This is a genomic window from Bradyrhizobium sp. AC87j1 (assembly GCF_002936975.1).
Classification (GTDB): domain Bacteria; phylum Pseudomonadota; class Alphaproteobacteria; order Rhizobiales; family Xanthobacteraceae; genus Bradyrhizobium; species Bradyrhizobium shewense.
Window position 1 is genome coordinate 56,634 of the sequence record NZ_PTFE01000011.1, and the last position, 54,284, is coordinate 110,917.

Consider the following 54,284-nt stretch of genomic DNA (forward strand, 5'->3'; position numbering starts at 1 on the left):
ATCCAGGAGGGATTGCCGACCTCGCGGTTGGTCGGGCCGAACATGGTGCGCACGGCCTGCTGCAGCACCAGCGACAGGCCCCAGGTCGCGAGCAGCGTCTCCAGCGGACGCCCGTAGAGGAAGCGGATGATGCTGCGCTCGATCAGCACGCCGATCGCGCCGGCGACGACAAAGGCCAGCGGCACGGCGATCAGCAGCGAATAGTCGAACAGGCCGGGATAGCGGGTGCGGATCACCTCCTGCACCACGAAGGTGGTGTAGGCCCCGATCATCACCATCTCGCCATGCGCCATGTTGATCACGCCCATCACGCCAAAGGTGATGGCGAGCCCGATCGCGGCGAGCAGCAGCACCGAGCCGAGCGAGAGGCCGTACCAGGCGTTCTGCACCATGGACCAGACCGCGAGCGAGTTCTGGATCGAGCCGATCGCGCTCGCGGCGGCCTTGGTAACTGACGCAGGCTGGTCGCCCATGCCCGTGAGCAGGGCCAGCGCCTCCTGATCGCCGCGCCCCTTGAGGGTGGCCACCGCCTCCAGCTTCTCGACTTCGGTGGCGTCCGACTTGAACAGCAGGATGGCCGCGCGGGCGTCGCCGAGCGCAGCCTTGACGGATCTGTTGGTTTCCTTGGCGAGCGCACCGTCGACCGCCTCGAGCGCGGTCTCCTCATGCGACTTGAAGACGGATTGCGCCGCCTGGAGCCGCGTCCCGACGTCCGGCGACTGAAGCGTCAGGCTGCCCAGCGCGGCGTCGACGCTGCGGCGCAGGCGGTTGTTGAGGCGGACCGCACTCGCGCTGTCGGGAACGCTGGCCACCGCCTGGCCGGTCGCGGCATCGATCGACTTGCCGTCGGTGCCGGTGACGTAAACCTTCTTGCTGTCGAGGTCGGCCATCAGGCGGCCGTCCTGAAGCGCACTGATGATGGGGAAAGCCAGCGGATTGCCGCTGCTTGCGACCACACCGATCGCCTCGTCCGTATCGGAATAATCATCGTTGGCGAATTTGGCGACCGCATCCTCGAACGGACCGGCGAGGGCCGGCAGCGCGAACGCGATCAGGAACAACGAGAGCGCAAGCGAGCAGAGGCGCGCGGACAAATGGGCTGGCACTGTGAATGACCCCGGCAGAAATGAGTGGAGAAGGCGGCGGGATCGCCGCCTTCTCCGGGCGTGCTGTGGCGTGTCAGATCCGGATCAGGAGCCCGAACCGAGGCACTTGTTGGTCTTGGTGTTGAAGTTGCCGCACTTCTTGCCGACCCAGTCGCCGACCAGGTCCTTGGAGCCGTCGAGCTCCTTCGACCAGGCATCGCCCGCGACGAGACCCGGGGTCTTCCAGACCACGTCGAACTGGCCGTTGCCCTTGATCTCGCCGATGAACACCGGCTTGGTGATGTGGTGGTTCGGCAGCATCTTCGACACGCCGCCGGTCAGGTTCTTGGCTTCGATGCCCGGGAGAGCGTCGATCACCTTGTCCGGATCAGTCGACTTCACCTTCTCGACCGCCTTGACCCACATGTCGAAGCCGATCACGTGCGCTTCCATCGGATCGTTGGTCACGCGCTTCGGGTTCTTGGTGTAGGCCTGCCATGCCTTGATGAACTTCTCGTTCTCCGGCGACTTGATCGACTGGAAGTAGTTCCAGGCGGCAAGATGGCCGACCAGCGGCTTGGTGTCGATGCCGGCGAGCTCTTCTTCACCCACCGAGAACGCGACGACCGGGATGTCCTTCGCCTTGATGCCCTGGTTGCCGAGCTCCTTGTAGAAGGGAACGTTGGCGTCGCCGTTGATGGTCGAGACCACCGCGGTCTTCTTGCCGGCCGAGCCGAACTTCTTGATGTCGGCCACGATCGTCTGCCAGTCGGAGTGACCGAACGGCGTGTAGTTGATCATGATGTCTTCCTGGGCAACACCCTTCGACTTCAGATAGGCTTCCAGGATCTTGTTGGTGGTGCGCGGATAGACGTAGTCGGTGCCTGCAAGCACCCAGCGCTTCACCTTCTCGTCCTTCATCAGGTAGTCAACGGCGGGGATTGCCTGCTGGTTCGGTGCCGCACCCGTGTAGAACACGTTGCGCTCGCTCTCCTCACCCTCGTACTGCACGGGGTAGAACAGGATGTTGTTCAGCTCCTTGAAGACGGGCAGCACCGACTTGCGCGACACCGAGGTCCAGCAACCGAACACGACCGAGACCTTGTCCTTGGTGATCAGCTCGCGCGCCTTTTCGGCGAACAGCGGCCAGTTCGACGCGGGGTCGACGACAACGGCCTCGAGCTTCTTGCCGAGAACGCCGCCCTTCTTGTTCTGTTCGTCGATCAGGAAAAGGATGGTGTCCTTCAGCGTGGTTTCGCTGATGGCCATGGTGCCGGACAGGGAGTGCAGCACGCCGACCTTGATGGTGTCATCCGCGGCCTTGGCGCCAGTCAATGAAGCCAGACCGAGCACCAGTCCGGCGGTCGCGGCGAGCACGCCGCGGCGGCTAAATGACGCCGCTATATCGTGAGTGGATTTGTTAAACATGAGTGTCTCATCTCCCTGACGCAGACGTGAAAAACGCTGCGAAACGGCCCCACGGCCGCCTGCGATTAACGGATTCGCAAGAACCATGCCATGGACTGGGCACCTGACAACCAATTGGTTTTGCTGACAAAACTGCCAGAAATCAAAGTTTCCCGCCCCGGAACCAGCCCAAATCTTGAGCAATCCAAATGTATGCCAAAGCGGCAGGCTGGTTACTTTATGAGCAAAACCTCTATTCTGGCTAAATTTCCGGCATAACTATTTTTGCACTGCAATCGCCGTTTTGGGCGAGATTGCCTTGAAAGCGCCCCCTCGATGTTCCATATGAGCAGCCGAGACCTCTTGCGAATCAAGCGGTCGTCGCGAGCCGCGTGTTCTTAAGCCCTTACGGGCCTCTGGCTTGCCCCATATCTCCCAAGCCATCGACACCCCAAACACGCAGGTGTCTTCTCGACACCCTTTTGCGTGCGCCGCGCTGAATGCGCCGGGCGTTGCGCTTTTGACATGGAAAGAACCCCTCTTTTGACTTCGTTTCAGGACTTCGGCCTCGCCGAACCCATCGCGCGCGCTCTTCAAGAAGAGAATTACGTAACCCCCACCCCCATCCAGGCCCAGACCATTCCCACGGCGCTGACCGGCCGCGACGTCGTCGGTATCGCCCAGACCGGGACCGGTAAGACCGCGTCCTTCGCGCTGCCGATCCTGCACCGCCTGCTCGAGCACCGTATCAAGCCACAGCCCAAGACGACCCGCGTCCTGGTGTTGTCGCCGACCCGCGAGCTGTCCGGCCAGATCCTCGACAGCTTCAACGCCTATGGCCGCCACATCCGCCTGTCCTCGACGCTCGCCATCGGCGGCGTTCCGATGGGCCGTCAGGTCCGCTCCCTGATGCAGGGCGTCGAAGTGCTGGTCGCCACCCCCGGCCGCCTGCTCGACCTCGTGCAGAGCAACGGGCTGAAGCTCTCGAGCGTCGAATTCCTCGTGCTCGACGAGGCCGACCGCATGCTCGACATGGGCTTCATCAATGACATCCGCAAAATCGTCGCCAAGCTGCCGATCAAGCGGCAGACGCTGTTCTTCTCGGCCACCATGCCGAAGGACATCGCCGAGCTGGCGAACGCGATGCTGCGGGACCCCGCCCGCGTCGCGGTGACCCCAGTGTCCTCGACCGCCGAGCGCATCAATCAACGCATCGTCCAGGTCGATTTCTCCGCCAAGCCCGCCTTCCTGACCAAGCTTCTGAAGGACGAGCCGGTCAACCGCGCCCTGGTTTTCACCCGCACCAAGCACGGCGCGGATAAGGTGGTGAAGTCACTCGAGAAGGCCGGCATCCCCGCCAGCGCCATCCACGGCAACAAGTCGCAGAACCATCGCGAACGGACGCTGGCCCAGTTCCGCTCGGGCGAGATCCGCACCCTGGTCGCCACCGACATCGCCGCCCGCGGCATTGACGTCGACGGCATCAGCCACGTCATCAATTTCGACCTGCCCAACGTGCCGGAAACCTACGTCCACCGCATCGGCCGCACCGCGCGCGCCGGCGCCGACGGCACCGCGATCTCGCTGGTCGCAGGCGGCGAGGAACTCAGCTATCTCCGCGACATCGAACGGCTGATCAAGGTGGCACTGCCGCGCGAAGATCTCCGCACCGACGCCGGCCGCCGCGATGCGGGTCCTCCCGCGCCGCAGCAACGACAGGGCCGCGGAGGCCGCCCAGGCCAGCGTCCGCAGGGCGCAAGGCATGGCGAGGGACGCCACGGTGACGGGCGTCGTAACGACGAACGACATTCCGACGGACGCCACCATAGCGCCGGCAAGCACGGCGATGGACGCCCCGGTGAAGGCCGACATGGCGGCGAAGCGCGACATGCTGACGGGCGGCCCGGCAATGGCCCGAAGGGCTCAAAGGGGTCTCGTCGTCCACGCTCTGGCGGGAAGACGCTTTCTTCTGCAGGCAGTCGTCCAGAACAGCGTTCCGCGCATAGCGCCGGGGCAGCTGATGGGATACAAGGCGTTGCCTTTTTGCGCCGTGAGAGTCGGCCGAACGGCCAACCGAACCGCAAACCCTATTCGCACTAGCCGTCCACGACCTGGAGAAATTCATGGCTAAGGAAGAGCTGATCCAGTTCGAAGGACTGGTCACCGAAATCCTCCCCGACGCACGCTACCGCGTGCAGCTCGACGCCGGACACGAGATCGTCGCCTATACCGCCGGCAAGATGAAGAAGAACCGCATCAAGACGCTGGCAGGCGACCGCGTGACGGTGGAGATGTCGCCCTATGACCTCGAGAAGGGCCGGCTGATTTTCCGCCACAAGGACGAGCGTCCCAGCGGGGTGGGTGGACCGCCTCGCCCGGGCCAGCGCGGCGGCCAGTTCCGCCGTCGCTAGGCGCTTGAGCGGAACTAAGATTCCGACCCTTATGTGGATCCGCCGCGGACATCGCGGCGGATCAAAAAATCGTGCATGGCCGGATTGTTTTGAGGCCTCAATTCCGATAAAATGAATTTATCGATTTTCGGCCGGACGACATTAGCATCCACCGGTACAGCCGGTTCAGACACGCTGACGACCCTTCCAAAAATTCGATCTAACCGGCCTGCGCAAGCAGGCTCTAACATTGTGTTATCTGAGAAGGGACTATCCCCGTGAGCATGGGAACCGTGAAGTGGTTTAACGCGACCAAGGGCTTCGGCTTCATTCAGCCCGACGACGGCGGCCAGGACGTGTTCGTCCACATCAGCGCTGTGGAGCGTGCGGGCCTCGGCACGCTGCGTGAAGGCCAGAAACTTTCCTACGAGATCGTGGCCGACCGCCGTTCCGGCAAGTCGGCAGCGGACAACCTCCGCTCCGAAGGCTGAGCCGCCGGGCGCTTAGCCCGATCGGCTCGCGCAAGCCAAAGAAAACAAGAAGGCCGTGCGCGACGCACGGCCTTTTTCCTTTTTAGCACCTGCTCGCCGTTGTCAGCACGTCGATTGGTTGTTGTTATCTGGATAGGGATAGGGAACGCAGGCAACCTGGCGCGGCCGGGTGTAGGACAGATCGCCCAAGGGTATGCTCGACTTCAACACATAGCCTACGGAAGGCGTGTAAGTGTAGCTCGCCTCGCTGAGTATGAGGTAGGTCGACGGAATCAACAGCGACGCAGGAATCATGCTGGTGACCTTGTCGCCGGGCTTGCGGGCCGAGGTCGCCAGCGTCGCTTGCGTCGCACCGCTGGCAATGGTGCCGGCCCTGCTCCACTGGATCGTGGCGATGCTGTTGGCATCGATCTGGATCTGGGAGACCGTGCCTTTCACCAGGGTAGCGTCGTAGGGCATGATGACCGAGATGCTCGCCGTGAACGTATCCTTCATGTCGGCATCGGTGAGCTTGACCGACTGCGATGCCAAATCGGACAGAGCCCGCGCGATCAATGTGACCTTGCGATCTATCGCCACCGCCGACGAGAACTCGACGGTGCCGAAGAACATCACCAGCATCAGCGGGACGATGACCGCAAATTCCGTCGCCGCGAGCGCGCGCTTGTCGGCGACGAAGTCGCGCACGGAACAACGTGCATTCTGCCAGATATTCGCAATCGCCTGCATCGGTCCGCTCGGATCCATCTGTCTCAGAAGGGTTCGTTCTTGAAGGCCATGGTCGCCACCATCAGCCGTTTGTTGCTGCACCCCATATTGTAACCGAGGCCGGTGACGATGAGCGGCCACTGATAGAACAGCCGCACCACGACCACCTGGCCGGAGGTCCCGGCACTGTACTGCATGCCGGTGGGGGTGAAATTGCAGGAATCGCCGTAGTTCGTCAGGCTTAGCGACCCGAAGGAGCTGGTGCTCACGACGTCGACGTAGAGCTTGCTGCAATCAAACAGCGCCGGGATCTGCGTGCACACATAGGCCTTGAACGTCGTCTGGTCGCACGCCATGACCACGTTGGGCTTGGTCTGACAGGCCGCCACCGAACCGCCCTGCGCTTGCGCCTGGCCGGTCAGAATCGCGCGCGCGGAATTTTGCGTGATGGTCTCGAGCACCTGGCTCGCGAAGAACATGAGCGCCGTTTCGATGATGGCGAACAGCAGCCCGAAGAACATCGGTGCGACCAGGGCGAATTCGACGGCCGCGGAACCGCGGCGGTTGCCGCAAAATCGGCCCAGCGCTTTCCGGAGTGTGAATCTCGAAGGTGCAGGCGATGTCATCGCGTCAAATTCCCCAGCAACGGGCGATCAACTGTCCCGTTCAATAGCGGAAACTGATTGTCTAAGTGTTTCAGGCGATCCGCAGCCGGCGGACCGCGCCGTTAAGAATGCGTTAACCAGCAGCGCCCCGAGCCCACGGAAAGCGCGGCGGGCGCGCAGAGCCCCTGCCTCGTATCCCCAAAGCGAGCCTGGCGGGATGCTGCCCGGGCAAACCCGCCGATCGGTGCTGCTAGTTGGACTTGGCCGGACCGCCACCACCACCACCGCTGGCGCTGGCGCTCAGCGAGCCGGCCTGGCTCATCGTGTTGTTGAAGTAGGTGTCGCTGTCGCCGAGCGTCACGCGACGCTGGCAAAGCGGCACGCAGCTGTAGGATTCGCGCTCGATCCCGCGATAGACGGTGACGAGCCGGTCGCTCGGACCTTCGACCTGGATCTGGCGATCGACCAGAATCTCGCCGGCCCGGTCGAGCGCGATGAAATTGGTGGCACCATAGCCCTTGCCGGTCACGACGATCATGCCGCCGGGCTGGAGCGTGACGTCGGCGATCAGGGGATTGCCGACCACGATGGTCGCCACCTTGCCGGGCAGCCGCACCAGCTTGGCCTGGTCGACATTGACGGCGATGGTGTCGGCGGTGGGGTCGGCAAGGCCGGCGGCCGGCGATGCCAACACCGCGGCCGCAACCAGAAGACAAACGCGCGCCCGACGGCGCAGCAATTCTTTACGCATACTCTTACCCCCGGGACGTCACAAACCGGCAGAAGCGACTCGATACAACGGAGCCAGTGCCCGACCCGGCTAACCTGCCCTTAATTCGTGAACGTTCCGCAAACTCGCCGACTATTGTTTGAACAGACTGGCGTTTTCCCGCCTTCGAGGCTAGCGGCGGAACGGATAGGCGAATTGGCCCGCGATCTCCTTCGGCATGGTCGCTTCGTCCTTGCCGTAATCCTGCGGCAGTTTACCCTCGGGCATACGGAAGGTGCCGAACAGAACATCCCAGATCGGGAACGTGCCGGCAAAATTGGTGTCGCCGCCCTCCTCGAGCGAGGTGTGGTGCCAGCGGTGGAACACCGGCGTCGCCAGCAAATATTTGAACGGCCCGAAGCTCCAATTCAGGTTGGCGTGCACGAAGGCCGAATGGAAGGTCGTGAACGGGGAGAGCCAGACCATCGCGTTCGGGGAAATGCCGGCCATCAGCAGCACGACGTCGACGCCGATCGTGCCGAGCACGAGATTGACGGGATGGAAGCGGGCCGCCGAAATCCAGCTTATCTCCTCCGAGGAGTGATGGACCGCGTGGTACTTCCAGAACCCACCGCCGTGGAACAGCCGGTGCAGCCAATACAGCATGAAGTCGGACAGGACCAGGAACAATCCGGCCTGGACCCAGAGCGGCATTAACGACAGCGGGCCGTGGCCATTGTCATAGAAGGCGATGAGTTCGTCGGCGTCGTGGATGTTGAAGACGAGGCTCGCGCCGACGACCAGAAGTCCGATCCGCATGGTGCGGGCGAACACCGGAACGAAGAACCAGTAGCAGATGTCGGTGACGATCTCGCGCTTGCGCCACCACGGCGCGCCGGCATTGCAGGCCCAGAAATGTTCGAGCACGGTGAAGACCGCAGCGAGCGCGAAGGTGATGGGGATCACCTTGACGATGGTCTCGCCGAGCATCAGGGCGACTTGCATGGGCAGGCTCGACATCGTCGCCTCTCTTGCGAATTCCAGCTCAGTTACGCCTACGCCGCTAAATTTAAGGGAGCGTGAAGCCGGCGCCGCGCCGACGGTACATCCGGAACCGGAACGAATTACAGGCGCCGCCTTAAGACGAAATTCACTCTGGGCCAAAGCATCGCGCCGCAGGCGGGTTTGCCCGATCGAATTAACTCTACCGAAAGAGCTCGGCTCTCATGGTCATCGGGTCAAAGACGGCGCCGAACGAGGCGATCCCCACCCCAGATGGAGTTATGTTCATGAAGAACTTGATTGCACGTTTCGCGAAGGATGAATCCGGCGCCACCGCCATCGAATACGGCCTGATCGCCGCCGGCATCGCGCTGGCCATCATCACCGTCGTCAACAACCTCGGCACCACGCTGAACGCCAAATTCACCTCGATCAGCAGCTCGCTGAAGTAAGCGACCGACGAACGACGGCAAAAGCCCCGGATCTCCGGGGCCTTTGTTTTTCCGAAGACGGCGAGTTCCAGTGGCGTTGCGTAAGTACAGAACCGATGCCGCGATTGCGGCAAACGAGACGGCGGCGGCACAGGCCGGCTCGCCGGTCTATTGGGTCTGCCTTGCGCTGCTGCTTGCGACGGCTGCGCTCGGCGTGCGCATTGCCAGCCTCTGGTAATGACGCGTTCCGCGGCTTCAGCCGCATGGGTCGCTTGCTGCCGTTGTCGGTTTGTTTAGCACTGCCGGCTAGCATCGCCCGACGCCAGTTTCCGCGGCAAACCCAGGCCTCAAGACGCAGCCCATGATCCTCGACCTTGCGCGCCTTCTGCTCTTCCCGGCCCTGATGGCGTTTGCTGCCGCGAGCGATCTCTTCACGATGACGATCTCGAACCGGGTGTCGCTGGCGCTGGTCGCCGGCTTCTTCGCGCTTGCCCTCGCCGGTGGCATGGCACCTTACGAGATGCTCAGTCATGTCAGCGCCGGCGCGCTTCTTTTGGTCATCGCCTTCACCTGCTTTGCGATGGGTTGGGTCGGCGGCGGCGACGCCAAGGTCGCGGCCTCCGTCGCACTCTGGTTCGGCTTCGCACAACTGATGAACTTCCTGCTCTACGCCTCGCTGTTCGGCGGGGCGCTGACGCTGCTCCTGCTCCAGTTCCGGCAATGGCCGCTGCCCTACGGGCTGGCGGGCCAGGCCTGGCTCGCCCGGCTGCATGCCAAGGAGAGCGGCATCCCCTACGGCATCGCGCTCGCACTGAGTGCGCTGATGGTCTACCCGGAGACCGAATGGGTGAAGGCGATTGATCTCGCTCACCTCGCGCTGCGCTGAACGCACCGGGTAAACCCGGCGTTAACGCGATTTAGATACGCCTCATTAACCATGCTTTGACGAATAGCTGGTCAACTGCCGATTACGGCGGCGTCAGCGTCGCGGCGTTTTGTTGGAAAGTGAAGCGTATGAATAGGGCACGCATTGTCGTCCTGGCGGTCGCCATCTGCGCCGGCGGTGTCGCCGCGTACCTGGCGAGCGGCTCGGACAATTCTGCGCCGCCTCCGGCCCCGGTTGCGCAGCTTCCGACCGTCGACGTCCTCGTGGCCAAGAACGACATCGGTCTCGGCCAGACCGTGAAGCCGGAAGATTTGCAATGGCAAACCTGGCCGGCCGCGACCGCCAGCGCCACCTTCATCCGCCGCAACGAGCGTCCCGAGGGCGTGACCCAGGTGACCGGTTCGATCGCGCGAGCGCCGTTCATTCAGGGTGAGCCGATCCGCGACCAGAAGCTGGTCAAGGCCGAGGGCTCCGGATTCATGGCGGCCATCCTGCCCAGCGGCATGCGGGCCATCTCGACCGAAATCTCGCCGGAGACCGGCGCAGGTGGCTTCATCCTGCCCAATGACCGCGTCGACGTCCTGCTCACGCGCCGCCTCAAGAACCCGGATCAGGCCGCCGGAGGCCAGGACGTCATCACGTCCGAGATCATCCTGGTCAATGTGCGCGTCCTCGCCATCGACCAGGCCCCGAAGGAGAAGGACGGCCAGAACTCCGTGGTCGGCAAGACCGTGACCCTGGAACTCACTTCCGCACAGACCCAGGCGCTTTCCTCGGCCCGTCAGGCCGGAACGCTCTCGCTGGCGCTGCGCAGCATTGCCGACGTCAAGATGAGCGAGATCACGCTCGACGAATCCGCCCAGAAGCGCGACGGCGTCTCGATCATTCGCTACGGCGTCCCGAGCTCGACGGCGAAAGCACGATGAGGACAGGCGACATGAAATGCAGGGCAGATCTGGCGACGATGCGAACCTCCATGGTCCGCGCCCTGTCGTTTTCGGCCGCGTTCGCGCTGGCATTCAACCCGGTGCTGACCCCCGTGGTCGCCGCCGACTATCGCCCCGGCGCGCCGGTCGCTGCCGACGGTCAGATGAACGCCCGCTTCCTCTCGCTCGGCATCGGCAAGTCCGTGGTGATCGACCTTCCGCGCGACATCAAGGATGTGCTGGTCGCTGACCCCAAGATCGCCAATGCGGTGGTCCGCTCGGCGCAGCGCGCCTACATCATCGGCGCCGCGCTCGGCCAGACCAACATCGTGTTCTTCGATTCTGCAGGCCAGCAGATCGCGGCCTATGACATCGCGGTCAAGCGCGACCTCAACGGCGTGCGGGCGGCGCTGAAGCAGGTCCTGCCGAATTCAGACATCCAGATCGACGGACTCGGTGACGGCATCGTCCTGACCGGCACGGCGGCGAACCCGATGGAAGCGCAGCAGGCCAACGACCTCGCCGCGCGCCTGGCCGGCGGCGCCGACAAGGTGGTGAACTCGATCGTGGTCCGCGGCCGCGACCAGGTCATGCTCAAGGTGACGGTGGCCGAAGTCCAGCGCAACATCGTCAAGCAGCTCGGCATCGACCTGACCGCGAACCTCAACTACGGCACGTCGGTGGTGAGCTTCTCCAACTCGAATCCGTTCACCGCTCTCGGCCACAACCTCGTGGACGGCAACAATCTGACCACGAAATTCGGCGCGGCGCCGTCGGTGCAGGCCACCCTGCGCGCGATGGAAACCGCTGGCGTGATCCGCACGCTGGCCGAACCGAACCTGACCGCGATCTCCGGTGAATCGGCAACGTTCATCGCCGGCGGCGAATTCCCGGTGCCGGCGGGCTATGCGTGCGATCCCACCACGCATGTCTGTACCACCCAGATCAGCTTCAAGAAGTTCGGCATCTCGCTCAACTTCACCCCCGTGGTGCTGAGCGAAGGCAAGATCAGCCTGCGGGTGATGACCGAAGTCTCGGAGCTGTCGAACGAGAATTCGATCACGCTGTCGCAGGCCGTGACCTCGACGTCGGTGAACTCGGTGACGGTGCCCTCGATCAGGACCCGCCGTGCCGAGACCTCGCTGGAAATTCCCTCCGGCGGCGCGATGGCGATGGCCGGACTGATCCAGCAGCAGACCAAGCAGGCAGTCAGCGGATTGCCGGGACTGATGCAGCTCCCGGTCCTCGGCACGCTGTTCCGCAGCCGCGACTTCGTCAACAACGCGACCGAGCTGGTCGTGATCGTGACGCCTTATGTCGTTCGCGCGGTGGCGCCAAAGGACCTGTCGCGGCCGGATGACGGCTTCGCCCCGCCTGCGGATCCACAGGCCCAGCTGCTCGGCAATATCAACCGCATCTACGGCGTGCCCGGCCGGACCGAACCGGCCAAGAACTACCGCGGCACCTACGGCTTCATCACCGACTGAGGCGGAACGGGGACTTCACGATGATCACAAGACCACCCCAGCTTCGCAAACGCGCCATCCGTCTCGGTGGCGCGCTCGTCGGCATGGCGCTCGCGCTCGGCGGGTGCCAGCATGACGAAGCCGTCACGGCCTCCATTCCCGACGACTACAAGCAGCGCCATCCGATCGCGATCGAGGAGCAAAATCGTTCGATCGTCGTCTTCGTCGGCCATGCCCGCGGCGGATTGACCGCCGCCCAGCGCGCGGACGTGATGGGTGTCGCATCGGCATGGTTGCACGAAGGCACGGGCGCCATCCGTATCGACGTGCCGTCCGGCACGCCCAATGCGCGTCCGGTCGCGGACACGATGCGTGAAATCCAGGCGATGCTGGCGGGAGCAGGCGTTCCGCCGCGCGGCGTCAACGTTCGACCCTACCAGCCGGAAGACAAGCGCTTCCTGCCGCCGATCCGGCTCACTTATTCCAAGATCGCCGCGGTCGCGGGTCCCTGCGGCCTGTGGCCGGAAGACGTCGGCCCTTCGATAAAGAACAAGAGATGGTTCGAGAACAAGGACTACTACAATTACGGCTGCGCCTATCAGCGCAACCTCGCGGCGATGGTCGACAATCCGTCGGACCTCGAGCAGCCGCGGCCTGAAACTCCGTCCTACACGGCGCGGCGCATCACCGCTCTCGAGAAGTATCGCAAGGGCCTCACGACGGCGACCACCTATCCTGAGGCCGACAAGGCCAAACTCAGCGACACCGGCAAATGATCAGCTACGCTCGCCAGACACACGAAGAGCAGCCGGACGCTGCTCCTCCGCCGGCCGAGGAGCATATTGCGCCCGCGCCGCGCGTCTCGGTCCAGGCCTTCTGCGAGACCGTGGAAACCGCCGCCGCGGTCCAGGCGGCCGGCGAAGACCGCCGTCTCGGCAAGGCTCATCTGAAGATTCAGATGGGCGGCATGGCCGCTGCAACCGAGGCCTACCGTTCGGCCCCGACGCCGAACGTCATCGTGCTCGAGAGCGACGGACGCAACGACCTGCTGGGCGGGCTCGACCAGCTCGCCACCGTCTGCGACGCCGGCACCCGCGTGGTCGTGATCGGCCGCATCAACGACGTCACACTCTACCGTGAGCTGGTGCGCCGCGGTGTCAGCGACTACGTGCTCGCGCCGGTCGGCGCGATCGACGTCGTGCGCTCGATCTGCAACCTGTTCTCCGCGCCGGAAGCCAAGGCGGTCGGCCGCATCATCGCCGTGGTCGGCGCCAAGGGCGGCGTCGGGGCTTCCACCATCTCCCACAATGTCGCCTGGGCGATCGCGCGCGACCTCGCCATGGACGCCGTCGTCGCCGATCTCGACCTCGCCTTCGGCACCGCGGGGCTCGACTACAACCAGGACCCGCCGCAGGGCATTGCCGACGCCGTGTTCTCGCCCGATCGCGTCGACACCGCCTTCATCGACCGTCTGCTGTCGAAATGCACCGACCATCTCAGCCTGCTGGCGGCGCCGGCGACGCTCGACCGGGTCTATGATTTCGGCACCGACGCCTTCGACGCCGTGTTCGACACCCTGCGCTCCACCATGCCCTGCATCGTGCTCGACATACCGCATCAATGGTCGGGCTGGACCAAGCGCGCCCTGATCGGAGCGGACGACATCCTGATCGTGGCCGCGCCCGACCTCGCCAATTTGCGCAATACCAAGAACCTGTTCGATCTGTTGAAGGCCGCGCGCCCCAACGACCGGCCACCGCTCTACTGCCTGAACCAGGTCGGCGTGCCGAAACGCCCCGAAATCGCCGCCGCGGAGTTCGCCAAGGCGATCGAGAGCCAGCCGATCGTCTCGATCCCGTTCGAGCCGCAGATCTTCGGCTCGGCCGCCAACAACGGCCAGATGATCGCGGAGATCTCCGCCAGCCACAAGTCGATCGAGATGTTTCTTCAGATCGCCCAGCGCCTGACCGGCCGCAGCGAGACCAAGAAACAAAAGTCGTCCCTGCTTTCACCCCTGATTGACAAGTTGCGGGGAAAATAAGCCGCCGCATGGAGTTGTTAAGTGTTCGGTAAGCGTAGCGGAACAGACACCGACCTTCGGGCGCCCAAGCCCGGCACCGTGTCGCCCGAGCCTGCCCAGGCTCCGGCGCCGACGGTGTCGCGCGCCCCGCCTCCGCCGGCCGTCGCCTCGCCGCCGCTTGCGCCTGCCAAGGCGCCGCCGCCTCCGGCCATGGAGAGCCGGCGGTCGGACAATTATTACGAGGTCAAGGCGACCATCTTCGGCGCGCTGATCGAGGCGATCGACCTCGCCCAGCTCGCCAAGCTCGATTCGGAGTCCGCGCGCGAGGAAATCCGCGACATCGTCAACGAGATCATCGCGATCAAGAACATCGTGATGTCGATCGCCGAGCAGGAGGAACTGCTCGACGACATCTGCAACGACGTTCTCGGCTACGGCCCGCTCGAGCCGCTGCTGTCGCGCGACGACATCGCCGACATCATGGTCAACGGCGCCAACACCGTCTACATCGAAGTCGCCGGCAAGATCCAGCGCACGGGAATTCGCTTCCGCGACAACCAGCAGCTCCTCAACATCTGCCAGCGCATCGTCAGCCAGGTCGGCCGGCGCGTCGACGAATCCTCGCCGATCTGCGACGCCCGCCTTGCCGACGGCTCCCGCGTCAACGCCATCGTGCCGCCGCTGTCGATCGACGGCCCCACGCTCACCATCCGCAAATTCAAGAAAGACAAGCTGACACTCGATCAGCTGGTCAAGTTCGGCGCGATCTCGCCGGAGGGCGCTGAAATCCTCCAGATCATCGGCCGCGTCCGCTGCAACGTGCTGATCTCCGGCGGCACCGGCTCCGGCAAGACCACGCTGCTCAACTGCCTGACCAATTATATCGAGCATGACGAGCGCGTCATCACCTGCGAGGACGCCGCCGAGCTCCAGCTCCAGCAGCCTCACGTGGTGCGGCTGGAAACCCGACCGCCCAACATCGAGGGCGAGGGCCAGATCACCATGCGCGAGCTGGTGCGCAACTGCCTGCGTATGCGCCCCGAGCGCATCATCGTCGGCGAGGTTCGTGGACCCGAGGCGTTCGACCTGCTCCAGGCCATGAACACCGGCCACGACGGATCGATGGGCACGCTGCACGCCAACAACCCGCGCGAAGCCCTGTCGCGCTGCGAATCCATGATCACGATGGGAGGCTTCTCGCTGCCCTCACGCACCATCCGCGAGATGATCTGCGCCTCCATCGACGTCATCGTCCAGGCTGCGCGCCTGCGCGACGGCTCGCGCCGCATCACCCACATCACCGAGGTGATGGGCATGGAAGGCGACACCATCATCACCCAGGACATCTTCCTCTACGACATGGTCGGCGAGGACGCCAACGGCAAGATCATCGGCCGGCACCGCTCGACCGGCATCGGCCGCCCGAAATTCTGGGAACGCGCCCGCTATTACGGCGACGAGAAGCGCCTTGCCGCTGCGCTGGACGCGGCGGAAGTCGCGCCGAATACGTGAGCAGGTCAGCATGAACATGCAGGTCCTCGCCCTCGCATTCCTCGCCACCGCGGCGGTCGGCGGCATCGCCTGGGTCTTCCTCTATCCGCTGCTGTCCGGGGAACGAAAGGCCGAAAGCCGCCGCGCCTCGATCTCGCGCGCCGAGGCGCCCACGGCCCGCCAAGCCGAGAAAACCCAGCGCTCGCGCCGCGAGCAGGTCGAGACCACGCTGAAGGATCTCGAGGCGCGACGCCTGCAGGAGAAGAGCGCTCCACTCCCCGTCCGCCTGTCGCAGGCGGGGCTCGATTGGACGCCGCAGAAATTCTGGATCGTCTCCGCCGCCGTGGCGGGCGCGTTCTTCGCAGCCGCCCTGTTCGCCGGCGGCGGCCTGATCGGTGCTGCCGGCCTCGCCTTTGCCGGCGGCTTCGGCCTGCCGCGATGGGCACTGGGCTTCCTGAAAAAGCGCCGCGAGGCCAAGTTCCTGGCGGCACTGCCCGATGCGGTCGACGTGATCGTCCGCGGCATCAAGGCAGGCCTGCCCTTGTTCGAATCGATCAAGGTCGTCGCGGCCGACGCGCCCGAGCCGCTGCGCAGCGAGTTTCTGGCGATCATCGAGACCCAGGCGATCGGCATGCCGCTCGGCGAGGCCTGCTCGCGGCTCTATGATCGCATGCCGTTGCCGGAGGCCAACTTCTTCGGCATCGTCATCTCGATCCAACAGAAATCCGGCGGCAACCTCTCCGAAGCGCTCGGCAACCTTTCCAAGGTGCTGCGCGACCGCAAGAAGATGAGGGAAAAGATCCAGGCCATGTCGATGGAAGCCAAGGCCTCGGCCGGCATCATCGGCTCGCTGCCGCCGATCGTGATGTTCCTCGTCTATCTCACGACGCCTCATTACATCTCGGTGCTGTGGACCCATCCTACCGGCCAGCTCATGCTGGTCGGCTGCGTCGTCTGGATGGCGGTCGGCATCATGGTGATGAAGAAGATGATCAATTTCGATTTCTGACGGTGCAGTATGGTCCAGTTTCTCGTCGCGAAACTACATGACGTCCACTTCATGACCATGATGCTGGCGGCCATTGCCGCCAGCGCCACCGTCTATACGCTGGTGATGCCCCTGTTCGCCGGCGAGGGCCTCTCCAAGCGCATGAAGGCGGTGGCAAGCGAGCGCGAGCGCATCCGGCAGCGCGAGCGTGAGCGCCTTCACAAGAATGAAAAGGTCACGCTGCGCCAGACGCCGAAGCAGCTCGTCTCCAAGGTCGTCGAGGACTTCAACCTCACCAAATGGCTCGCGCAGGAAGCCGCGCGCGACAAGCTGATCATGGCGGGTTACCGCGGTCAGGCGCCCTACATCACCTTCCTGTTTGCCCGCATGGTCGCGCCGATGGTGCTCTTCATCGGCTCGGTCGTCTACGTTTTCTTGATCGCGCATCTGCAGCAGGGCATGCCGATCAAGATAGGCATCTGCATCGGCGCCGCCTATCTCGGCCTCCAGGCGCCGATGCTGTTCCTCAGGAATGCGATCTCCAAGCGCCAGCTCTCGATCAAGCGCGCTTTTCCCGATGCGCTCGACCTGCTTCTGATCTGCATCGAATCCGGCATGTCAGTCGAAATGGCGTTCCGGAAAGTCGCCACCGAGATCGTGGGACAGTCGATCGCACTGTCGGAGGAGTTCACGCTGACCACGGCCGAATTATCCTATCTGCAGGATCGCAAGGTCGCTTACGAGAATTTGGCGCGACGCACCGGACTCGAGGGCGTCAAATCGGTCTGTCTCGCGCTTCAGCAGGCGGAGCGTTACGGCACCCCGCTCGGACATTCCTTGCGCGTCATGGCGCAGGAAAATCGCGACATGCGCATGAACGAGGCCGAAAAGAAGGCTGCCGCCCTGCCGCCGAAGCTGACCGTGCCGATGATCCTGTTCTTCCTGCCCGTGCTGTTCGTCGTCATTCTCGGACCGACCGGCATCAAGATCTCCGAGATGCAATGACGCAAGACCCGTGGCGCGCATGCGGCTCGCGGGCAACTTTCAGGATGAGACGATAGAAGAGACGATCAGGTCTGATCAGTCGGGCTGGCTGAGCGAGGCGACCGGCGTCCGCTTCGGTGCGCCGCGGGGAGTGTCGCTGCGGCTGAGCATCTCCTTGAGATAGACGACGTTGGCCGCGGCCTGATCCGGTGGCAGATCTGCCTTCACGATGGTCTCGGCTTCGGCGAAGCGGCCCTGCAGACCGACGACAAGGCCCAGATTCTGCCGCACCCGGATGCTCGCACGCGGCGAGGCGTAGGCCTGCCGCAGCGCCTCTTCGGCCTTCGGAAGGTCTCTCGACAACATGTAGGACAGGCCGAGATTGGAGAGCACGCCGGGATCACCCGGTGCGATCTTGAGCGCGCTGGCGTAGTAGGAACGCGCTTCCTCGTGACGGCCCATCTGGTCCAGCGCGGTGCCCTGCACCGAGAGCAGGCGCCAGTCCGGATTGTCAGGCGAATGCGCTTTCGACAGCACGTCGTAAGCCTGCTGGAAATTGCCGTTGTCGGCGAGGGCGCGGCCGTATTGGGCGAGCAGCGCCTTGTTGCCGGGATTGGCGATGGTCGCCTGCTCGAGCATAGCGGCGGCCTGGGCGCGCTGACCGTTGGCGCGCAACGCCTGACCGTAGGCGAGCGCGGCATCGGCATCCTTGGGATTGGCGCGGTAGCGCTCGCCATAGACCTCGACGGCGCGCGCCGGATCTGCGGCCGCGCGATCGGTGGGAGCCGCCTCTGCCCGTGGTCCGCCGATCGAGCCCGTCACGTCGGAGAGTTTCGACATGCCCGTGCAGCCGCCGAGACCCATGGCCACCGCCGCGACCAGCGAGGTGGACGCAAGAAGCCGAGCAAGACTGAACCGTAGACGCATGACGCTTTGACTCTCGAGCCGATTGATCGAGCCGAACGCGCCAGCAATAGACTGTTAACCCTAACGGCCGGTTAACACGGCCCCCGGGCCGTGCTCTCGTCGATATTCCCGCTCGCAAGCGTCGTCAGGCTTGCGCGGTTGCAATCCAGCAGCAGCAGGTCGAAACCGCGCTCTCGGGAACGGCCGTTCTCAACACGAGATACGAGATACGAGCGACGACGGTTTGGTCTCGCCCGATCAATATTCGATGGCAAGCCGTTTGCGGATTTCGTCGACGCGCCTGTCGAGCGCATCGAACCGCGCGTGGACCGAGCGGTCGTGGAGATAGAAGACGTAACCGCCGGCAAGGAACGCGAAGATCCAATGGTGATGCTCGACATAGCCGAAGATCGCCTCGACGGCCTCGCCAATGAATGTGACCACGCTCCACACAAATTCCATTGCATTTCCTCCCGGCGCGCCTTGTCGTCGGTCGCCTGATCTCCAACTCTGGCGACCGTTGCCGGAACCTAGCATGGCCCCCTCGCCGCGAGTAGCGGCTCGCTGAACGGTGACAGCAAAGCCGATTGCAGCGGCGGCGAAACTCTGCGAAGTCTCATCCATTCGCATGACCCGTTTGATCTGACGATCCGGACCCGCCAATGCCTTCTGTCTTCGAGACGTCACCCGCCGCCATCCCGATCACCTTCGTCACCAAATCGAGCTGGGATCAGGTCGCCGAGGCGCTGCCGCCGCCGCAACGTGCGTTCGCCGCGGTATGCGCCTTTGCCGCCAAGCCGGGCGCCTATCTGGCGCTGCCTGCGCCCGACGGCGCAATCGCACAGGTGCTGTTCGGCCTCGAGGACGAGGGGGCGAGATCGCGCGACCTGTTCCGGCCCGGCGCCCTGCCCGGCCTGCTGCCGTCGGGGGTCTATCGCTTTGCCAATGCACCCCACGATGCACGGCTGGCGGCGCTCGCCTTTGCGATCGGGCGCTATCGCTTCGCGCGCTACCGCAAGGCTGACAGGCCCGACGTCCGGCTGGTGCCGCCCGATGGCATCGATGCGGCCGAGATCGAGCGGATCGCTGGCGCGGCGATGCTCGCGCGCGACCTCATCAACACGCCCTCCAACGACATGGGGCCGGCGGAGCTGGCCGCCGCCGCGCAAGACCTCGCAGCAGAGTTCGGCGCAAGCTTCGCCTGCACCGTCGGCGATGATCTGGAGAAGAACTTCCCGCTGATCCACGCCGTCGGCATGGCCTCGAACCGCGCGCCGCGGCTGATCGACATCGGCTGGGGCGATCCCGATCATCCCAAGGTGACGCTGGTCGGCAAGGGCGTCTGCTTCGACACCGGCGGGCTCGACCTCAAGCCGTCGAGCGGCATGCTGATCATGAAGAAGGACATGGGCGGCGCGGCCAACGTCCTCGCGCTGGCGCGCATGGTGATGGATGCGAAGCTGAAGGTGCGGCTGCGCGTGCTGATTCCGGCGGTGGAGAACGCGGTCGCCGGCAACGCCTTCCGCCCGCTCGACATCTTCACTTCGCGCAAGGGCATCACGGTGGAGATCGGCAATACGGATGCGGAGGGCCGGCTGGTGCTCGCCGACGCGCTGGCGCTGGCTGATGAGGAAAAGCCCGATCTGCTGATCGATCTGGGCACGCTGACCGGTGCCGCGCGTGTCGCGCTGGGACCGGATTTGCCGCCCTTTTACACCAATGATGAGAGCCTTGCCACCGACCTGTCGCGCTGCGCGGCGAAGGAGAACGATCCGTTGTGGCGCATGCCGTTGTGGCCGCCTTACGATTCCTGGCTGGACTCCAAGACCGCTACCATCACCAACGCACCATCAGGCGGCTTTGCCGGCTCGATCACCTGCGCGCTGTTCCTGCAACGCTTCGTCGATCAGGCCAAGAGCTGGCTGCATGTCGACATCTACGGCTGGACTCCGTCGGCAAAACCCGCGCGGCCCGAGGGCGGCGAGTGCCAGGCCGCGCGCGCCATCTACAGCTTGCTGAGCGAGCGCTATGCATGATCCAAAATACGACCCGAGGCTGACGCCGGCGCGGGCCGACCTCGCCGCGAAATATCTCGAAGGCAAGGTCGAGGCGGATCGCTTCGTCACCGGCGAGGAATTCGAGGTGGTTGATCCGGTCGCGCCGGTGCGCGAGCAACCGTCGTCGGGCGCGATGCTGATGACGGAGGCGCTGCGCGGCGAACGCGTCACGGTCTACGACCGCAACGGCGAGGGCTGGGCGTGGGGCCAGCTCAATGGCGATGGCTATGTGGGTTGGCTGCCGGATGCAGCGCTCATGAAACCCTCGGCGACGCCGACCCATGTGGTCAGCGCGCTGCGGACGTTCGCCTTCCCCGGTCCCTCGATCAAGCTGCCGCCGGCCGATACGCTCGTGATGGGATCCAGGTTGGCTGTGGCGCGCGAGGACGGCAGCTTCGCCGTGACGCGCGATGGACAATATTTGCCCAAGGCCCATCTCGCCCCGCTCGATCATCGCGAGCCGGATTTTGTGACGGTCGCCGAACGCTTCGTCGGCACGCCCTATCTCTGGGGCGGCAAAAGCAGTTTCGGCATCGATTGCTCCGGCCTCGTCCAGGTCTCGTTGACATCGGCGGGCATCGGCTGCCCACGCGACAGCGACATGCAACTGGCGGGGCTCGGCCGCGCACTGGAGCCGCATGAGCGCAGCAGCTTGCTGCGCGGCGATCTCATTTTCTGGAAGGGCCATGTCGCCATCGTCCGCGATGGCAGCACGATGGTTCACGCCAACGCGCATCACATGGCGACGGTGATCGAGGCGATCCAGCCGGCGATTGCTCGGATCAGGCAGGCCGGCAGCGAGGTCGTCGCGATCAAGCGGCTCTAGGGCCGTGGATCGAGAGGGTCGTACCCGATCTTTGTTCTCGGCATCCGAGCAGGTTTCGGACGCGGTTGCTGACGGAACGGGCGCATTGGCACCGGCAGAATGGTTTACCTTGCGGCGCAGCTACGGAACAACGTTACATCTGAGGAGATTTGCGGAACGAAACGCGGCGTCAGTCTTTCTCTGGCTTTAGGAGGTGCCCATGAGTTCTCAAGCCAGAGAAGGCGCGTGTGCGTTCGCTTGGCGAAACTACTTGCTGCTCCACAGCGGCATCAGCGAGAACGACGACAGGCGTTCCGCCCTCTACAGCTACATCTCCAATCTTCGCGGTACCGGCGAGGATGATTTCGATCTCTTGCAGATAGCCGCGGTCGCCTACTTGAAAAAGCTGGATGAATTGCATGACGACCAATGCGCGCGCCGCGCGGCAGATCAACTTCTGGCCGAGCGTTTGGAAGCAAGCAGTTCGCAACAGGACAGATAGCTTAGGTCATACACCAGAGCGAAGGAGCGAACAGCATGGCAGACGACACCAATGCAAACCGTTTCGTGCCCGACCCTCAACGGCGGATCGCCGCAGCGACAGCAATCGGCATGAATGCCTTGAAGCCGATGATGCACTTCCAGGTCTCAATGCTGAGGATGTGGGCCGATAGTATCGAGAGGCTCGAGGCCAATTACGACAAGAAGCTGGAAGATACTGCGGCCACACTCGAGGAAGCGTCAGACAAGGAACGCGCCGCGTAACATCAAGGCGGGCTGCGCGGGCTGCCCCGTGCAGCCTGCTCCGGCGAAACGCTCCGGGCGCCGCAATGTCGCGCGTCTGGAAATGACAGGCTACGTCGCCACCGACCCGTTGCCCGCCGTCTCCAGCCGGAACGCCGCCGCGAACAGCGCGCGCGTGTATTCGGTCTTCGGGTTCTTGAACAGCTCGGCGGCCTGCCCCTCTTCGACGACCTTGCCGCCGCGCATCACGATCAGATGGCTCGCAAGCGACGCGACGACGCGCAGATCGTGCGAGATGAACATGTAGGTGAGCTCGCGCTTGCGCTGGAGTTCGCGCAACAGATCGACCATCTGCGCCTGGAACAGCATGTCGAGCGCGCTGGTCGGCTCGTCCAGCACGACGAAATCCGGCTCCAGCACGACCGCCCGCGCGATGCTGATGCGCTGGCGCTGGCCGCCGGAGAATTCATGGGGATAGCGGTAGCGGGTGTCAGGCTTCAGCCCGACGTCCTCCAGCGCCTTGACGACGCGCGCCTCGCGCTCTTCGTGCGACAGCTTCGGCTGATGCACCGAGAGACCTTCGGCGATGATGTCGGCGACCGACATGCGCGGGCTGAGCGAGCCGAACGGGTCCTGGAACACGATCTGCATGTCGCGCCGGAACGGCCGCATCTCCTTGAAACGCAGCCCCTGGATGTCTTTCCCCAGGAACACGATGCGTCCGTTCGAGGAGATCAGCCGCAGCAGCGCGAGCCCCAGCGTGGTCTTGCCCGAGCCTGACTCGCCGACCACACCGAGCGTCTCGCCCTTGCGCACGGCGATGCTGACGCCGTCGACCGCCTTGATGTGGCCTACCGTCTTGCGCATCAGGCCGCGCTTGATCGGAAACCAGACCTTCAGGTCGTTGGCGGACATCACCACCTGCGCACCCGGCTGCGGCGGCGCCGGATCGGGTTTCGGCTCCGCCGCGAGCAGGTCGCGCGTATAAGGATGCTTCGGGCCCCTGAAGACCTGCTCGACCGGCCCCTGCTCGACGATCTCGCCGCTCTTCATGACACAGACGGTGTCGGCGATGCGGCGCACGATGCCGAGATCGTGGGTGATGAAGAGCAGGCTCATGCCGAGCCGCGAGCGGATCTCGGCGAGCAGCGTCAGGATCTGCGCCTGCACCGTGACGTCGAGCGCCGTCGTCGGCTCGTCCGCGATCAACAGATCGGGCTCGTTGGCGAGCGCCATCGCGATCATCACACGCTGGCGCTGACCGCCGGAGAGCTGATGCGGATAGCTCTTCAGTCGCGTCTCCGGCTCGGGAATGCCGACCTGCGTCAGCAATTCCAGCGTCCGCCGGCGCGCCTCGGCATTGCTGGTCGGATTGTGCAGCTGGATGATCTCGCCGATCTGCGCCTCGATCGTGTGCAGCGGGTTGAGCGAGGTCATCGGCTCCTGGAAGATGATGGAGATGTCGCTGCCGCGAATCTCCCGCATCTGCTGCTCGGATCGGTCGATCAGCTCCTGCCCCTTGAAGCGGATGCTGCCCGAGGGATGCGAGGCGTTCGGATAGGGCAACAGCTTGAGGATCGAGAGCGCGCTGACGGACTTGCCGGAGCCGGATTCGCCGACCAGCGCCAGGCATTCGCCGCGCTTGATCTGGAAGGAGACCTTGTCGACCGCGAGCGTGGTGGAGCCGCCCTGGTGAAAGGCCACCGAGAGATCGCGAACGGCAAGCAGGGGCTGGTTGATCGCGTCCATCGGCCTACCTGAACGTCTTGCGCGGATCGAAGGCGTCGCGCACGGCTTCGCCGATGAAGATCAGGAGCGACAGCATGCTCGCGACCGAGAAGAAGCCGGAGAAGCCGAGCCAGGGGGCCTGCACATTGGCCTTGGCCTGCGATAGCAATTCGCCGAGCGAAGGCGATCCCGGCGGCAGGCCGAAGCCCAGGAAATCGAGCGCCGTCAGCGTCATAACCGAGCTCGACACGATGAAGGGCAGGAACGTCATGGTCGCGACCATCGCGTTCGGCAGCAGGTGGCGGAACATGATGACGGGGTTGGAGACGCCGAGCGCCCGCGCCGCCTGGATGTATTCGAAATTGCGTCCGCGCAGGAACTCGGCCCGCACCAGACCGACCAGCGAGACCCAGGAGAACAGCAGGAGGATGCCGAGCAGCACGAAGAAGCCCGGCACGAGCACCGAGGACAGGATCAGGAGAAGATAGAGCGAGGGAATCGCGGTCCAGATCTCGATGAAGCGCTGGAAGATGAGATCGACCCGCCCGCCGAAATATCCCTGCACCGCCCCCGCTGCGATGCCGATGACGGACGAGACGATGGTGAGGCAAAGGCCGAACAGCACCGAGATGCGGAAGCCATAGATCAGCCGGGCGACCACGTCGCGCCCCTGATCGTCCGTCCCGAGCCAGTTATATTCGAGGTCGCGGCAGCTCTTCAGCCCCTTCTTCTCCACCACCGGCTTGCATTGCGCTTCCGTCAACATCCAGGTCGGCGGCGACGGCGCCGGTGTCGGCAGGTCGAGATTGTGGGTGTCGTAAGAATAACGGATCAGGGGCCAGACGATGGTGCCGTTCTTGTCCTTGATTAGCTTCTGCAAATAGGGGTCGCGATAGTCGGCCGCGGTCTCGAAGTCGCCGCCGAAGGTGGTTTCCGAATAGGTCACGAAAGCGGGCCAATAGAGCCGGCCGTCGAACTTGATCAGGAAAGGCCGATCGTTGGCGATCAACTCCGCGAACAGCGAGACCACGAACAGGGCGATGAAGATCCAGAACGACCAGTAGCCGCGGCGGTTCGCCTTGAAGTTCCGCCACCGCCGCCTGTTGAGCGGCGAAGGCGCGAAGGGCTTGCGCGTGATCGGAACGACCTCACCCAGCGGGGACTGGGTCGTGGTCTCGATCGGCGTCGGCGCGGTAACCGTCATCAGACCTCCCGCGCCTCGAAATCGATCCGTGGGTCGATCCACATATAGGTGAGGTCGGAGACCAAATTGATCACGAGGCCGACCAGCGAAAAGATGTAGAGCGTGCCGAACACCACGGGATAGTCGCGATTGAGCACGCTCTCGAAGCTGAGTAGCCCAAGCCCGTCCAGCGAGAAGATGGTCTCGATCAGAAGCGAGCCTGAAAAGAAGGCGTGAATGAACGTCCCTGGGAAGCCCGCGATCACGATCAGCATCGCATTGCGGAAGACATGGCCGTAAAGCACCCGGCCCTCGCCGCAGCCCTTGGCGCGCGCTGTCATGACGTATTGCTTGCGAATCTCGTCCAGGAACGAGTTCTTGGTCAGGAACGTCATGGTGGTGAAGGCACCGAGCCCCATGGCGATCAGCGGCAGCGTCAAATGCCAGAAATAATCGATAATCTTCCAGTACCAGGGAAACTGCGACCAGCCGTCCGAGGTCAGTCCGCGCAGCGGAAACCAGTTGAAGAACGAGCCGCCGGCAAACAGGATGATGAGGAGGATCGCGAACAGAAAGCCTGGAATGGCATAGCCCAGCACGAGAACGGTCGATGTCCAGGTGTCGAAGCGCGTGCCGTCCTTCACCGCCTTGCGGATGCCGAGCGGGATCGAGATCAGATAGGTGATCAATGTCAGCCAGATGCCGAGCGAGATCGAGACCGGCAGCTTCTCCTTGATCAGCTGGAGCACGCTGACGTCGCGGAAATAGCTCTTGCCGAAATCGAAGCGGGCAAAATTCCAAACCATCAGCGCGAAGCGTTCCGGCGCCGGCTTGTCGAAGCCGAACTGTGCCTCGAGCTTCTTGATGAAGTCGGGATCGAGGCCCTGCGCGCCGCGATATTTCGAGTTGATGGCATCGCCCCCCGCCCCGACCTGCCCGGGCGCGCGCTGCGCAAAGTCGCTGCCGCCCGAAATGCGCGAGGTGCCGCCGGTGTCGGCCCCCGAGAGCTGCGCGATCACGCGCTCGACCGGGCCGCCCGGCGCGAACTGCACGACGATGAAGGAGACGAACAGGATTCCGAGCAAGGTCGGAATCATCAGGAGAATACGGCGGGCGATATAGGCACTCATGGCTATTTCGCCTGCTCGAGCTTGGCCGCCTTGGCGCGGTCGGACCACCAGATGTCGGGAGCCCCGACGCCATTGGCGTAGCGCGGCAGCTTCTGGGAATGGCTGAACTGATCCCAGTACGCGAGCCGGTGCGTCTTGTTATACCATTGCGGCACCCAATAGCGGCCGGCGCGGAACAAGCGGTCAAAGGCACGGCAGGCGACAGTCAATTCCTCGCGGCTCTCGGCTGCCATGATCTTCTCGATCATGGCGTCGATCGCCGGGCTGGCGACGCCCGCGAGATTGTACGAGCCCTTGGTTGCGGCGACTTGCGACGAGAAGAACGCCCGCATGGCATCGCCCGGCGTCGCCGACATGCTGAAGCGCTGGATCGTCATGTCAAAGTCGAAATCCTCCACGCGCGCGCGATATTGCACGGCATCGACGAGGCGGAGGCTCGCCTCGATGCCGAGCGTCCCCAAGTTCTTGATATACGGCGCGTGATGCGGCTGAAGCGAAGGCTCCTCCGCCAGGAATTCAATCTTGAACACCTCTCCGCTCGGCAGCATTCGCTTGCCATCCTTGATCGGAAAGCCGGCTTCGTTGAGCAGCTGCTGCGACTTGCGCAAGAGAGCTCGGTCCTGCCCCGATCCGTCGGAAACCGGCGGCGCGAAGGGCGCAGCGAACACCTCATCGGGAACCTGACCGCGGAATGGCTCGAGCAGCTTCAGCTCTTCCGGCGACGGAGGCCCGTTGCTGGCCATGAGATCGGAGTTCTGGAACGGCGACACCGTACGGGCATAGGCGCCGTACATGATGGTCTTGTTGGTCCATTCGAAGTCGAAAGCGTCGATCAGGGCCTCGCGCACGCGGGGATCTCTGAATTTCTCGCGTCGGGTGTTGATGAACCAGCCCTGCGCGCCGGACGGCGTGTCGTCGGGCACGATCTCGAGCTTGACGCGGCCATCCTTCACGGCCGCGAAGTCGTATCGCGTCGCCCAGATGCGTGAGGTGAACTCTTCCCGGTAGAGATAGTTCTTGCCGGTAAACCCTTCGAAAGCGACGTCGCGGTCGCGATAGAACTCATAGCGCACGACATCGAAATTATAGGCACCGCGGCAGGGCGGCAGATCGGCAGCCCACCAATCCTTCACCCGCTCATACTCGATATAGCGATTGACCTCGAACTTACCGACCTTGTACGGACCCGAGCCCAGCGGGATCTCCAGAGACGATTCATCGAACGGGCGAGACGCGTAATAGGCCTTCGAGAAGATCGGCAGGCTGGCGGCATAGAGCGGCACGTCGCGCGCCCGCCCCTTGGCAAAGGTGACGACGAGCGTTGCGTCGTCGACCGCCTCCGCGCCGACCATGTCGCGCAGCTGCACCAGGATCAGGGGATGTCCCTTGGTCTTCAGCGTCATCAACGAAAACGCCGCATCCTGCGCGGTGAGCTTCGTGCCATCGTGGAATTTCGCCTCCGGCCGCATCGTGAAGCGGTAGACCAGCTTGTCCGGCGATATCTGCACGGATTTGGCTGCAAGCCCGTACATCGCATCAGGCTCGTCGCTTGCGCGCACCATCAGTGGCGCAAACGTCATGTCCATGCCCTGAGCGCCGTCGCCCTTCAGGATGAAGGCGTTGAGGGAGTTGAAGGTCTGGTAGGATTGGTTGTAGGCGCGCACCGACGGAATGAGTGAGAACGTGCCGCCTTTCGGCGCATCGACGTTGACGTAGTCGAAATGGTGGAAGTCGGCGGGATATTTGAGATCGCCGAACGCCGAGATGCCGTGAGCCTCGATCCCGGCTTCCGATGCACGCGCGCCACGCAGCAGCTGCGCATTCAGGGACGCACCAACGGCGCTGCCGACACCCAAGGCCAGCACGTGGCGGCGTGACATCTGCCTCATGCGGGGAATATCCTTCACGACTTCTTTGCGATCCGCGCCGCCTTGTCTGCGTCGTACCACCAGATGAACGGGAAGCCGGACTGACCGTATCTGGGCATTTCCGTCGGCCGGCCGAAACGGTCCCAGCGCGCGGTGCGTACCTTCGTATAGGTCCATTGCGGCACGACGTAATGATTCCACAGCAGCACGCGGTCGAGCGCCTTGGTCGCGGCGACGAGATCGTCGCGATCCCTGGCGTAGATCACCCGCTCGATCAGCTTGTCGACTGCCGGATTCTTGATGCCGCCAATGTTGCGCGAACCTGCGATGTCGGCCGTCTTGGACGACCAGAATTCGCGCTGCTCGTTGCCCGGCGACTGCGACTCGCCCCACGAGTTGGTGACGACATCGAAATCCCACTCGCGCGTCCTGTTTTCGTATTGGGTCGGATCGACCGTCCGCACGCTCACCGCAATGCCGAGCCGCTCCAGCGACGGCTTGTAGAACAGCGTGATCCGCTCGAAGCTCGGATCCGAGTTCAGCAGCTCCAGGGTGAACTGGGCGCCGGTCTTGACGTCGGTCAGCTTGCGGTCGCGCACCTCGTAGCCGGCCTCCTTGAACAGCCGCAGCGCCTCGCGCAAATTATCGCGCACGGCTTCCGGGCTGCCGCCGACCGGATTGGTGTAGGCCGTGGTGAAGACTTCGGGCGGGACCTGGGCGCGCACGGTCTCGAGGATCTCAAGCTCCTTGCCCTGCGGCAAGCCGGTCGCCATGAGCTCGTCGATGCCGTCGAAATAGCTGTTGATGCGCTTGTACTGGCCGTAGAAGATCTGCTTGTTCATCTCCTCGAAGTCGAACGCGTAGTTGAGCGCGCGCCGCACGCGCGGGTCGCTGAACTTGCCGCGGCGCAGGTTCGGCACGAACGCCTGCATCACGCCCGAGCTGCGATTGGCGAACTCCTCGAGGATCACGCGCTTTTCGCTCACGGCCGGGAAGTCGTAGGCTGTCGCCCAGTTCTTCGCGCTGTTCTCGGTGCGCCAATCGACCTGGTCGGCCTTGAAGGCCTCGATCGCGACGGTGGCGTCGCGGAAATATTCGTAGCGCAGCTCGTCGAAATTGTTGCGACCGACATTGGAGGCGAGGTCGCGGCCCCAATAGTCCTTGACGCGCTCCAGCGCGATCGACCGTCCTGCAACGAAGTCCTTGACCCTGTAGGGGCCGGAACCGAGCGGCACTTCGAGCGTGGTGGCGGACACGTCGCGCTTGCGGCCCTGCGCGTCGGTCCCTTCCCACCAATGCTTCGGCAGGACCGTGAGTTGCCCGACGATCTGCGGCAGTTCGCGGTTGCCCGGCGCGTCGAATACGAATTTCACCTCGCGCTCGCCGACCTTTTCGGCCTTCACCACATGGCTGTAATAGGCCGAGTACATCGGGTGGTGCTTCTTGAAGGAATCGAGCGAGAAGATCACGTCATCCGCGGTAACAGGTTTGCCGTCGTGCCATTTGGCCTCCGGCCGCAAACGATAGGTGACGAAAGAGAAATCGTCCGGATGGCTGACGGCCTCGGCGAGCGCGCCGTATTCGGTCGAGACTTCGTCGAGCGAGGGCGTCGTGAGGGATTCGTAGATGAATGCGACGGCACCGGCGACCTGCCCCTTCACGCCCGACACGACGATATTGAAATTGTCGAAGGTGCCGACCGCGATCTGGCGCGCGACGCCGCCTTTGGGCGCTTCCGGATTGACGTAGTCGAAGCGCTTGAAGTCGGCGGGGTACTTAACCTTTCCGAACAGCGACAAGGCATGGCGCCAAGGAAGCTCATTCGCCGATTGCGCCTCGGCACTGCCGACGACGGAAAGGCCCGCTACGGAACCGAGGGCGGGGAGCGCTGCGGCCGCAGTGCCGGTGAGCAGGAGATCACGTCGGGTGATGGCCAAATCAACATTCCTGTCTTGAAGGAGGCTACTCCTTTAAGTTCCCAATATAGGCGAGGTTTCGACCGAATATGTTGCTTTTTCCTCATCTTGGAAGGCCGGACGGCCCGACGGATGCGGCCAAACGCCCCGATAACGTCACCGCGAGGCCCGGATAAGGAAACGGCCAGGCTTTTCAGCCTGGCCGCATATTCCAGATCAGGTTCTTGAGGCCTTACTTCGACGCGGTCGGCAGCGGCTGAGGATGCTCTGACAGCGAATTCAGATAGGCAATGACGTCGGCGCGCTCGGAATCCTTGGCAATACCGGCGAAGCCCATCGCAGTGCCCGGGATGAAGCCCTTCGGATTGGCGATGAACTTGTTCAGGTCGTCGAATGTCCAGGTACCGCCCTTGCCCTTCATGGCAGCGGAGAAATTGAAGCCGCCGCGGCCCTCACCCCTCTTCTCGCCGACGACGCCATAGAGGTTCGGACCGACGCGATTCGGGCCACCCTTCTCGAAAGTGTGGCAGGCACCGCACTTCTTGGCGGCCGCCGCGCCCTTTTCGACGGAGGCGGTCTGGAGCAACTTTTCGATCGGCTCGGAGGCCGCGGCGGCAGCGCCGCCTTCCTTGCCGTGGCCGGCGTCTTCCTTCACGGCGATCTCGAAGCCTGGCTTTTCCGGCATCTTGGGCGAGAAAAGAGCCTGGGCGGTAAAGCTGGTCACCAAGAGAAAGAGACAGGTACCAAGCACGGCACCCATGATTTTATTGAGTTCGAAAGAGTCCATTTCCGGCCAGGCCCCACCGCAAGAAGGAAACAGCGGCGCAATCGGCCGCCAGGACGAGCCTCGGGAGAATCAAACGTTCCCTATTGTTTCCCCGAGTTTTGCCATTGAGATATCGGTTTGCCGGGGGTCTGGCAACCCGTATAAGCGACCCGGCTTTCGGCCCGTCCCCACCCCATTTCTCGGAGCGGAAAACGCCCCGTTTCCAGGCTCTTGACCCGATGATCGATCCTCGCATCCTGGTGCTGATCCCGGCCCGTATGGCCGCCACCCGCCTGCCCGGCAAGCCACTCGCCGATATCGCGGGATTGCCGATGATCGTGCACGTGATGCGCCGCGCCGAGGCCGCCGGAATAGGCCGGGTCGCGGTCGCGACCGACACGCCCGAGATCGCTTCGGTCGTGACAGCCCATGGCGGCGAGGCCGTGATGACCAGCCCCACACACCCCTCCGGCTCCGACCGTATCCACGAGGCCATGCAGAAGCTCGATCCGGACGGCAAGGCGGAGATCGTGGTCAATCTGCAGGGCGATTTCCCGACGATCACGATCGGCAACATCCGCGAGGTGCTGCCGCCCCTGCAAGACCCGGCAGTGGACATCGCGACACTGGCTTCGCAGATCCACACCGAGGAGGAGGACCTCGCCCCGAGCGTCGTGAAGGCGATCGGAACCTCACTCGGCGGCAAGCGCATGCGTGCACTTTATTTCACACGCGCGACCGCGCCGACCGGCGACGGACCGCGTTACCACCATATAGGCCTCTACGCCTATCGCCGCGCCGCGCTCGAGCGTTACGTTTCGCTGCCGCCCTCGCCGCTGGAATTGCAGGAGAAGCTCGAACAGCTCAGGGCGCTCGAGGCCGGAATGCGCATCGACTTCACCATCGTCGACACCGTGCCCCGCGGGGTCGACACGCCGGCCGACCTGGAAACCGCCCGCAGCATCCTTTCCAAATCCTGAGCCGCTGTTACAAGGCCGACCCAGGAGCACTTTTAAGACATGAGCAAGATGAAGATCGCATTCCAGGGCGAGCCCGGGGCCAATTCCCACATCGCCATCGTCGAGGCCTATCCCGACGCCGAGCCGATGCCCTGCGCCACCTTCGAGGACGCGCTGTCGGCGATCTCCTCGGGCGAGGCCGATCTCGGCATGATCCCGATCGAGAATTCGGTCGCGGGCCGTGTTGCCGATATCCATCACCTCTTGCCGGCCTCCGGCCTCTTCATCATCGGTGAATGGTTTTTGCCGGTCCGGCATCAGCTGATGGCGGTGAAGGGCACCAAGCTCGATGACATCAAGAGCGTTGAGAGCCATGTGCATGCGCTTGGCCAATGCCGGCGCATCATCCGCAAGCTCGGCATCAAGCCGATCGTGCATGCCGACACCGCCGGCAGCGCTCGAGACATCTCCGAGCGCAAGGACAAGACGGTGGCCGCGATCGCCTCCCGCCTCGCCGCGAAGATCTACGGCCTCGACATCCTCGCGGAGGACATCGAGGACGAGGCGCACAACACCACCCGCTTCGTGGTGCTGGCGCGCGAGCCGAAATGGGCCGCCCAAGGCTCCGGCCCGCTGGTCACGACTTTTGTGTTCCGGGTGCGCAATTTGCCGGCCGCGCTCTACAAGGCGCTCGGCGGCTTTGCCACCAACGGCGTCAACATGACCAAGCTCGAAAGCTACATGGTCGACGGCAATTTCTTTGCCACGCAGTTCTACGCCGACGTCGACGGCCACCCTGAAGACAAGGGTCTCGCCTTCGCGATCGAGGAGCTGAAATTCTTCTCGCGCGAATTCCGCATCGTCGGCGTGTATCCCGGCCACCCCTTCCGCGCGACGTTCAGCGAGACGCAGCAGGATTGATCTCGTGTCCCGGACGCGCGAAGCGCGAGCCGGGACACAGGGGCGACGCGCCCCGGCGCTGCGATGGGCCCCGGCTCAGTAGCGCACCGCTGAAGGGCGTTGCGCTGCGTCCGGGGCACGGCAGCTCCTATGCGGCCGCCGGCTTCACCAACCCGAACGCCTCGGCGAGCAGCGAATACGACTTCTTCCGCGCCTCGTGATCGTACACCGCTGTGATCGCCATCAGCTCGTCCGGCTTGCTCGCGTCGATTAGCGGCTGCAGTTTCTTCCGCACCGTCGCGGGGCTGCCGACGAACAGGCGGGAACGGTTGCGGAGAATCGAGGTGCGTTCGGAGTCGGAGTAAGGATAGGCCAGTGCCTCCTCGACGCTCGGCAGCGGCAGATATTGACCGCGGTCGCGGCGCAACCGGTTGAGGTCGAACGAGCTGGCGAGCCGTTCGGCCTCCTCATCGGTATCGGCGATGATGACGGCGACCGCGAGGATGGCGTGGGGGCTCGCACGCCAGGCCGAGGGCTGGAAGCGGTTGCGATAATGCACCATCGCGTCGACCGCGTCGTGGGACGCGAAATGATGCGCGAAGGCGAAGCCCATGCCGACCTGTGCGGCCAATTCCGAGGAATAATCGCTGGAGCCGAGCAGCCAGATCGGCGGCAGTTTGGTGTCGTCGGGCATGGCGACGACGTTGTGGTAGGGATGCCCTGCGGGAAATTCGCGGGTCTCCCACAGAATCAGCTCGTGCAGCCGCTCCAGGAAATCGTCGCCCTCGCGGCGGTCGAGCCGGCTGCGAAGCGCATAGGCGGTGGCGCCATCGGTGCCGGGCGCCCGGCCAAGGCCGAGGTCGATACGGCCGGGAAACAGCGCCTCCAGCATCTTGAATCGCTCGGCGACGACCAGCGGGGCGTGGTTGGGCAGCATCACCCCGCCGGAGCCGACGCGGATATGCTTCGTCACCGCCGCGATCTGCCCAATCATGACGTCGGGCGCGGGGCTCGCGACCGAGGCGAGGTTGTGATGCTCGGCGAGCCAGTAGCGGACATAGCCGAGGCCATCGACATGGCGCGCCAGGTCGATGCTGTTGCGCAGCGCCGCGGCAGGCCTGGTGCCTGATGTGACGACGGAGAGGTCGAGGACTGCGAGCGGGATCATGGCGCGCTAACCTAGTGGAGGGCCGCGCGGCGACAATGGGGCGGCTGCGCAGATCTGACGTGTGCAGACCGCGAGCCCGTGCAGTCGACCGAAGCGAGGCGGTGGGCCAAAGGCAATTCCAACAACATTGATTCCATTCTGCCCACCCACGTCGTCTGCCTCAGGCATCCATCAGAACTTCCACAAACTATTGAAATAAGTAGATTATCATGAAGATACCGGTATCCCACTCAGACCGATAGATATTCGATAATTCAGCCATTGTTGGCATAAGTGGGCCATTTCCCATCATTGATGGGCTGTCGATCAAACTACCTTTGTCCTATCATAGGCTCTCCCAAGCTAGACCTGACCGTCGGCCGCCAGGATCTGGCGGCACATCTGGAGCGAGTGGTGCCATGACCGATCTGACGATTCCTGCCCGAGCCGACGGGCAAGACGGGCACCTGAAGCGGCCTGCGATCTCCTTCGAGTTCTTTCCGCCCAAGACGGAAGATATGGAGCGCAATCTCTGGGAGACCATCAACCGGCTCGCGCCGCTCGACCCGAAATTCGTCTCGGTGACCTATGGCGCCGGCGGCTCGACCCGCGAGCGCACCCATTCAACCATCGCCCGCATCCTGAAGGAGACCGCGCTGCTGCCGGCGGCGCATCTGACCTGCGTCGGTGCCTCGCGCGGCGAGATCGACGAGATCGTCGACCGCTATCACGAGGTCGGCGTCCGCCACATCGTGGGCTTGCGCGGTGATCCGCCCGCAGGCATCGGCACGGCCTATTCCAGCCATCCCGACGGCTACCAGACGTCCGCCGCGCTCGTCGCCGGCATCAAGAAGCGGCATGCAGACATCGAAGTGAGCGTATCCGCCTATCCGGAGAAGCACCCCGAGGCGCGCGACTTCGATGATGATATCGACACGCTGCAGGCCAAGGTCGATGCCGGCGCGACGCGCGCGATCACCCAGGTATTCTTCGACAACGACCTCTACTTCCGCTATCTCGACCGCGTGCGGGCGCGCGGCATCGACATCCCGATCGTGCCGGGCATCATGCCCATGCACAATTTCAAGCAGGCCCGCAATTTCGTGACGCGCGCCGGCACCACCGTGCCGGACTGGTTCGCCGCGAAATTCGAAGGCCTCGATGATGATGCCGAGACCCGCAAGCTGGTGGCCGCAACCGTCGCGGCCGGCCAGGTGCAGAAGCTCGCCAAGCACGGCGTCGACACTTTCCATTTCTACACCATGAACCGCGCCGATCTCGTGTTCGCGATCAGCCATTTGCTCGGCATCCGCGCCAAGAGCGCGCAGAAGGCGGCTTAAGACAACATGACCGTACCCACCTCTCCCAAGCGAACTGCCCTGCTCAACGCCGCGCGCGAGCGTATTCTCGTGCTCGACGGCGCCATGGGCACGATGATCCAGAACCTGCAGTTCGACGAGGCCGCCTTCCGCGGCGAGCGCTTCAAGGACTTTCATCGCGACCTGCGCGGCAACAACGATTTGTTGATCCTGACCCAGCCGCAGGCAATCGAGGACATCCACGCGGCGTATTTGCGCGCCGGCGCCGACATCGTCGCGACCAACACCTTCTCCACGACGTCGATCGCGCAGGCCGATTACGACCTCACCGACATCGTCTACGAGATGGCGCGCGAAGGCGCCCGCCTCGCCGGCAATGCCGCACGGCGCGTCGAGGCCGAGGACGGCAAGCCGCGCTTCGTCGCGGGCGCCATCGGCCCGACCAACCGCACCGCCTCGATCTCTCCCGACGTCTCCAATCCCGGCTACCGCGCCGTCACCTTCGATGATCTGCGCAAATCCTATGGCGAGCAGATCCGTGGCATGCTCGACGGCGGCGTCGACCTGCTGCTGGTCGAGACCATCTTCGATACGCTGAACGCCAAGGCGGCGCTCTATGCGATCGCCGAGATCACCGAAGAACGCGGCATCGACATGCCCGTGATGGTGTCGGGCACTATCACCGACAAGTCCGGCCGCCTGCTGTCCGGCCAGATGCCGGAAGCGTTCTGGCATTCGGTGCGGCACGCCAAGCCTGTGACCATCGGCTTCAACTGCGCGCTCGGCGCCGAAGACCTCCGCGCGCACATTGCCGATATCGGCCGCGTCGCCGACACGCTGGTGTGTGCGTATCCAAATGCCGGCCTGCCCAACGAGTTCGGCCAGTATGACGAGACGCCCGAATACATGGCGCGCCTCGTCGGCGAGTTCGCGCGCGATGGCCTCGTCAACATCGTCGGCGGCTGCTGCGGCACCACGCCGGACCACATCGCGGCGATCGCCGCCGCCGTCGCCCCGCACAAGCCGCGCATCGTGCCGGAGATCGAACCGCGCCTGCGGCTCTCCGGCCTCGAGCCCTTCATCCTGACCGACGCAATCCCGTTCGTGAACGTCGGCGAGCGCACCAACGTCACGGGCTCCGCCCGCTTCCGCAAGCTGATCACAGCCGGCGACTACACGGCGGCGCTGCAGGTCGCGCGCGACCAGGTCGAGAACGGCGCGCAGATCATCGACGTCAACATGGACGAGGGCCTGCTCGACTCCGAAGCTGCGATGGTGACATTCCTCAATCTCGTCGCCGCCGAGCCCGACATCGCCCGCGTCCCCGTGATGGTCGATTCCTCGAAATTCTCCGTGATCGAAGCCGGCCTGAAATGCGTGCAGGGCAAGCCGGTCGTCAACTCGATCTCGATGAAGGAAGGCGAGGAGAAGTTCATTCACGAGGCCAAGATCGCCCGCCGTCATGGCGCGGCTGTCGTCGTGATGGCGTTCGACGAGGTCGGCCAGGCCGACACGTTCGCGCGCAAGACCGAAATCTGCAAGCGCGCCTACGACATCCTGGTGAACAAGGTCGGCTTCCCGCCCGAGGACATCATCTTCGATCCGAACATCTTCGCGATCGCCACCGGCATCGAGGAGCACAACAATTACGGCGTCGACTTCATCGAGGCGACGCGCTGGATCCGCCAGAACCTGCCGGGCGCGCACATCTCGGGCGGCGTCTCCAATTTGTCGTTCTCGTTCCGCGGCAACGAGCCGGTGCGCGAGGCCATGCACTCGGTGTTCCTGTATCACGCCATCAAGGCCGGCATGGACATGGGCATCGTCAATGCCGGCCAGATGATCGTCTATGACGACATCGATCCTGAGCTGCGCCAGGTCTGCGAGGACGTCGTGCTCAACCGCGACCCGGGCGCGTCCGAACGGCTGCTGGCGCTTGCGGAGAAATTCCGCGGCAACAAGACCCAGACCAAGGAAGCCGATCTCGCCTGGCGCGAATGGCCGGTGGCGAAAAGGCTGTCGCATTCGCTGGTGCATGGCATCACCGAGTTCATCGAGCAGGACACTGAAGAGGCCCGCAAGGCTTCCTCGCGTCCGCTCGACGTGATCGAGGGCCCGCTGATGGCCGGCATGAACGTGGTCGGGGACCTCTTTGGCGACGGCAAGATGTTCCTGCCGCAGGTGGTGAAGTCCGCCCGCGTGATGAAGCAGGCGGTAGCCTGGCTGATGCCGTTCATGGAAGAAGAGAAGGCGCGCAACCTCGCCAATGGCATCGGCACGGAAGGCTCCTCCTCCGCCGGCAAGATTGTGCTCGCGACCGTCAAGGGCGACGTCCACGACATCGGCAAGAACATCGTCGGCATCGTGCTCCAGTGCAACAATTACGAGGTGATCGACCTCGGCGTGATGGTGCCCGCCGCCAAGATCGTCGAGACCGTGAAGGCGGAGAAGGCCGACATCGTCGGTCTCTCAGGCCTGATCACGCCCTCGCTCGACGAGATGGCATTCTTCGCCGGCGAATTGCAGCGCGAGGGCCTCAAGCTGCCGCTCTTGATCGGCGGCGCCACCACGAGCCGCGTGCACACCGCTGTGAAGATCGACCCGAGCTATCGCGCCGGTCCCGTCGTGCACGTCAACGACGCCAGCCGCGCCGTCGGCGTTGCGTCCTCGCTGCTCTCGCCCGAGAAGCGCGAGACCTACGCCGCCGAGGTGCGCGCCGAATATGCCAAGATCTCGGACGCACATCTGCGCGCGCAGGCCGACAAGAAGCGCTTGAAGCTCGCCGCAGCGCGCGCCAACCGCGTGCCGGTCGATTTCGCCGCGAACAGGCCGGTGAAGCCGACTTTCCTCGGCATCCGCAGCTTTGACGACTACGACCTCGCCGAGCTCGTCGACTGCATCGACTGGACCCCGTTCTTCCAGACCTGGGAACTCGCAGGACGCTTCCCCGCCATCCTCGACGATGCCAAGGTCGGCGAGGTCGCGCGCTCGCTCTACGATGACGCGCGCAAGATGCTCGACACCATCGTCAAGGAAAAGTGGTTCCGGGCGCGCGCGACGATCGGTTTCTGGCCGGCGAATGCCGAAGGCGACGACATCGCGCTCTATGCCGACGAGAGCCGCACGAAGAAGATCGCGACGCTACACACGCTGCGCCAGCAGCTCGAGAAGCGCGAGGGCCGCTTCAATGCGGCGCTCGCCGACTTCATCGCGCCCGCGGGCGTGCCCGATTATGTCGGCGGCTTCGTCGTCACGGCAGGCATCGGCGAGGATGCGGTCGCCGACCGCTTCAAGATGGCCAACGACGACTACTCCTCGATCCTGTGCAAGGCGCTGGCCGATCGCCTCGCCGAGGCCTTCGCCGAGCGCATGCACGCCCGCGTGCGCCGCGAGTTCTGGGCCTACGCGCCGGACGAGACGCTCTCCAACGACGAGCTGATCCTCGAGAAGTATCAGGGCATCCGCCCCGCGCCGGGCTATCCCGCGCAGCCCGACCACACCGAGAAGGCGACGCTGTTCGAGCTGCTCGATGCGGAAGCGACCTGCGGCGTGAAGCTGACCGAGAGCTTTGCGATGTGGCCGGGCTCCAGCGTGTCCGGGCTCTATTTCGCCAGCCCCGAGAGCTATTATTTCGGCGTCGGCAAGATCGAGCGCGACCAGGTCGAGGACTACGCCGCGCGCAAGGGCATGAGCGTCGCGGAAGCCGAGCGCTGGCTCGCGCCGGTGCTGAACTACATCCCGTCGCGAGAGGGGACCGACAAGGCGTTTGCCGCGACACCCGCGAACGACGAGACCCCAGCGGATCTCGCCTCGCATCCGCCGGGCTGCACCTGCGCCGTGCATCTGGTCTGGCAGAAGAAGCGCGCGGGGGCGGGATAGACCCCGCTCTGGCTGCAAAACCAAAAATCTGAAAAACAACCCCATGCACAGTAGCGATGGGGTTGAAAACCCTGAGAAATTTCGGACTTGCCGAAGCGGCTTGCTCCGTCGGGCAAAGCACTGGTAATATTCCATCATCGCCTGCCGCGTGAGTTCCGCACTCGATGCCGCGTGCTTCGATCTCGTGTCCCGGACGCGAGGCGGGAACGAAGTGCCGCTCCGCAGAGCCGGGACCCAGGGCAGCACTTCGAGCCGATCGGCGCGCGGGAGGACGGCATTCGTAATCGTCTGGAAATCCTGGCCTTCTGCCTCGTGATGATGGGCGGGATCTTTGTTTCGCGTCATGCTGCCCCGCTCGAGGCGGCGGCGGCCGAGGTTGCGCAGCGTCCGTCCAAATCAAATGATGCCAGCGGAACCATGCAAACCGTCACACAGCTCCTTGCCCAACCCCGCTCGCCGTCGCGCGATGACCAGCTCTATTTGGCCGCGGTAGCCCTGTTCAAGGCGATCGAGGCAAGCGAGGCGCCGGTCGAGAGTCGCGACATGCTTGCAAGAGCGCTGCATGAGGTCGCGCTCGGCGGGCACGCCAACGCTTGGGTCGACTATGGCCGCTGCCTCTGGAACGGCTGGGGCGTGCCGCGCGATCGCGACGCTGCGATCGCTGCCTACAAACGCGCGGCCGAACTCGGCTCGGATTACGGCGCCTATCTCACGGCGTACAATCTCTATTGGACGTTCAGGAAATATGACGACGCCTATGCTTACGCCCAGAAAGCGCTTGCCGGCGACGACCCCGATGGCGCGGTGCGCTACCTCCTGGGGCTGATGGCCTACAACGGTCGCGGGCAACCGAAGGACGTGGCCAGAAGTCTTGCATTGCATCTCGAAGCGGCGAAGCGCGGCAATGCCGATGCCTATTTCGAGCTGTTCGTCTATGCGATGCAAGGCATCGGTGAGCGCAACAAGGCACTGTTCTACCTGAAGCAGGCCGGACAACGCGACCAGCCGCGCGCCTGCGCCAATCTCGGCGCTCTCTATGCCACCGGGCAATTGTCTGGCATCGAGAAGAATCTCAGCGAGTCCATCCACTGGTACAAGCGCGCCGCCGATCTCGGCATCGGCCGCGCCGCCGCAGCGCTCGGCGTGATGGCCACGCGCGGCGAAGGGATGGCGAAGGACCCGGATGCCGCAGAGGCGTATTTCGATCGCGCCGAGGATCTGGGGTTTGAACTGGACGAGTATCTGCGGGCGAACGGCGTGACGCGGAGGAAGTAGTCGCCCCCGTCATTCCGGCCAAAGCGCGAACCAGGAATCTCGCGCCGCAACCTCGGAATTCCGGGCCCGCGTGCTTCGTTCCGGAATGACGCCCCGGGAATCACACCTTCGCAGGCCTGCGGCTGCACGATCTCCCGCAACGGCGGCAGTGCCGTGAACGCAACGCGCGCTCGCCGCGACCAATGGCGATCACGGCCGAGGCGCGGGGGAATCGGATGCTGGACGCCCAACAATTGATGTGGACGCAGATTGCCGCCGGCGTCGCCGTGCTTCTGTTTGGATTGACGCTGTTCAATCTGGTCCGCGTGCGAGGCCGGATGCAGGCCGCGCGGAGCTGGGACAAGGTGGAGGGCATCATCACGGTCTCCAGGGTCGATCAGCCGGCGACGCACGCCTCGGACGATCAGAACGACGCCAAGCCTGTCATCCGCTATCGCTATCAGGCCGGCGGCCTTGAGCTGGAAAGCGACAAGGTCTTTGTCGGCGGCCAAGTCATCACGACGCGGGTCCTGGCCGCAAAACTGATCGGACGGTATCCGGTCGGCGCGCATGTCGACGTCCATGTCGATCCGAAGCAACCGACCGAGGCGCTGCTCGAACCTGCTGCCGCGCAGAACCTCGCGGCGCTGGTGGCGTTCACCATGGTGTTCGGCGTCATTGCCGCCACGCTCACCGCGCATTCGCTCACGGGGCACGTGCTCTACACCAGCAACGGCGTTCCGCTGTTCGCGTTCGCGCTGCCGATCATCGTGCTCGTGGGCGGCGTGTTTTGCCTCGCAGCCTATGTCCGGACGCGCCGGCTGGCGAACGCCAGCCTGCGCTGGCCGACGGCGGCCGGCAGGGTCACCCATTGCGACGTGATCGAGGAAATCATCGAGGAGAAGAGCGACGACGACAAGTCACGATCCAGCAAGCTCCAACACCGCTATCAAGTCGACCTCCGCTACGCCTACAGGGTCGGCAAGCGCGACTTCATCGGCACCGAAGTCGATTGGGGCGGCACCATGATCTCCGGGCTGCGCGAGGTCGCCGAAAAGGCCGCGGCGAAACATCGTCCCGGGCAGAACGTCAAAGTTTACTACGATCCGGAACAGCCGGGACACGCGGTGCTGGAGCCTGCGAGCCGGGAAGGCGCGCTGGGGCCGTTGATCGGTGCCGCGGTCTGCGCGGTCGTCGGAGGCCTTTTCCTGACGATCCTGATCAAAATCGGGTTCGCATAGAGGCGCTTGATGCGGCTCACCCCTTCGGCGGCGCCAGCGGCTGTACGATCTCCTGAAACGGCGCCAGCCCTTCGCAACGCTCGGCATGCGCCGACAGCGCCGGATAGCGCGAAGGCTCGAACAGCTGAGGATGCGCCTCACGGGTGAAGCGGACGACGCAGGCCACCGCGATGTCGGCGTGGCCGATGCGGCCACCCAGCCAATACGGCGTCGTCACCTTCGCGCGCTCGGCCTCCAGCACCTTCAGCACGTCCGCGATCTGCGCCTGGCAGCGCTCGACCCACAACGCGAGCTGCTCCTTCCGCAGCACGCGCTCATAGAGCAGGCTCACCGCCTTGTCGCCGAGACCGGAAGCGAGCGCGCAGATGCGCAAGTGGGTCCGCCGCTCGGCGCCGGTGCGCGGCAGCATCGCCTTCTCCAGCCCGACAAGTTCGTCGAGATAATCCAAAATGATCGTGCTCTCGATCAGCGCCTCGCCGTCGTCGAGCACCAAAGTCGGCACCCGGCGCAGCGGATTGTACGGCGCGATCTGGTCGGCGTCGCCGAAGGTCGACCACGGCCGGTGCTCGAAAGCGAGCCCGTAAAGCCGCAGCGCAATCGCGACGCGGCGGACGAAGGGGGAATCATATTGGCCGATCAGGAACATGTTTCTTGCTCTTCCAGCGGTTGGACACGCCAGGGCCGTCCAATTCATCGCCAATGCGCAACGGCTGCAACAACTATCTTGGAACAAGAGCATTGCACATGACGCAACAACGCGAGATCAATAGACAGCGTACTAGCCGGGGCTCCTCTCATGTATCTGCGATCTCTCCTCTCGCTCGTCCTGCTCGCCACCGCGAGCCTTGCCCAGGCACAGGATCGCCCGATCGGCTTTTTGACACCGTCGAAGAACATCGTCTGCCAGTTCTTCGCCGACAACGGTCAGGGCGTGCTCCGCTGCGACATCATGAACATGGAGAGCCGCCCGCGCCGTCCCGCCGATTGCGAGCTCGACTATGGCCACGCCTTCGAGATGAGCGCGAAAGGCAACGCGGGGCGCATCTGCGCCGGCGACACCGTGATGGACGCCTCGCTGCCGATGCTGGCCTATGGCGAGGTGTGGCAGCGCGCGGGGTTTACGTGCCGATCGGAGCAGACGGGGCTCACCTGCTTCAACGCGATGCAGCGGGGGTTTTCGCTGGCGCGGGGGAAGCAGGAGGTGTTTTGAGGAGTAGCCTGCATGGAGCGCAGCGGAATGCGGCGACGCTGCCCCGGATTACGCTTCGCTCCATCCGGGCTACAGGTACTGCCACAAGTTCAGCCGTCATCCTGAGGCGCGAGCACCGCAAGGGGAGCCTCGAAGGATAGGCCACGGGCGCTTGCCGCCCATCCTTCGAGGCGCGCAAGAGCGCGCACCTCAGGATGACGGCGGAGCGTGTGGCAGCGGACGATCTTAACCGACATGCGCAACAGCGAGATGCGGCAACGGTCTCCCTGATTGCGTTCGCCTCCGACCTGCGGCGGGCCAGCCGCTCATCTGGGCTATGCTTGCTCACGCGCTACTCGATGATCGGCACATGCCTCGCCGCATCACGCGGCGCCGTTCCGTCGAGGCGCGGGTCGTCGGCGATCTCGATCTGGCGGCGGAAGGGGCGGAAGCCGGAGCGCTGGTAGAAGGCAACGGCCGATGGATGGTCGAGGGTGCAGGTGTGGACCCAGACGCGGCGGACGTCGCGCGACCACGCGAGCTCCAGCGCGCGGGTCATCAGGAAGCGGGCGGCGCCGGTGCCGATCAAGGGTGCAGTGACGCCGAAATAGACCAGCTCGCACTGGGCGGGCTCGCGGAAGTCCAGCTCGAGCAGGCCTTCATCGCGGCCGTCCACCACCAGTGCGTAGACCTCGATATCGGGCGCGTGGATGATTGCGGCGAGCTCCGTGTCGGTCATGCGGGCGCGCGAGAACCACAGCCAGTCCTCGCCGACGCGGCGGAACAGATCGCGGTACCAAGGAAGCGTGGGGGTATCGACCCTGCGCAGGGTCCGGGTGCCAGAGGGATCGTCACGGCGCGCGGGAGGTGCGGTCATCTCCAGATGGGTGACGACGGCGGCGATCTTGCCGGCGGGCACGTCGGAATAGCCGTCGGGGAGGATCATTCTTGCTTGCTCCGCATCACCGCGAGTGGCTCCGGCCGGCGCTACACATTCTGTCGTCGTCCCGGACAAGCGAGCGGAGCGAGCGCAGATCCGGGACCTCCGCGCGAGCGCTTGCGCTCGTCGCGATAACCACAGGAAGTGGTTTGGCGAAGATCGGTCGGTCGTTCGGGATTGGCTCCGCCCGCCATCGATAGACCTCGCGGTATGGGTCCTGCGTTCGCAGGGACGACCCGGAGAGAGAGGCGTACTACCCCTCCCCCTCATCGCTCGCCAGCACGCCCTTCACCGCGCGCGCCCAGCCAGCGAGCTTCCGCTCGCGCGTCGCCTGGCTCATGTTGGGCTTGAAGCGGTGTTCGAGGCGCCAGTTGTCGGCGAACTTTGTGGGCTCGGGATAGACGCCGGCCTGGAGGCCGGCGAGGTAGGCGGCGCCCAGCGCGGTGGTCTCCTGGATCACGGGGCGATCGACCGGCGCGTCCAGCAAATCCGCGAGGCGCTGCATGGTCCAGTCCGATGCGGTCATGCCGCCGTCGACGCGGAGCACGACGCTGGCGGTTTCCGAGCTTGGCCAGTCGGCGCGCATCGCGGCCCAGAGATCAAAGGTCTGGTAGCAGACGCTTTCGAGTGCGGCGTGGGCGAGTTCGGCGGGGCCGGTGTTGCGGGTGAGGCCGAACAAGGCGCCGCGGACGCGCGGATTCCAATAGGGCGCGCCCATGCCGACGAAAGCCGGGACCAGATAGACGCTCTGCATGGAGTCGGACTGGTCCGCGAGCGGGCCGGTCTCGGCGGCGTGCTTGATGATGCCGAGGCCGTCGCGCAGCCACTGCACCGCTGAGCCGGCGACGAAGATCGAGCCTTCGAGCGCGTAAGTGCGTTTGCCATCGAGCTGGTAGGCGACAGTGGTGAGCAGCTTGTTTTTCGACGCGACCGGCGTGGTGCCGGTGTTGAGCAAGGCAAAGCAGCCGGTGCCGTAGGTCGACTTCATCATGCCCGGACGGAAGCAGGCCTGGCCGATGGTCGCCGCCTGCTGGTCGCCGGCGATGCCGGAGATCGCGATCGCGCCGCCGAACAGATCGGGCGTGCTTTCGCCGAAGCGGGCGGATGAGTCCTTCACCTCGGGCAGCATCGAGCGCGGCACGCCGATGATCTCCAGCAATTCGTCGTCCCACTGTCCGGTATGGATGTTGAACAGCAGCGTGCGCGAGGCGTTGGTGGCGTCGGTGGCGTGCACCTTGCCGCCGGTGAGACGCCAGAGCAGGTAGCAATCGACGGTGCCGAACATCAGCTCGCCGCGCGCGGCGCGCGCCCGCGCGCCGGGGACGTGGTCGAGGATCCATGCGACCTTGGTGCCGGAGAAATAGGGGTCGATGATCAGGCCGGTCTTCTGCGAGATCACGGGCTCGCGGCCGTCGGCCTTGAGTTTGGCGCAGATGTCGGCGGTGCGGCGGTCCTGCCAGACGATGGCGCGGTGCACGGCCTGGCCGGTGGCGCGGTCCCACACCACGGTGGTCTCGCGTTGATTGGTGATGCCGATCGCCGCGATGTCCTTTGCGGTGATGCCGGCCTGCTCGATCGCCTCGCGGCAGACCATCACCGTCGAGGTCCAGATGTCCTCGGGCTCGTGCTCGACCCAGCCCGAGGCCGGAAAATGCTGCGGAAACTCCTGCTGCGCCTTCGCCGCAATGGATATGTCGCCGCGAAACACGATCGCGCGCGAGGAGGTGGTGCCCTGGTCGATGGCGAGGACGAAAGACATGGCGGCTTACCCTGATGTTTTCTTGGCGTTTCCCAGAGGGGTCGTTGTGTCGCGGCAAAGAAACGGGATTGCCGGCCAGAGGTCAAGTACGCGTCGGTGCCGACGCCTTCCCTTCTCCCCTTGTGGGAGAAGGTGGCGCGAAGCGCCGATGAGGGGTTGCTTCAGCGAATTCGAACGGCAGTTGGACCCGCGGAGAGATACCCCTCACCCGTCTCGCCGCTAGGCGGCGAGCCACCCTCTCCCACAAGGGGCGAGGGAAAGAAGATGCGGCCTCTACCCCAGCGACTAGGACCGCTCTGGCAAAAATGCTAAACGCCATGCCGGGACAATGGAGCGGCATGACGTTTACTTCCTTTCAGTTCGGCATCTTCGTCGCGGTGGTGTTCGGCGCCTATTACCTAGCCCCGCTGCGCCGCTTCCAGGTGCAGCTGCTGGTGCTGGCGAGCGTGTTCTTCTACGGTTTCGGCCAGCCCGAGCTGCTGCCGCTGCTGCTCATCGCGGTGCTGGGCACTTATGTCTGCCTGGTGCTCGCGTTCGAGAACCGCGCCGTCTGGATGCCGGCCGGTATCGTCTTCAATCTCGGCCTGCTGGCGTTCTTCAAATACAAGTTCCTGTTCCTCGACGCCGGCGCAGCGCAACTGACCGGCGCCGCGCCGATCGACTTCCTGCTGCGGCTGCCGCTGCCGATCGGCATTTCGTTCTTCGTGTTCCACAACATCAGCCTGCTGGTCGACCTCACGCGCGAGAAGCGCACCGCGCGCCTGCGCGATGTGTTCCTCTACATCATCTTCTTCCCGCAGCTGGTGTCCGGGCCGATCACGCGTGCGGCGCAGTTCATGCCGCAGATCGTGCCGAAGCGGATCGGCGACGTCGCCTTCGTCGAGGCCGCAAAGTGGATTCTCGTCGGCTATTTCTTCAAGCTGTACGTGGCGAACAATCTCAACGAGATGACGTCCTACATGGACTTCCCGCTCTACGAGACGCTGCGCACGCAGGATCGCTGGCTGCTCGTGTTTCTCTACAGCTACCAGATCTACGCCGACTTCTTCGGCTACTCGGCGATTGCGCTCGGGCTCGGGCTGCTGTTCGGCTATCGCCTGCCCGTGAACTTCAACCTGCCCTACATCTCGACGTCGTTCTCCGAGTTCTGGACGCGCTGGCACATCTCCCTGTCGACCTGGCTCAGGACGTATCTCTACATTCCCCTCGGCGGCAACCGGCATGGACGGGTACGCACCTGTCTCAACCTGATGATCGTGATGACGCTCGGCGGTCTGTGGCACGGCGCGAGCCTGAGCTACGCGCTGTGGGGCATGGCGCACGGGCTGCTGCTGGTGGTCGAGCGGCCGTTCCTGAAGCTTCGAGGCAATGAGGCTCCGGCGCTGCGGGTGATCAGGATGGGCATCGTGTTCTTCTGCGTGACCATGCTCTGGATCTTCTTCAAGCTGCCGGACTTCGACCATGCGCTCGGTTACCTCAAGGGGATGTTCATCGCGACCGACGCGCCGAATCCGCCCAAGCTGTTCACCAATCTCGCTTTGCTCTACGCCCTGCCCGTGATCGTCCAGCATGCCGGCATCGGCGCTCTGGTCGCGGGCCGGTTGCGGCGGTGGGAGCCATATCTCTATGGCGGGCTCGCGGCGCTGGCTCATCTCGAAGCCGGCGCCGACAGCGCCTTCATCTACTTCCAGTTCTGACGATGCAGCAGGTCTCGACGCTTTCATGGCTGGTCAGGTGCGCGGCGGCTGCGGCCGCGCTGCTGCTGGCCTGCGGCCTGGCCGCCCCACGCTACGGCTCGGCCCTGCAGCAGCCTGCCGTCACCACGCGCGACGGCACCCTCGTCACCCTCAACCGCTATGTTCAGGAGCCGGTGCCTGACATCGTGCTGGTCGGCAGCTCGGTCACCTGGCGTCTCAAGGAGGAGTATTTCTCGCTTCCACGCCTGCGCAACCTGGCGCTGGCCGGCGGCTCGCCGGTGACCGGCCTCGCCATCGTCGCCGGGCAAGCGCGCCTGCCGAAGACCGTGCTGATCGAGACCAGTGTGCTGTCGCGCGAAGCCGACGGCGCGCTGATCGAGACATTTTCGCATGGCGCGGGCGCGGAGGCCCTGCTGCTGCGGCCGGTGCGGACGGCGATCGCGGCCTATGAGACCTGGAATCACGCCGGCCCCGATGCCGCCCGGTCGCGCGCCGAGCAGAATCGCCTGCTCGCCCGCCCGCCCGGGACCTTCGACAACAAGGTCTATCTCGACCGCGCGCTGCAGCAGATGAATGACGGCGACCCGACCGCCCCGGCACGCGCGAATGTGGTCCGCATGCGGCAACTCATCGACGATCTGCAGGGGCGCGGCGTTCGAGTCTTCCTGATCCACATTCCCTTCGCGCCGGAGATCGAGGGCTCGCGCATGGTCCGGACGACCGGCGAGATCGTCCACGAAGCCTTCCCCGATCGCAGCCTCTGGCTGCTGGTCGATCCGCCGGGGAACGAGCTGCGCTGGGACGACGGGGTTCATCTCGACGAACGATCGTCCCTGATCGTCGCGCGCGCCATCGAAAGCGCACTCGCCGGGCGCCGCGACGCGCGCGGGCCGTAGCCATGCGAGCGGCGGCTATACCGCCGCCGTCGTCACACCACCGTCGATCACGATGGTTTGCCCCGTCATGAAGCTCGAGGCATCCGAGGCAAGATAGGCCACCGCGCCGGCGATTTCGTCGGGGTTGCCGATGCGGCGCAGCGGCGTGGTGGCGGTGCGGCGCTTCAGCATGGCTTCGTCTTCCCACAGCGCGCGGGCGAAATCGGTCTTGACGAGACCGGGCGCGATGCAGTTGACGCGGACGCCTTTCGGACCCCATTCGCCGGCGAGCGAACGGCACAGCGCGAAGTCGGCCGCTTTCGAGATGCCGTAGGCGCCGATCACGGTGGAGCCGCGCAGGCCGCCGATCGATGAGATGATGACAACGGAGCCGTTGCCACGCTCGGCCATCTCCGGGATCGCGAGCGCGGAGAGCCAGATGTTGCTCTTGACGTTGCTCCCCATGATCTTGTCGAAGGCCTCATCGGTGATGTCGAGCAGCGGGCCGTAATAGGGATTCACCGCGGCGTTGCAAACGAGGATGTCGATCTTGCCGTAGTGCTTCGTGGCGCCCGCGATCAGCGCCTCGACCTCGGCCTTGCGTGCGATGTTGCAGGGAATGACGGTGGCCTCGCCGCCGGAAGCGATGATGCCGTCGACGACCTCCTTGCAGGCGTCCGCCTTGCGCGAGGAGACCACGACCTTGGCGCCCAGCTTTGCCAGCAGCTCGGCGGAGGAGCGGCCGATGCCGCGGCTGGAGCCGGTGACCACGGCGACCTTGCCGGTGAGATCGAACGGGGTGTTTTTCATTGTTGTTGCTCCGCTGACGCCATTTACTCGGTGTCATCGCCCGACTTGATCGGGCGATCCAGTACTCTGCGGCTGAAGTTGCGTGAAACGCATAGCCGCCGCGGAGTACTGGATGCCCCGGTCAAGCCGGGGCATGACAGTCTTCGTGTGGCCTAGATCAACTCAGATCAGCCCGCCACCATCCGCGACGCGGCGCTGGTGGTAGTCGGTATCGCCGAACGAGTTCTCGATCATGGTGAGGCGCTTGAAGTAGTGGCCGATCTTCGCCTCCATGGTCATGCCGATGCCGCCGTGAAGCTGGATCGCCTGCTGTCCGACGAATTTCAGCGACTTGCCGATCTGCACCTTGGCCGCGGCGATGGCGTTGGAGCGCTCCCTGGCGTTCTCGAAATCACCAGCCATGGTCGCGAACATCGACATCGAGCGCGCCTGCTCGGCCGCCACGAACATGTCGGATGCCCGGTGCTGCAGCGACTGGAACGAGCCGATCGCGACGCCGAACTGCTTTCGGGTCTTGATGTACTCGACCGTGGTCTTGAGCGATTCGTCCATCAGGCCGACCGCCTCGGCGCAGAGCGCGACGCGGGCTTCGTCGACGACACGCTCGATCAGCGCCAGCGAATCCTCGGGGTTGCCGAGCACGGCATCGGGGCCGATCTCGACACCGGTGAGCGTGATGTCGGCGGCGTGCAGGCCGTCCTGGGTCGGGTAGGACTTCTTGGTCACGCCCTTGGCATTCGCCGGCACCAGGAACACGCCGATGCCGGCCTTGTCACGACGCTCGCCCTTGGTACGGGCGGTGACGATCAAGGTGTCGGCATTCTCGCCGTTGAGCACGACGAACTTCTCGCCGTCGATGACCCAGCCGTCGCCCTTCTTCTTCGCGGTGGTCGCGACGTCGAAGAGATCGTAGCGCGAGTTCTTCTCGAGCTGGGCAAACGCCAGCGTCTTGCTGCCGTCGATGATGCCGGGCACGTGCGCGGCCTTCTGCGCGTCGGTGCCGGCATGGCGCAGGAAGCCGCCGCCGATTACCACCGTCGCCAGATACGGCTCGAGCACCAGCGCCTTGCCGAGCGCCTCCATCACGATCATGGTCTCGACGCCGCCGCCGCCGAAGCCGCCATCGGCCTCTGCGAAGGGCAGGCCGAGCAGGCCCTGCTCGGCGAGCTTGAGCCAGACGGTTTTGCTCCAGCCGCCCTTCTCCTTCATGTACTTCTTGCGGCTCTCGAAATCGTAGGAATCGGTCAGCAGGCCGTCGATGCTGTCCTTGAGAAGCCGCTGCTCCTCGTTCAGATCAAAATCCATGTTGTTTGGTTCCTCGTACCCGGAATTTTTGCTTCGTCATTCCGGGACACGCGCGATAGCGCGGGGACCCGGAATCCAGAGATTGTGGCGCGAGATTCCGGGTTCGCGCTGACGCGCGCCCCGGAATGACATTAAAGCCCCAGCACCGCCTTGGCGATGATGTTGCGCTGGATCTCGTTGGAGCCGCCGTAGATCGAGACCTTGCGGTTGTTGAAGTAGCTCGGCGCGATCTGGGCGGTCCAGTCCATGGCTTCGTTCGAGCCGTCGTCGCCGTGCACGTCGTAGGGCGCGGCGAACGGGCCGATCACTTCCATCAAGAGCTCGGTGGTGGTCTGCTGGATCTCGGAGCCCTTGATCTTGAGCCCCGAGGAGGCTGGATTGGGCTTGCCCTTGCCGTGCTTGCCTTCGTCGGCGACGACACGCAATTGAGTCAGCTCGAGCGCCTTCAGCTCGATCTCGCAGGCGGCGAGCTTCTCGCGGAAAGCGGCGTCCTGGATGATCGGCTTGCCGCCGGATTCCACCTTGCCGGCGAGATCGCGGATGCGACGCAGCCGCTCCTTGGAGACGCCGACACGGGCGATGCCGGTGCGCTCATTGCCGAGCAGGAATTTTGCGTAATCCCAGCCCTTGTTCTCCTCGCCGATCAAATTTTCGACGGGCACCTCGACGTCGTCGAAGAACACTTCGTTGACCTCGACGCCGCCGTCGATGGTCTGGATCGGACGCACCGTGACGCCCTTCGACTTCATCGAGAACACGATGAAGGAGATGCCCATCTGCTTCTTGGCGCCAGGATCGGTGCGGCACAGGCAGAAGATCATATCGGCGTGCTGGGCCAGCGTGGTCCAGGTCTTCTGGCCGTTGATGATCCACTTGTCGCCCTTGCGCTCGGCCTTGGTCTTGAGCGAGGCAAGGTCGGAGCCGGAGCCGGGCTCGGAGAAGCCCTGGCACCACCAGTCATCGACATTGGCGATGCGCGGCAGGTATTGCTTCTTCTGCTCCTCGTTGCCGAAGGTGTAGATGACAGGGCCGACCATGCTGACGCCGAAGGCGAGCGGCTGCGGCGCCGGATAGGACTGCAGCTCCTCGTTGAAGATGTAGTGCTGCACGCTGGTCCAGCCGGTGCCGCCATATTGCTTGGGCCAATGGCTGACGCCCCAGCCCTTCTTGTTGAGGATGCGCCACCACGTCACCATCTCGTCCTTCGAGAGGTGGCGACCCTCGACCATCTTGCGCCGCGTATCCGGCGGCACGTTGTCGCGGAAGAATGACCGCACTTCCTCGCGAAACGCCTGCTCTTCTTTCGTGAATGCGAGATCCATCGGATCCTCCTGTGAATTACTGCAAAACCTCGAACAAGCCGGCCGCGCCCATGCCGCCGCCGACGCACATGGTGACGACCGCGTATTTCGCCTTGCGGCGGCGGCCTTCGATCAAGGCGTGGCCGGTGAGGCGCGCGCCGGACATGCCGTAGGGATGGCCGACCGCGATCGCGCCGCCATCGACGTTGATTTTGTCGGGGTCGATGCCGAGCTTGTCGCGGCAATACAGCACCTGCACCGCGAAAGCTTCGTTCAGCTCCCAGAGACCGATGTCGTCGACGGTGAGGCCGTGGCGCTTGAGCAGGCGCGGCACGGCGAAGACCGGACCGATGCCCATCTCGTCCGGCTCGCAGCCGGCCGAGACGAAGCCGCGGAAGATGCCGAGCGGCTTGAGGCCGCGCTTTGAGGCCTCCTTGTCGCTCATGATGACAGACGCGCTGGCGCCGTCCGAGAGCTGGCTGGCATTGCCGGCGGTGATCGAGAAGCCTTCGCCACGCACGGCCTTGAGGCCGGCGAGACCTTCGGCCGTCGTTTCCGGGCGCGGGCCTTCGTCCTGCGACAGCGTGACGTCCTTCATCGACACGGTGCCGGTCGCCTTGTCGGTGACGGCCATCTGCGTCGTGATCGGCGCGATCTCCTCCTTGAACTTGCCGCCCTGCTGGGCTGCCGCCGTGCGGCGCTGGCTCTCCAGCGAATACTCGTCCTGCTGCTCCCGCGAAATGCCGTAGCGCTTGGCGACGACTTCCGCCGTGTCGATCATGGGCATGTAGACCTCGCCCTTGATCTTGAGCAGCGCCGGGTCCTGGGCGTGGAAGCCGTTCATCTTGTCGTTCTGCACGAGGCTGATCGACTCGCCACCGCCGCCGACCGCGATCTCGACGCCGTCGAAGATCACCGAGCGCGCGGCGAGCGCGATCGCCTGCAGACCGGAGGCGCATTGCCGGTCGATGGTGGTGCCGGCGACGGTGACGGGAAGGCCGGCGCGCAGCAGCGCCTTGCGCGCGATGTTGCCGCCAGTCGAACCCTGCTGCAGCGCCGCCCCCATCACGACGTCCTCGATCTCCTTCGGATCGACCTTGGCGCGCGCGACGGCTTCGCCGATGGCGTGGCCGAGCAGAGTTGCGCCCTCGGTGGCGTTGAGCGCGCCGCGATAGGCCTTGCCGATCGGGGTGCGGGCGGTGGAAACGATGACGGCGTCGGTCAAGAACGAGCTCCTGATGCGGTTTTAGTGGATTGTGACGGTTTCTGCTGCTGACGCAATTCGTGGCGCGACAATTTTCCGACCGGCGTGCGCGGTAGATCGTCGACGAACTCGACCTCGGCCGGCAATTCGTGCTTGCCGAGCTTGCCAGTGAGTTGGGTGCGCAGCTCGTCGAGCGAGAACGGCTTTGCGTCCGGCTTCAGCTTGATGAAGGCCTTTGCCGCCTCGCCGCGATACGGATCGGGAATGCCGAGCACGATCACCTCGTGCACGCCCGGGATGGTGTAGATCGCCTGCTCGATCATCTGCGGATAGACGTTGAAGCCGCCGGAGATGATCATGTCCTTCTTGCGGTCGACCAGGAAGAAATAGCCGTCGCTGTCGACATAGCCGATGTCCCCGGTGAGGAAGCGGCCGTCGACGAAGGCATCCGTGGATCCCTCCGGCTTGTTCCAGTAGCCCTTGGTGACGTTCGGGCCCTTGATGCGGATCTCGCCGACTTCGCCCGGCGGCAGCACGCGCTTGGGATCGTCGAGCGCGACCACGTCGAGCTCGATGCCGGGCAGCGTCAGGCCGATCGAGCCGGGCTTGTCGGGGCCGGTAGGCGGATGGCCGGTGCCGGGCGAGCAGGTCTCGGTCATGCCCCAGCCGCTGCGCAGCTTCTTGCCGACCTTGCGCTCGAAGAAGTTGGCGATCTCCACCGGCAGCGGCGCGCCGCCGGAACCGATGGTGGCGAGCGAGGAGAAGTCGCGCTTATCGAGATCCGGCAGCGCGGCGATCGCGATCCACATCGTCGGCACGCCCGGAAAATACGTCGCGCGCTTGACCTCGATGTCGCGCATCACGGCTTCGACGTCGAAGCGCTGATGCAGCGAGATCAGATTGCCGCGGCTCAGCGAGGACAGCAGCACCACGGTCAGCGCGTAGATGTGGAACAGCGGCAGCACGCAGATCACACGCTCGATCGTCTCGCCCCGCGCGGCGCGCGATGGCTTGCCCCAGACGTCGTAGATCGACACCGCCGAGGTGAGATTACCGTGCGTCAGCATCGCGCCCTTGGGCAGGCCGGTGGTGCCACCGGTATATTGCAGCAGCGCGACGTCGTCGGCCGTCACGACCGGCCACGCTACCGGTGCGGTCGCGCCCTCGACGAAGGACTTAAAAGTGACGATGCGGGGATCATCCGGGATCGCCGCCTGCGGCGTGCCGACCTTGCCCCAATGATCGTCCTCGCAGACGACGAGACGATCGATCAGCCCCTTTTCCAGGAATTTCAGCGCGGTCGGCAGCAGCGCGGCGAGGTTCGACGTGACGAGCAGGCGCGAGCCGGAATCGGAGACCTTGTGGGTCAGCGCGATCTCGCCGTCGAGCGGGGACAGATGCGCGAGGCGGCTGCCTGCCTTCAGCGCGCCGAAGAAATTGACGGGATGGTCCGGCGAGTTGCCCAGAAACAGCGCGATGGACGTTCCCTTGCCGCAGCCGGCGCGCAGAAACGCCGCCGCCGCGCGCTCGGCCTGAGCTGCGAGCTCCGTGTATGTGATCGGGCGATCTCGAAATTCCAGAGCGGTGCGCGGGCCGTAATCGGCGGCAGCTTTCGACAGCAGGTCAGGCAGCGAGCCCTGGACGATGGTGTCGTCCCACCGCACGCCCTCGGGATAGAACTGTTCGCCGGGATGGGTCATTGGCGATCGATACTCTGCAAAACGGTAGTCGCCGGGTCGTGTGAGGTGGGCACCGGCGGACGGGCTCCCTTCCCCCTTGTGGGGAAGGGTTGGGGAAGGGGGTAGCCACAAAC

At 64.4% G+C, this 54,284-nt stretch carries 49 protein-coding genes (1 of these 49 only partly in view); 26 read left to right on the top strand and 23 right to left on the bottom strand.

Annotated features, from left to right (window positions below; genetic code table 11):
* On the bottom strand, positions 1–1,106 hold the 5' portion of the coding sequence (urtB, locus tag CV770_RS09060) for an urea ABC transporter permease subunit UrtB (protein WP_104462069.1). The gene continues 502 nt to the left of window position 1, outside the view; 1,106 of the gene's 1,608 nt are visible here — the first part of the coding sequence; the start codon lies at positions 1,104–1,106; its stop codon lies off the left edge, out of view.
* 84 nt (positions 1,107–1,190) lie between these two features.
* Positions 1,191–2,513 (bottom strand): urea ABC transporter substrate-binding protein, encoded by a 1,323-nt coding sequence (gene urtA, locus CV770_RS09065; protein ID WP_104462070.1) that lies wholly within the window; start codon positions 2,511–2,513, stop codon positions 1,191–1,193.
* A gap of 504 nt (positions 2,514–3,017) precedes the next feature.
* Here urtA and CV770_RS09070 point away from each other — a divergent pair.
* The 3 genes from CV770_RS09070 (at position 3,018) to CV770_RS09080 (ending at position 5,373) form a co-directional block, all read left to right on the top strand.
* Positions 3,018–4,592 carry a DEAD/DEAH box helicase gene (locus CV770_RS09070; protein ID WP_091955947.1) on the top strand — a complete coding sequence of 525 codons (1,575 nt, stop codon included), beginning with the start codon at positions 3,018–3,020 and terminating at the stop codon, positions 4,590–4,592.
* Between the two features lie 23 nt (positions 4,593–4,615).
* Positions 4,616–4,903 carry a translation initiation factor IF-1 gene (infA, locus tag CV770_RS09075; protein ID WP_008131890.1) on the top strand — a complete coding sequence of 96 codons (288 nt, stop codon included), beginning with the start codon at positions 4,616–4,618 and terminating at the stop codon, positions 4,901–4,903.
* Positions 4,904–5,160: 257 nt separating this feature from the next.
* The gene (locus tag CV770_RS09080; protein ID WP_028142093.1) at positions 5,161–5,373 is read left to right on the top strand and encodes a cold-shock protein; all 213 of its coding nucleotides are present in this window, start codon (positions 5,161–5,163) and stop codon (positions 5,371–5,373) included.
* 102 nt (positions 5,374–5,475) lie between these two features.
* Here CV770_RS09080 and CV770_RS09085 read toward each other — a convergent pair whose 3' ends face one another.
* From CV770_RS09085 to CV770_RS09100, 4 genes are all read right to left on the bottom strand, one after another.
* Entirely contained in the window at positions 5,476–6,102 is a 627-nt protein-coding gene (locus CV770_RS09085; RefSeq protein WP_201759767.1) for a TadE/TadG family type IV pilus assembly protein, read from the bottom strand.
* A gap of 23 nt (positions 6,103–6,125) precedes the next feature.
* On the bottom strand, positions 6,126–6,707 hold the full coding sequence (locus CV770_RS09090) for a TadE/TadG family type IV pilus assembly protein (RefSeq protein WP_104462072.1): 582 nt from the start codon (positions 6,705–6,707) through the stop codon (positions 6,126–6,128).
* Positions 6,708–6,936: 229 nt separating this feature from the next.
* Positions 6,937–7,437 (bottom strand): pilus assembly protein N-terminal domain-containing protein, encoded by a 501-nt coding sequence (locus tag CV770_RS09095; protein WP_091955944.1) that lies wholly within the window; start codon positions 7,435–7,437, stop codon positions 6,937–6,939.
* Between the two features lie 150 nt (positions 7,438–7,587).
* Positions 7,588–8,415 carry a sterol desaturase family protein gene (locus tag CV770_RS09100; protein WP_091955943.1) on the bottom strand — a complete coding sequence of 276 codons (828 nt, stop codon included), beginning with the start codon at positions 8,413–8,415 and terminating at the stop codon, positions 7,588–7,590.
* Between the two features lie 269 nt (positions 8,416–8,684).
* Here CV770_RS09100 and CV770_RS09105 point away from each other — a divergent pair, with 269 nt between their 5' ends.
* The 10 genes from CV770_RS09105 to CV770_RS09145 all read left to right on the top strand — a co-directional run bounded on the left by CV770_RS09105 (position 8,685) and on the right by CV770_RS09145 (position 17,610).
* Complete coding sequence (locus CV770_RS09105) at positions 8,685–8,849, top strand: Flp family type IVb pilin (protein WP_007599783.1); 165 nt, start codon at positions 8,685–8,687, stop codon at positions 8,847–8,849.
* 76 nt (positions 8,850–8,925) lie between these two features.
* Positions 8,926–9,066, top strand: a complete 141-nt coding sequence (locus tag CV770_RS42520; protein ID WP_201759774.1) for a hypothetical protein — start codon at positions 8,926–8,928, stop codon at positions 9,064–9,066.
* A 123-nt stretch (positions 9,067–9,189) separates the two neighbouring features.
* Complete coding sequence (locus CV770_RS09110; RefSeq protein ID WP_091955942.1) at positions 9,190–9,714, top strand: A24 family peptidase; 525 nt, start codon at positions 9,190–9,192, stop codon at positions 9,712–9,714.
* A 128-nt stretch (positions 9,715–9,842) separates the two neighbouring features.
* Positions 9,843–10,640 carry a Flp pilus assembly protein CpaB gene (gene cpaB / locus CV770_RS09115; protein WP_201759768.1) on the top strand — a complete coding sequence of 266 codons (798 nt, stop codon included), beginning with the start codon at positions 9,843–9,845 and terminating at the stop codon, positions 10,638–10,640.
* A gap of 11 nt (positions 10,641–10,651) precedes the next feature.
* On the top strand, positions 10,652–12,127 hold the full coding sequence (locus tag CV770_RS09120) for a type II and III secretion system protein family protein (RefSeq protein WP_165637240.1): 1,476 nt from the start codon (positions 10,652–10,654) through the stop codon (positions 12,125–12,127).
* A gap of 20 nt (positions 12,128–12,147) precedes the next feature.
* Entirely contained in the window at positions 12,148–12,882 is a 735-nt protein-coding gene (locus CV770_RS09125) for a CpaD family pilus assembly protein (protein WP_091955940.1), read from the top strand.
* Positions 12,879–14,147, top strand: a complete 1,269-nt coding sequence (locus CV770_RS09130) for a CpaE/TadZ family protein (protein ID WP_104462073.1) — start codon at positions 12,879–12,881, stop codon at positions 14,145–14,147. Before CV770_RS09125 ends, CV770_RS09130 begins: the two co-directional genes overlap by 4 nt.
* 21 nt (positions 14,148–14,168) lie before the next feature.
* Positions 14,169–15,638 carry a TadA family conjugal transfer-associated ATPase gene (locus CV770_RS09135; protein ID WP_104462074.1) on the top strand — a complete coding sequence of 490 codons (1,470 nt, stop codon included), beginning with the start codon at positions 14,169–14,171 and terminating at the stop codon, positions 15,636–15,638.
* A 10-nt stretch (positions 15,639–15,648) separates the two neighbouring features.
* Positions 15,649–16,626 carry a type II secretion system F family protein gene (locus tag CV770_RS09140; protein WP_028142104.1) on the top strand — a complete coding sequence of 326 codons (978 nt, stop codon included), beginning with the start codon at positions 15,649–15,651 and terminating at the stop codon, positions 16,624–16,626.
* Positions 16,627–16,635: 9 nt separating this feature from the next.
* Positions 16,636–17,610 carry a type II secretion system F family protein gene (locus CV770_RS09145; RefSeq protein WP_091955937.1) on the top strand — a complete coding sequence of 325 codons (975 nt, stop codon included), beginning with the start codon at positions 16,636–16,638 and terminating at the stop codon, positions 17,608–17,610.
* Between the two features lie 75 nt (positions 17,611–17,685).
* Here the strand turns inward: CV770_RS09145 and CV770_RS09150 are convergent, their stop codons facing one another.
* Both CV770_RS09150 and CV770_RS09155 read right to left on the bottom strand, forming a co-directional pair.
* Positions 17,686–18,516 (bottom strand): tetratricopeptide repeat protein, encoded by an 831-nt coding sequence (locus tag CV770_RS09150; RefSeq protein ID WP_104462075.1) that lies wholly within the window; start codon positions 18,514–18,516, stop codon positions 17,686–17,688.
* A 237-nt stretch (positions 18,517–18,753) separates the two neighbouring features.
* The gene (locus tag CV770_RS09155; RefSeq protein WP_091955935.1) at positions 18,754–18,957 is read right to left on the bottom strand and encodes a hypothetical protein; all 204 of its coding nucleotides are present in this window, start codon (positions 18,955–18,957) and stop codon (positions 18,754–18,756) included.
* Between the two features lie 200 nt (positions 18,958–19,157).
* Between CV770_RS09155 and CV770_RS09160 the strand changes: the two genes are divergently transcribed.
* From CV770_RS09160 to CV770_RS09175, 4 genes are all read left to right on the top strand, one after another.
* Positions 19,158–20,531: a leucyl aminopeptidase family protein gene (locus CV770_RS09160; protein ID WP_104462076.1), complete on the top strand. Its 1,374-nt coding sequence runs from the start codon at positions 19,158–19,160 to the stop codon at positions 20,529–20,531.
* Positions 20,524–21,378: a C40 family peptidase gene (locus CV770_RS09165; protein WP_104462077.1), complete on the top strand. Its 855-nt coding sequence runs from the start codon at positions 20,524–20,526 to the stop codon at positions 21,376–21,378. Before CV770_RS09160 ends, CV770_RS09165 begins: the two co-directional genes overlap by 8 nt.
* A 199-nt stretch (positions 21,379–21,577) precedes the next feature.
* The gene (locus CV770_RS09170) at positions 21,578–21,859 is read left to right on the top strand and encodes a hypothetical protein (RefSeq protein ID WP_091955932.1); all 282 of its coding nucleotides are present in this window, start codon (positions 21,578–21,580) and stop codon (positions 21,857–21,859) included.
* 35 nt (positions 21,860–21,894) lie between these two features.
* On the top strand, positions 21,895–22,122 hold the full coding sequence (locus CV770_RS09175) for a hypothetical protein (protein ID WP_091955931.1): 228 nt from the start codon (positions 21,895–21,897) through the stop codon (positions 22,120–22,122).
* Between the two features lie 90 nt (positions 22,123–22,212).
* On the opposite strand, the gene CV770_RS09180 is transcribed toward CV770_RS09175, so the two are convergent.
* The 6 genes from CV770_RS09180 to CV770_RS09205 all read right to left on the bottom strand — a co-directional run bounded on the left by CV770_RS09180 (position 22,213) and on the right by CV770_RS09205 (position 30,713).
* A complete protein-coding gene (locus CV770_RS09180; protein WP_201759769.1) occupies positions 22,213–23,850 on the bottom strand; it encodes an ABC transporter ATP-binding protein in 1,638 nt (545 codons plus the stop codon).
* A gap of 4 nt (positions 23,851–23,854) precedes the next feature.
* Positions 23,855–25,033, bottom strand: a complete 1,179-nt coding sequence (locus tag CV770_RS09185) for an ABC transporter permease (protein ID WP_104462078.1) — start codon at positions 25,031–25,033, stop codon at positions 23,855–23,857.
* Complete coding sequence (locus CV770_RS09190; protein ID WP_104462079.1) at positions 25,033–26,142, bottom strand: microcin C ABC transporter permease YejB; 1,110 nt, start codon at positions 26,140–26,142, stop codon at positions 25,033–25,035. The genes CV770_RS09185 and CV770_RS09190 overlap by 1 nt, the downstream gene beginning before the upstream one ends.
* 2 nt (positions 26,143–26,144) lie before the next feature.
* Positions 26,145–28,031 (bottom strand): extracellular solute-binding protein, encoded by a 1,887-nt coding sequence (locus CV770_RS09195; RefSeq protein WP_104462080.1) that lies wholly within the window; start codon positions 28,029–28,031, stop codon positions 26,145–26,147.
* A gap of 14 nt (positions 28,032–28,045) precedes the next feature.
* Positions 28,046–29,947, bottom strand: a complete 1,902-nt coding sequence (locus tag CV770_RS09200; RefSeq protein WP_104462081.1) for an extracellular solute-binding protein — start codon at positions 29,945–29,947, stop codon at positions 28,046–28,048.
* Between the two features lie 211 nt (positions 29,948–30,158).
* On the bottom strand, positions 30,159–30,713 hold the full coding sequence (locus CV770_RS09205) for a c-type cytochrome (protein ID WP_092254355.1): 555 nt from the start codon (positions 30,711–30,713) through the stop codon (positions 30,159–30,161).
* A gap of 218 nt (positions 30,714–30,931) precedes the next feature.
* On the opposite strand from CV770_RS09205, the gene CV770_RS09210 reads away from it, so the two are divergent.
* Together CV770_RS09210 and CV770_RS09215 are read left to right on the top strand one after the other, a co-directional pair.
* Positions 30,932–31,672 carry a 3-deoxy-manno-octulosonate cytidylyltransferase gene (locus tag CV770_RS09210; protein WP_104462082.1) on the top strand — a complete coding sequence of 247 codons (741 nt, stop codon included), beginning with the start codon at positions 30,932–30,934 and terminating at the stop codon, positions 31,670–31,672.
* A 39-nt stretch (positions 31,673–31,711) separates the two neighbouring features.
* Complete coding sequence (locus CV770_RS09215) at positions 31,712–32,572, top strand: prephenate dehydratase (protein WP_104462083.1); 861 nt, start codon at positions 31,712–31,714, stop codon at positions 32,570–32,572.
* A gap of 127 nt (positions 32,573–32,699) precedes the next feature.
* On the opposite strand, the gene CV770_RS09220 is transcribed toward CV770_RS09215, so the two are convergent.
* Complete coding sequence (locus tag CV770_RS09220; RefSeq protein WP_104462084.1) at positions 32,700–33,719, bottom strand: LLM class flavin-dependent oxidoreductase; 1,020 nt, start codon at positions 33,717–33,719, stop codon at positions 32,700–32,702.
* A 398-nt stretch (positions 33,720–34,117) separates the two neighbouring features.
* On the opposite strand from CV770_RS09220, the gene metF reads away from it, so the two are divergent.
* The 4 genes from metF to CV770_RS09240 all read left to right on the top strand — a co-directional run bounded on the left by metF (position 34,118) and on the right by CV770_RS09240 (position 41,391).
* Positions 34,118–35,038 (top strand): methylenetetrahydrofolate reductase [NAD(P)H], encoded by a 921-nt coding sequence (gene metF, locus CV770_RS09225; protein WP_091955922.1) that lies wholly within the window; start codon positions 34,118–34,120, stop codon positions 35,036–35,038.
* A gap of 6 nt (positions 35,039–35,044) precedes the next feature.
* A complete protein-coding gene (gene metH / locus CV770_RS09230) occupies positions 35,045–38,896 on the top strand; it encodes a methionine synthase (RefSeq protein WP_104462085.1) in 3,852 nt (1,283 codons plus the stop codon).
* Between the two features lie 87 nt (positions 38,897–38,983).
* Complete coding sequence (locus CV770_RS09235) at positions 38,984–40,171, top strand: tetratricopeptide repeat protein (protein WP_245453707.1); 1,188 nt, start codon at positions 38,984–38,986, stop codon at positions 40,169–40,171.
* 215 nt (positions 40,172–40,386) lie between these two features.
* Positions 40,387–41,391 carry a DUF3592 domain-containing protein gene (locus tag CV770_RS09240; RefSeq protein ID WP_104462099.1) on the top strand — a complete coding sequence of 335 codons (1,005 nt, stop codon included), beginning with the start codon at positions 40,387–40,389 and terminating at the stop codon, positions 41,389–41,391.
* A 16-nt stretch (positions 41,392–41,407) separates the two neighbouring features.
* On the opposite strand, the gene CV770_RS09245 is transcribed toward CV770_RS09240, so the two are convergent.
* Positions 41,408–42,037 carry a glutathione S-transferase family protein gene (locus CV770_RS09245; protein ID WP_091955920.1) on the bottom strand — a complete coding sequence of 210 codons (630 nt, stop codon included), beginning with the start codon at positions 42,035–42,037 and terminating at the stop codon, positions 41,408–41,410.
* A gap of 150 nt (positions 42,038–42,187) precedes the next feature.
* On the opposite strand from CV770_RS09245, the gene CV770_RS09250 reads away from it, so the two are divergent.
* Positions 42,188–42,601, top strand: a complete 414-nt coding sequence (locus CV770_RS09250; RefSeq protein WP_091955919.1) for a DUF6636 domain-containing protein — start codon at positions 42,188–42,190, stop codon at positions 42,599–42,601.
* 331 nt (positions 42,602–42,932) lie between these two features.
* Here the strand turns inward: CV770_RS09250 and CV770_RS09255 are convergent, their stop codons facing one another.
* Both CV770_RS09255 and glpK read right to left on the bottom strand, forming a co-directional pair.
* The gene (locus CV770_RS09255; RefSeq protein ID WP_091955918.1) at positions 42,933–43,526 is read right to left on the bottom strand and encodes a GNAT family N-acetyltransferase; all 594 of its coding nucleotides are present in this window, start codon (positions 43,524–43,526) and stop codon (positions 42,933–42,935) included.
* A gap of 247 nt (positions 43,527–43,773) precedes the next feature.
* Positions 43,774–45,279, bottom strand: a complete 1,506-nt coding sequence (gene glpK / locus CV770_RS09260; protein ID WP_104462086.1) for a glycerol kinase GlpK — start codon at positions 45,277–45,279, stop codon at positions 43,774–43,776.
* A 338-nt stretch (positions 45,280–45,617) separates the two neighbouring features.
* On the opposite strand from glpK, the gene CV770_RS09265 reads away from it, so the two are divergent.
* Both CV770_RS09265 and CV770_RS09270 read left to right on the top strand, forming a co-directional pair.
* On the top strand, positions 45,618–46,976 hold the full coding sequence (locus CV770_RS09265) for an MBOAT family O-acyltransferase (protein WP_161499981.1): 1,359 nt from the start codon (positions 45,618–45,620) through the stop codon (positions 46,974–46,976).
* A 2-nt stretch (positions 46,977–46,978) separates the two neighbouring features.
* Positions 46,979–47,872 (top strand): hypothetical protein, encoded by an 894-nt coding sequence (locus CV770_RS09270; RefSeq protein WP_104462087.1) that lies wholly within the window; start codon positions 46,979–46,981, stop codon positions 47,870–47,872.
* Between the two features lie 15 nt (positions 47,873–47,887).
* Here CV770_RS09270 and CV770_RS09275 read toward each other — a convergent pair whose 3' ends face one another.
* The 5 genes from CV770_RS09275 to pimA form a co-directional block, all read right to left on the bottom strand.
* A complete protein-coding gene (locus CV770_RS09275; RefSeq protein WP_104462088.1) occupies positions 47,888–48,661 on the bottom strand; it encodes an SDR family NAD(P)-dependent oxidoreductase in 774 nt (257 codons plus the stop codon).
* A gap of 162 nt (positions 48,662–48,823) precedes the next feature.
* A complete protein-coding gene (pimD, locus tag CV770_RS09280; RefSeq protein WP_104462089.1) occupies positions 48,824–49,966 on the bottom strand; it encodes a pimeloyl-CoA dehydrogenase small subunit in 1,143 nt (380 codons plus the stop codon).
* A 131-nt stretch (positions 49,967–50,097) separates the two neighbouring features.
* Entirely contained in the window at positions 50,098–51,288 is a 1,191-nt protein-coding gene (gene pimC / locus CV770_RS09285; RefSeq protein WP_104462090.1) for a pimeloyl-CoA dehydrogenase large subunit, read from the bottom strand.
* A gap of 16 nt (positions 51,289–51,304) precedes the next feature.
* A complete protein-coding gene (locus tag CV770_RS09290; protein WP_104462091.1) occupies positions 51,305–52,492 on the bottom strand; it encodes an acetyl-CoA C-acyltransferase in 1,188 nt (395 codons plus the stop codon).
* Positions 52,489–54,171, bottom strand: a complete 1,683-nt coding sequence (gene pimA, locus CV770_RS09295; RefSeq protein ID WP_104462092.1) for a dicarboxylate--CoA ligase PimA — start codon at positions 54,169–54,171, stop codon at positions 52,489–52,491. Before pimA ends, CV770_RS09290 begins: the two co-directional genes overlap by 4 nt.
* Positions 54,172–54,284: the final 113 nt, after the last annotated feature.

What these genes read in the sequence shown, in the direction of transcription:
- urtA (WP_104462070.1), bottom strand. Translation starts at nt 2,513, where the DNA reads ATGTTTAACAAATCCACTCACGATATAGCGGCGTCATTTAGCCGCCGC.
- CV770_RS09070 (WP_091955947.1), top strand. Translation starts at nt 3,018, where the DNA reads ATGGAAAGAACCCCTCTTTTGACTTCGTTTCAGGACTTCGGCCTCGCC.
- infA (WP_008131890.1), top strand. Translation starts at nt 4,616, where the DNA reads ATGGCTAAGGAAGAGCTGATCCAGTTCGAAGGACTGGTCACCGAAATC.
- CV770_RS09085 (WP_201759767.1), bottom strand. Translation starts at nt 6,102, where the DNA reads ATGCAGGCGATTGCGAATATCTGGCAGAATGCACGTTGTTCCGTGCGC.
- CV770_RS09090 (WP_104462072.1), bottom strand. Translation starts at nt 6,707, where the DNA reads ATGACATCGCCTGCACCTTCGAGATTCACACTCCGGAAAGCGCTGGGC.
- CV770_RS09095 (WP_091955944.1), bottom strand. Translation starts at nt 7,437, where the DNA reads ATGCGTAAAGAATTGCTGCGCCGTCGGGCGCGCGTTTGTCTTCTGGTT.
- CV770_RS09100 (WP_091955943.1), bottom strand. Translation starts at nt 8,415, where the DNA reads ATGTCGAGCCTGCCCATGCAAGTCGCCCTGATGCTCGGCGAGACCATC.
- CV770_RS09105 (WP_007599783.1), top strand. Translation starts at nt 8,685, where the DNA reads ATGAAGAACTTGATTGCACGTTTCGCGAAGGATGAATCCGGCGCCACC.
- CV770_RS09110 (WP_091955942.1), top strand. Translation starts at nt 9,190, where the DNA reads ATGATCCTCGACCTTGCGCGCCTTCTGCTCTTCCCGGCCCTGATGGCG.
- cpaB (WP_201759768.1), top strand. Translation starts at nt 9,843, where the DNA reads ATGAATAGGGCACGCATTGTCGTCCTGGCGGTCGCCATCTGCGCCGGC.
- CV770_RS09120 (WP_165637240.1), top strand. Translation starts at nt 10,652, where the DNA reads ATGAAATGCAGGGCAGATCTGGCGACGATGCGAACCTCCATGGTCCGC.
- CV770_RS09125 (WP_091955940.1), top strand. Translation starts at nt 12,148, where the DNA reads ATGATCACAAGACCACCCCAGCTTCGCAAACGCGCCATCCGTCTCGGT.
- CV770_RS09130 (WP_104462073.1), top strand. Translation starts at nt 12,879, where the DNA reads ATGATCAGCTACGCTCGCCAGACACACGAAGAGCAGCCGGACGCTGCT.
- CV770_RS09140 (WP_028142104.1), top strand. Translation starts at nt 15,649, where the DNA reads ATGAACATGCAGGTCCTCGCCCTCGCATTCCTCGCCACCGCGGCGGTC.
- CV770_RS09145 (WP_091955937.1), top strand. Translation starts at nt 16,636, where the DNA reads ATGGTCCAGTTTCTCGTCGCGAAACTACATGACGTCCACTTCATGACC.
- CV770_RS09150 (WP_104462075.1), bottom strand. Translation starts at nt 18,516, where the DNA reads ATGCGTCTACGGTTCAGTCTTGCTCGGCTTCTTGCGTCCACCTCGCTG.
- CV770_RS09155 (WP_091955935.1), bottom strand. Translation starts at nt 18,957, where the DNA reads ATGGAATTTGTGTGGAGCGTGGTCACATTCATTGGCGAGGCCGTCGAG.
- CV770_RS09160 (WP_104462076.1), top strand. Translation starts at nt 19,158, where the DNA reads ATGCCTTCTGTCTTCGAGACGTCACCCGCCGCCATCCCGATCACCTTC.
- CV770_RS09165 (WP_104462077.1), top strand. Translation starts at nt 20,524, where the DNA reads ATGCATGATCCAAAATACGACCCGAGGCTGACGCCGGCGCGGGCCGAC.
- CV770_RS09170 (WP_091955932.1), top strand. Translation starts at nt 21,578, where the DNA reads ATGAGTTCTCAAGCCAGAGAAGGCGCGTGTGCGTTCGCTTGGCGAAAC.
- CV770_RS09175 (WP_091955931.1), top strand. Translation starts at nt 21,895, where the DNA reads ATGGCAGACGACACCAATGCAAACCGTTTCGTGCCCGACCCTCAACGG.
- CV770_RS09180 (WP_201759769.1), bottom strand. Translation starts at nt 23,850, where the DNA reads ATGGACGCGATCAACCAGCCCCTGCTTGCCGTTCGCGATCTCTCGGTG.
- CV770_RS09185 (WP_104462078.1), bottom strand. Translation starts at nt 25,033, where the DNA reads ATGACGGTTACCGCGCCGACGCCGATCGAGACCACGACCCAGTCCCCG.
- CV770_RS09190 (WP_104462079.1), bottom strand. Translation starts at nt 26,142, where the DNA reads ATGAGTGCCTATATCGCCCGCCGTATTCTCCTGATGATTCCGACCTTG.
- CV770_RS09195 (WP_104462080.1), bottom strand. Translation starts at nt 28,031, where the DNA reads ATGAGGCAGATGTCACGCCGCCACGTGCTGGCCTTGGGTGTCGGCAGC.
- CV770_RS09205 (WP_092254355.1), bottom strand. Translation starts at nt 30,713, where the DNA reads ATGGACTCTTTCGAACTCAATAAAATCATGGGTGCCGTGCTTGGTACC.
- CV770_RS09210 (WP_104462082.1), top strand. Translation starts at nt 30,932, where the DNA reads ATGATCGATCCTCGCATCCTGGTGCTGATCCCGGCCCGTATGGCCGCC.
- CV770_RS09215 (WP_104462083.1), top strand. Translation starts at nt 31,712, where the DNA reads ATGAGCAAGATGAAGATCGCATTCCAGGGCGAGCCCGGGGCCAATTCC.
- CV770_RS09220 (WP_104462084.1), bottom strand. Translation starts at nt 33,719, where the DNA reads ATGATCCCGCTCGCAGTCCTCGACCTCTCCGTCGTCACATCAGGCACC.
- metF (WP_091955922.1), top strand. Translation starts at nt 34,118, where the DNA reads ATGACCGATCTGACGATTCCTGCCCGAGCCGACGGGCAAGACGGGCAC.
- metH (WP_104462085.1), top strand. Translation starts at nt 35,045, where the DNA reads ATGACCGTACCCACCTCTCCCAAGCGAACTGCCCTGCTCAACGCCGCG.
- CV770_RS09240 (WP_104462099.1), top strand. Translation starts at nt 40,387, where the DNA reads ATGCTGGACGCCCAACAATTGATGTGGACGCAGATTGCCGCCGGCGTC.
- CV770_RS09245 (WP_091955920.1), bottom strand. Translation starts at nt 42,037, where the DNA reads ATGTTCCTGATCGGCCAATATGATTCCCCCTTCGTCCGCCGCGTCGCG.
- CV770_RS09250 (WP_091955919.1), top strand. Translation starts at nt 42,188, where the DNA reads ATGTATCTGCGATCTCTCCTCTCGCTCGTCCTGCTCGCCACCGCGAGC.
- CV770_RS09255 (WP_091955918.1), bottom strand. Translation starts at nt 43,526, where the DNA reads ATGATCCTCCCCGACGGCTATTCCGACGTGCCCGCCGGCAAGATCGCC.
- glpK (WP_104462086.1), bottom strand. Translation starts at nt 45,279, where the DNA reads ATGTCTTTCGTCCTCGCCATCGACCAGGGCACCACCTCCTCGCGCGCG.
- CV770_RS09265 (WP_161499981.1), top strand. Translation starts at nt 45,618, where the DNA reads ATGACGTTTACTTCCTTTCAGTTCGGCATCTTCGTCGCGGTGGTGTTC.
- CV770_RS09270 (WP_104462087.1), top strand. Translation starts at nt 46,979, where the DNA reads ATGCAGCAGGTCTCGACGCTTTCATGGCTGGTCAGGTGCGCGGCGGCT.
- CV770_RS09275 (WP_104462088.1), bottom strand. Translation starts at nt 48,661, where the DNA reads ATGAAAAACACCCCGTTCGATCTCACCGGCAAGGTCGCCGTGGTCACC.
- pimD (WP_104462089.1), bottom strand. Translation starts at nt 49,966, where the DNA reads ATGGATTTTGATCTGAACGAGGAGCAGCGGCTTCTCAAGGACAGCATC.
- pimC (WP_104462090.1), bottom strand. Translation starts at nt 51,288, where the DNA reads ATGGATCTCGCATTCACGAAAGAAGAGCAGGCGTTTCGCGAGGAAGTG.
- pimA (WP_104462092.1), bottom strand. Translation starts at nt 54,171, where the DNA reads ATGACCCATCCCGGCGAACAGTTCTATCCCGAGGGCGTGCGGTGGGAC.